Here is a 57671-nt window from a genome sequence, read left to right on the forward strand (position 1 = left end):
TTATTTGTTATTGGTTATTTGTTAATCCTCGGCGCATAAACTCTATCTGTAGGGTGCGCACTGCGCACGGCCGTGCGCAGTGCGCACCCTACTAACTACAAACGATTAGTTAATTGAACAATCAACTGTCAACAGTCAACCGTCAACAAAATTATCGAACTTGTTGAACGGGCAAACTGCCCGGTTTCACACTCAAATTAACTATTTGCCCGTTGCGGTTGATTTCCATTTGCAAATTGCCGCCAACTTTCGCATTTTGCACGAACTCCTGAACAGCTTCCGACTGAATAATCGGCTGATTGTTAATCTTTTGAATCACATCTCCCGCCCGCAAACCTGCGGCGGCGGCGGGAGAATTAGGAACCACACTCACGATCGCCACACCGCGATCGACTGCAACTCGCAGATTGCTGTTAGCATTGCCGTTAATTTGCTGCTTCACCTCTGGAGTCAGCGTCGCCATTTCAATACCCAGATAAGCGTGTTCGACTTTCCCCGTCGAAATCAGTTCCTGGGCCACCTGTTGCGCCGCCTGAATGGGAATCGCAAAGCCCAATCCTTGAGCACCTTGAATAATCGCCGTATTCATCCCGATCACTTCCCCCGAAGCATTCAGCAGCGGGCCCCCGGAATTCCCCGGATTGATTGCAGCGTCTGTTTGAATAAAACCGATGCGCTTGTCGGGTACGCCCACATCGGTACTCGATCGCCCTGTAGCGCTAATTATCCCCGCTGTCACCGAATTGTCCAAACCCAAAGGATTGCCGATCGCGATCGCCCATTCCCCAGACAGCAGCTTATCAGAATTGCCGATCGTCACCACAGGCACATCATTCGCCTCAATCTTCACCACAGCCACATCCGTCACCTTATCCGCCCCCAACACCCGCCCCTGATAGCTGCGGCCGTCCCGGAGAGTTACATTTACTGTATCTGCCCCTTCTACAACGTGAGCGTTTGTGAGAATCACGCCGTCAGTCCCGATCGCAAAACCCGAACCAGTACCCCGTTCGATTCCGCCCCGGCCGCCCGAATTTGGTTGTCCGCCAAAAAAATCCTCCGGCGAAACCCCTCTATTTCCCGGTCTCACCTTGCGCGAAGCATCGATCCGCACCACAGCCGGGCCAACTTTTGCCACCGCAGCCACAATAAAATTCACATTAGCCGCATCCCCCGACAAGGGAACAGGCGGCAAGACTTTCCCCGCTTGAGGCTTAGTATTAGCAGGCACTTGCAATCTCGGTTGCAGGGTTCCTTGTCCCGAATCGCCGGAATTTGCACGTAATTGAGAAACCGACAGCCGATCGCCCAACATGGCGGCTGCGGCTCCCGTTACCAGCAGCAATATGTAAATTGCCGGTTGCTTCCAAAATTTGCCAGTAGAACTCTTCATCGCGACGTTTTAAGGCTTTCGGGCCAAATTTAAATACTTGCCTAGCAGCTCTTTGATACCTGCTATATCCGCAGAGCCACAAACAAAATTTTTGGGCGATCGGCAGACTCCCTTAAACTTTAACATCTGACGACTAAACTCTCTAGACTGTAGAATTAATCTCTTGAATGCCGATCGGCAAAGGTAAGCAGTGGACATTACCCTCGAAAGTCTGTGGAATCAGATACTTGAACGTCTCCAGGTACAACTGAGCAGGCCTAGCTTTGAGACGTGGATCAAAACTGCCAGGGCCGAACAACTGGAAAATAACTGTTTGATCGTCAGCACCCCCAACCCCTTCGCACGCAACTGGTTGCAAAAATACTACGTCAAAACCATCGCCGACGCAGTTGAAGAAATTCTCGGGTATCCCGTAGAAATCTACTTGACAATTGCCGGGGGAAACGAAACAGGCGGTAGCAGCGACTCCGCGATGATTTGGCCGTCCCCGATCGCCGATAGCCCCGAAAGCCACTCGCTACACCCCCCTAAACCTGCCCATTTAAACCCCAAATACGTATTTTCCCGCTTTGTCGTCGGTTCCAACAACCGCATGGCCCACGCAGCAGCCCTCGCAGTCGCCGAGTCTCCGGGCCGAGAATTCAATCCCCTATTTTTGTGCGGCGGCGTTGGTTTGGGCAAAACTCACTTGATGCAGGCGATCGGTCATTATCGCTTAGAAATCGACCCCAGCGCCAAAGTTTTTTACGTTTCAACTGAAAAATTCACTAACGATTTAATCGCCGCCATTCGCAAAGATAGTATGCAAACTTTCCGCGATCACTATCGCGCCGCCGATGTTTTATTAATAGATGACATCCAATTTATAGAAGGCAAAGAATACACCCAAGAAGAATTTTTTCACACTTTCAACACTTTGCACGAAGCCGGAAATCAAGTAGTCTTAGCGAGCGATCGCCCGCCGCAGCAGATACCCCGCCTGCAAGAGCGCTTGTGTTCCAGATTTTCCATGGGATTAATTGCTGACATTCAATTGCCAGACTTGGAAACACGCATGGCAATTTTGCAGAAAAAAGCCGAGTATGAAAACATGAGACTGCCGCGAGATGTCATAGAATACATTGCTTCTAGTTACACTTCCAACGTTCGCGAATTAGAAGGTGCTTTAATTCGAGCCGTAGCATATCTTTCTATTACCGGTTTGCCCATGACTGTCGAGAATATCACTCCGATTTTGAACCCCCAAACCGAAACCGTAGAGGCGACGCCCGATGCAGTCATTGCAGTTGTGGCTGAGGTGTTTGATGTTTCTGTGGAAGACTTGAAGGGTGTTTCCCGCAGGCGAGAAATTAGCTTTGCCCGTCAAATTGGGATGTATTTAATTCGCCAGCATACCGATTTGAGTTTGCCAAAGGTAGGCGAAGTTTTCGGCGGCAAGGATCACACGACTGTGCTTTACAGTTGCGACAAAATTGCTCAGTTGCGGAATACCGATCCGACTTTAGCCCAAACTTTGCGTCAGTTGAGCGATCGAATTAATGCTGTCAGCCGCAAAACTTGAGAAGAAGTCATTAGTCATTAGTCATTAGTCATTCCAATGCCCAATGCTCTTCGGCCCAATGCCCAATCCTCTTCGGCCCAATGCCCCATTCCCCATTCCCCATTCTCCATTCCCATAACAGACAATCACTGCCTGTGGAAAAACCTGTGGAAAACTTTACTCGATCGCCCAAAACAATTTTTGTACCAAATTTTGCACGAAAATGGAAGGGCGATCGACTTTTACCAGATTTTCCACAAGTTTTCCACAGGTATTTATCAGCTACAACTCAAGTACAGCAAGAAATTATTTTATTTTTCCACAGTTTCCACAGGTCGATCGCACAAAAATAATTCAATAAAAAAAAGTTTTCCGCCAACTGTCAACTCTTCCTTGTTGCTTCAGTCAACTCTCAACTGCTTTCGGAGCCAACTCTCAACCAAGAGGGCGGGCACGGCGGGGCACCGCCCCTACCAACTGACAACTCTCAACTGCCAACTGCTTTCCTGTCAACTGTCAACTGTCATCAGCTTTCTGTGATAGGATTTGCTTCTATCTCAAATCCGGTTAATTAACCTTCATCTCATGAAATTGGTTTGCACCCAAAGTGACCTCAACGCCAACCTCTCGTTGGTAAGTCGGGCCGTTCCCTCCCGCCCGACACATCCCGTACTAGCCAACGTGCTCTTAGTAGCGGATGAGGAAAATCAGCGGGTTAGCTTAACAGCTTTCGATCTCAGTTTAGGTATTCGCACCAGCTTTGCAGCAGAAGTGACTGGCGGCGGCAGTTTTACCATACCCGCGAAATTGCTCAACGATATTGTTTCCAGACTCCCAGGCGGAGAGATTACTTTAGAAGACGAAGCAGGCGACACCGTAGCATATCTCACTTGCAGTTCTGGCAGCTACCAAGTCAGAGGCATGGGCCCCGAAGAATTCCCAGAATTGCCCGCCATCGAAGCCGGAAAAATCCTGAAATTGCCGCCCGAAGCCTTGATAGAAGGACTCAAAGGCACTTTATTTGCTACTAGCCCCGACGAAGCAAAACAGGTACTCGCAGGGGTTCATTTAAAGGTACTGAAAGATTGCCTAGAATTTGCAGCTACAGACGGCCACAGATTGGCAGTAGTTCAAACCGCCAATGAAAAAGCCGAAGGCGAAGAAACCGAAGAAGAATTTGAGGTGACAGTTCCCGCTAAAGCATTGCGAGAAGTAGAAAGAATGCTGGTAATGCGGCAGTGGACTGAACCAGTCACCCTGCATTTTGAACAGGGTCAAGTAGTGTTTGAATGGGCCGATCAGCGGCTGACAACCCGCACCTTGGAAGGGCAATATCCCGCCTACCGACAGTTGATTCCGCCCTCTTTTGAGCGGCAAATTACCTTAGAAAGGCGATCGCTCTTAGCAGCAGTCGAAAGAATAGCAGTGTTTGCCGACCAAAAAAATAATATCCTCAAATGTAGCATCGACGAAGAAAATCAGGAAATCACTTTGTCAGTAGATGCCAAAGATGTCGGCAGCGGCAAAGAGTCAATGCCCGCACAGATTTCGGGAGACAGCATAGATATTGCTTTCAACGTGAAATACTTAGTTGACATTTTGAAAACGGCTCAATCTCCCGAAATTCAACTGCAATTAAACGGTGCTCTCGCCCCTGTAATTTTTCAGCCTTTGGGCGGAGTCAATGCCACATTCTTAGTAATGCCCGTTCAGCTTCGAGCTTAGTTGACAGTTGACAGTTGACAGTTGACAGTTGACAGTTGACAGTTGACAGCCGTAGGGTGCGTCAGTTTAGTTATTCTCAATTATCACTCCCAATCTCATTCTGACGCACCATTTATTCCGGACGAGCGTCAGATGAATTTTGAGCCGTAGGGTGCGTCAGTTTAGTAATTCTCAATAATTATCGAAAATCTCATTCTGACGCACCATTTATTCCTGGCGTGCCTCACTTGTGAGATTGTGAGGAAAGTAGCCAAAATTTCCATAACTGACACACCCTAATTCTTACTTTTTACTCCTAATAACGATGTTCGTAGTGAGGACTTTAGTCCTCTGATTTTTATAAGGACTAAAGTCCTCACTACGAACCAATTTTATTGTCGAATTGCATCCTCAACTGCCTTCAAATCAACGGCAACAATATCTCAAATTCCGTACCAGTACCGGGAGTTGAATGCAAATTCAACTTACCTTTATGCTTCTCCGTAACAATTTGATGAGTAATTGCCAACCCCAAACCAGTACCTTTCCCCGCTGGTTTAGTAGTGAAAAATGTCTCAAAAATCCGCCGCTGAATGTCTGGCGCAATTCCCGGCCCGTTATCCGCAATTCTGATGGCTATCCAAGCATTATTTTGATTTTTGCCCGCTGCTTCTGGGCCCAAGTCCCCATTTTGGCTGGCGGGCGATTCCCTACGGGATAGCTGCGCTTCACGCAATTTTGCATCTTTTCGCTGGCCCAAAACATAATTTTGCATTAATTCTGAACTTACGCAGTCTCCGTCAGCACTGTTTATTACCTCAGTTTCAATAGTAATCGCAGGTACAAAACCTTTTTCTCCTTTGAGTTCTTCCAAAGCATCCATCGCATTGCTGACAATATTCATAAATACCTGGCTCAACTGACCAGAATAACACTTCACCAAAGGCAAATCCCCATACTTTTTAACTACTTTAAACCCGTACTTCAGACGGTTTTTCATAATTAGCAGCGTACTGTCAATACATTCGTGGATGTTAGCTTCTTTCAAGTGGGTTTCGTCCATGTGAGAGAAGGTGTGCAAGCTGGTGACGAGTTCCGTCAATCTGTCGGATGAAACCTTCATACTTTTGAGAATTTCCGCCCAATCTTCTTGCAAAAAATCAAATTCTATGTCTTGTTTTAGTTCGTCAATTTGTTCGCTAGGCCCGACAATTTGTTCGTAAGCAGTCAGCAATTGCAAGATGTCTTTTGAGTAGTTTGACAAAAAACCGAGATTTCCGCTGATGCAGGTGACGGGGTTTCTAATTTCGTGGGCAACTCCTGCAACCATCTGCCCCAAACTGGCTAGTTTTTCGGTTTGAATTAGTTGAGATTGAGTTTGCTGTCTCAGTAATTTTGTTGCTAGTTCGTGAATATTAGATTGGGCTACTAGCAGTTCGTGTACGTCTACCAAACTATAATTTTGAGGCGACACTTGAACGACAATCGGTTCGTAAAGCAGTTCTTTGGAACGCAGCAGCGACTTCCGGGCTGCATCCACGATTAAAGTATTGCTGGGAAAAATTAAACTCTCAGTTTCGGCAAAGCGGTACAAAGCCCTCACAGGTCGCTTTAAAAATAATTCTCGCCCAAAAGGACGGCTGAGAAATTCTAAAAATCTCCGCCGGGAAATCATGCCTGCAAATTCACCTCTCTCCGTCAAAATGACTCCCGGTAACAGCGGATTAGCTTCTAACATCTGGGAAATTTGCATTCCCAAATCCGTAGCTTCTACGTTAAAAGCGTAAAGCGACAATTCCTGGAGAGTAGAGTCTAAAGAAAGTTCTCCTAGGTCAGTCTGAGAACTGGGTTGGACTGGTCTTTCTATGCAAGAAATATTTAACATAAATTTATCAGCACGCTTTTTTGGGGTTCTATTTGCCAGCAGATATTCAGCTACGAAAACTCAGTCGATGAGTAGCTGAGTGCTTTGACCGACATTTTCCTAGGAAACGGAATTTTAAATTACACAAAAAACTTACGGTGGCAAATGAGATTTTACCACTTCAAGTGTTAAGCAAGTTCGAGTATGACCGAGATAGATGCGCCCTGGCAATTATGCCTGACTTTATTTTATATTGAGTTGAGGGGTATTAACGCTTTGTTCGAGTATTTAACTCGTAATTAACCTTGAGTTATAGTCTTAACCTATTGTTAACAATAATCCGATCTTGCTGAAAAATAATTAATTAAATATGGGAACATAGAGATTGTACGCGAGGAGCTGTAGGGAAACGGCACTGCCCTGTCCTTACCCGAATCTGGGAATTCTAATGATTGCTATAAGATTGAGGATGGTCACAAAAAAGTTTTAACTGAATCTTAACTTAGGGCTGTGAAGAAGGTATGATCTACAGGGGTTCAGCCAAATACGTGTAACGAGATAGCAATTTACCAGTAGGCGATCGATGCAACCAGTCCTAACGAATCAGTTAAACAATGCTTTTACCCTTTTTCTCAGCTTGTTAGTAGAAGCAATACCTTTTCTGCTGCTGGGAGTTTTATTCTCAGGTTTGCTGCTGGGTTTTGTAGACGAACGCAAACTCGTATCCCGCATCCCGCGAAACCCGCTGCTGGCGGCTTTGATGGGTAGTTCGATCGGCTTTTTGTTTCCCGTGTGCGAGTGCGGTAACGTGCCCGTAGCCCGCAGGCTGCTAATGCAAGGAGTTCCCGCACCGGCTGCGATCGGCTTTTTACTCGCGGCCCCCACCATCAATCCCGTGGTAATTTGGGCGACTTGGACGGCATTTCGCGATCAGCCAGAAATTGTAATTTTGCGGGTAGTCTTTTCTCTCTTTATCGCTACAATTATCGGCTGGGTGTTCAGCGTCCAAACAGACTTGCGGCCTCTGTTACACCCCTCTGTAGCCCGCGCGATTCCCCTCCCAAAACCAGAGTTTTCCGAAAAAGAACTCGCCCCAGCCGACACTCCGCTACTGTTGCAGTCGGGAACTTTTATGCTAGGTCAGGGGGGTGCAGTGCCGATCGAATCTTTGCTACAAGACGAGTGGAAGCCCTTACAAACAGGCAAAACAGACAAAACCTCGAAACGTTCCTCCATGTTCCACCGCGTTTCTAAAGAGCGCCTGCGCCTGCTTTTAGATACTATGGTACAGGAGTTGCGGGAATTGGGAGGAGTATTGGTCATCGGAAGTGCGATCGCTGCCATCATTCAAGTTGGCGCACCCCGCGAACTAATTCTCAACCTCGGCCAAGGCCCCGTTTCTTCGATTCTCGCCATGCTGCTATTAGCCGCAGTCGTATCGATTTGTTCTACGGTAGATGCTTTTTTTGCCCTGTCTTTTGCTTCCACATTTACCAGCGGTTCGCTGTTAGCTTTTCTCGTTTTCGGCCCGATGATTGACCTCAAAGGCATCGGTTTAATGCTGTCTATTTTTAAAACTCGCTCCGTAATTTACTTGATGGTTTTGGCTGCTCAGTTAACCTTTTTGATGACTCTCGTGGTCAACTTATATCTAGGGTAATAATAAATTTTCAGTTCGTAGTGCGGACTTCAGTCCGCTCCATGAAAGCGGACTGAAGTCCGCACTACGAACCTTGCGGCGGTCAATTGACCGGGCATGATATAACTAATGACTAATGACTAATGACCAATGACCAATTCCCAATAACTATTAAAAAATGAACCTTAAAAAAATTAGCCCGTGGCTGGACGCCCTAGCTATCTTAGCGTGGGGAATATTGCTCCTCAAATATTGGATTACCGGCAAATTAAGCATTCTCATTCACCCGAATTACTTTGGGTTGACTGTAGCCGGAGGAATCGGCTTAATCGTGATTGGCGGGTTGAAAACTTGGGAACTCTTAAAGGTCGATCGCGCCAACAAGCAATCCCGGACATCGCCAGCAAATAAATCTCTCAGAAGTACAGAAGTTGAACACATTACTTTATTTCCCCCCAGTATTGGCAGCACCTTAATGTTGAGCGTCGCATTGATCGGTTTAGCAGTAACGCCGCGCACATTTACCAGCCAGACAGCACTCGAACGAGGCCTCACCGAATCCCTGCCCATCACCAGACTGCAACCCCAAGAATTTCGCAATACTACAAAACCCGAAAGGCGATCGCTCATCGAATGGGTGCGGCTGTTAAATTTCAATCCCGAACCTGATACATATAGAGGTCAAAAAGTCAAGGTTCAAGGATTTGTGATTCACCCGCCCAACGTAGCAGAACAATATATGTGGATCGGGCGTTTTATCATTACCTGCTGCGCGGCGGACGCCTATCCGATCGGGTTGCCGGTAAAATTACCGATCGGTCAAAGTCGCACCGCCTTCGCCCCAGACAGTTGGCTAGAAATAGAAGGAGAAGCGATCGTAGAAGAACTGCAAGGGAAGCGCAAATTAATTATTCAAGCATCTTCCCTAAAACCAATTGCTGAACCCAAAAACCCTTATGATTATTAGACGCGGTGCAAAGCAAGAGATTAAATTTTACCTGGGCGATTGTGCGATCGGCGTCCTGCCAGCCGGCAACTTTAATCTCGCGACTGGAAATCTGTAGTATTTGAGATTGTGGGATGGGCCAGAAAGCCCGTCCTCCATAGGGCAGTTAACACAAGGTAAAGTCAGCTATAAAAGTAGCAGCAACATCCTGTAGGAGTTGCCAACAGGAAATTCAGCAACTAGACTCGTAATTAGAAAATAAGTTCTCCCTATATGTCATCTGAATATGTCATCTGAAAAAAAATTAGCTATCAAAGGCGCTTTCTGGACGATCGCCAGCTATGGAAGCAGTCAAATTATCCGATTCGGCAGCAACCTGATCCTGACGCGCCTGCTGTTGCCAGAACTATTTGGTCTCATGGGTCTAGCCTACGTTTTTATCACAGCTGTCCACCTATTTACAGACATAGGTCTTGGCCCAAGTATCATCCAAAACAAGCGTGGAGAAGAACCAGAATTTCTCAACACCGCTTGGACAATGCAAGTTATTCGCAGTGTTTTTATTTGGTTTTGTTTAATTTTAATCACCTGGCCAGTCGCTACTTTTTATCAAGAACCCCGTCTTCTGTGGTTGATTCCCGTCATAAGTATAACTACTCTCATAGGAGGATTTAAATCTACTTCCGTATCCATTCTCGAACGCAAAATGACAGTCAAGAACGTAGTAATTTTTGAGTTAGTCATACAGATCGTTTCTACGGCAGTGATGATTGTGTGGGCATGGTTCGATCGCAGTATCTGGGCTATCCTCGTAGGCGGTTTCGTAGGCTCTATAGTCGAGTTAGTATGGAGCCATTTTTTGATTCCCGGTCATTCAAACCGCTTTGCTTGGGAGCGAGACGCAGTTAAAGAAATATTTTCTTATGGGAAATGGATATTTTTGTCTACGGTTTTATTTTTTCTGTGTTCTCAAGCCGATCGCCTAGTTCTCGGAAAAATATTTAGTTTAACAATGTTGGGCATTTACGGCATTGCTTTTACCCTCGGCGATATGCCCCGTCAAGTAATCATCGCCCTCGCAGGCAGGGTAATTTTCCCCTCTATTTCGATGCTAGCAGACTTGCCTCGCGAGGAATTGCGCGCCAAAATTATCAAAAACCGCAACTTGATTCTGATCCCTTTAGCCCTAGGCTTAGCAATTTTTGTGAGCTTTGGAGATCAGCTAATTTTAACACTGTACAGGAAAGAATATATGGCAGCATCTTGGATGATGCCTATCTTGGCTTTAGGTATTTGGCACACGACTCTCCACAGTTTGATGGGTTCTTGTTTGTTAGCTATCGGAAAATCTCAGTACGCAGCTATGGGCAATCTCGCAACTTTCTTGAGTATCGCTATTGGCATCCCAGTGGGATATCATTTTATGGGTAATTTAGGTGCTGTGATTGCTGTAGCTGTCGGTGACATTCCTACTTATTTAGTAGTTACCTACGGTCTTAGGAAAGAAGGGCTAACTTGTTTTTGGGAGGACATGAAGTTGACAGCAATGTTTTTAGGTACACTAGCAATCATACTTTTGGTGAGAAAGTCTCTGGGTGGCGGACTACCGATAGATCGCATTTCACCTGAAGATATAAGACGGAGCCATGACATATTTGTCACTACAGTTCAGAGCGCAATATTCTGACCTCTAAAATATGTCTGTATTTCCCATAAAATCCTGAGAAGCAATTCGTTGGATATCCATAAGCCAAGTGTATTGATATTTATAGCCTTTCTCAGAAAGATGAGGTATGACTGACAGCTTATATAACCTCTAAACCTATAGGGCCCAAGCCCAACTACGTCCGCCAACCTTTTTGAGAAAGGCTATAAGTAAATTCTGAGGATGTCAGTTTAATTGAGTTATGGACGCACCACAATTTTCACAAACCAGTTTTTTTGCAAAAAAAAGAGGTAGCAGCCATTTATCTTGCTAAAAAAATAGGTTTATAATACCAATTTTAAAAAAGAATGCAACAGTATTCTTCCCCCGCAATACAGCGGGGGGCTAGGGGGGTCGAAGAGTGTTGCACGATTTTAGAAAAATGGTATAAGAGTCGGAAGTGCGTCCTGGACTGTAAAATTTAATAGGGAAAATTTGGCAGTTAATTGTCAGCAGCAATAGGAGAGAAAGATTTGTGAGTATTTTTAACAAAAAAATTAATCCTTCACCCTTCGCTATTGGGCCGTTCAAACAGCCGATCGACCGCACGGCCATTTTCCTCATCCTAATGCTGAGCGTGTTAATGGGACTGCTGCTGCTGAGCGGCGATCGCACAGCGCCCAGAGTGCGAGAATTTAGTTGGGAAAACAAACAAATCGGCGCCGCAGATACCGGCTTTATTCTCAACTTCTTTCGGCCGATGAACCACTCCACCGTCGAGGAAAACTTAAAACTAGAACCGCCCCTTCCCGGAAAATTTAGTTGGGCCGGCAGGCGCATGGCTTATACCCTCAAAGATCCAGCGCCCTACGGCGTTACCTACACCTTAAAACTCGCCGGCGCCACCGACAAGTATTTTGGAGCAAACAACCAATACAAAGGAACGCCAATTCAACCGTTTAGCAGTTCTTTTCGGAGTCGCGATCGAGCTTTTGCTTACATCGGCGTTCAAGGCGAAACAGAAAGCAGATTAATGCTAGTCAATCTCACCAGCAGCGACTCGAAACCGATACCGCTGACTCCCAAAGATTTAGTTGTCACCGATTTTAAACCGTATCCCGACAGCGATCGCATTTTATTCTCCGCCACAGATCGATCGATCGCCCGTACAGGCGGCACCCTAAATCAAGAACTATTTACAGTCACCACCGGCCTCAATCCCCAATCCCCCGGATCCCAAGCCCAACCAACCCAACCAGCAGGTAAAATCGAAAAACTCTTAGACTCCAAAGACTACCAAAACCTCAAATTTGACCTCTCAGCCGACGGAAAAATCATCATTATCCAGCGCGTCAACCGCCGCAATCCCGGCGATTTCAGTCCTTGGATTTTGGAAGAAAAAGTGGCGCCCAAACCCTTGGAGAACCAACAAGGCGGAGATTTTATCATTCGCCCCGACAGCAAATCGATGGTAATATCTCAAAAACAAGGATTGGCGATCGTCCCCCTCAAACCAGAAGCAGATCCAGTAGAATTTTTGCCGAAATACGAACAAGTATTGGGGATGGCCCGGGACAACTCCGCCGCCGCCTACGTTAAATACAACAGCGACTACACTCGATCGCTCTTCATCTTAGACAACCAAGGCGCAGAACAAGAAATACTGCGTATTCCCGGTAGCATCATCGCCGTTTATTTCGATCCGCGCAAAAACAAAGACAACCAATTCCAGCGCCTCTACTGCTTGTTAGCCCAACGCCTCAAAACAGAAAGCTACAAAGAACAGCCTTTCATCGCCGCCATCGACCTCAAAAAAGACGGCACTCGTTTGGTAGGAACCATCAAACCGCTGCTAGTTTTGCCAAACCAACTAGATACCCAAATCAGTTTATCTCCCGACGGGCTGGCATTAATTTTCGACCAATCAGTCACAACAACAAAACCAACATCAGCAGACAGTCCCCGCAACGATAGCGGACAGTCGATCGCCACGGGCCGCCTCTGGCTGCTACCCTTATTAGACATACCCGGAGACAATTCTGCCGCCAAAGTACAGCCCGAAGAATTGCCCTTTGCCGGCTATCATCCCCGCTGGCTGCCGTAAACAGATTTTAAATTTTAGATTTTAGATTTTAGATTGAGTTGATACTAAGCCATACTGGTAAATATCCAATACTTTAAAAAAGAACTCCCCAGCTTATACCATTTTTCTAAAATCGTGCAACACTCTTCGACCCCCCCTAGCCCCCCCGCTGTATTGCGGGGGAAGAATACTGTTGCATTGTTTTTTAAAATTGGTATTACAATCTCAAACCTAAAATCTAAAATTCCCATGACTCCCGAAGAAATTAGTAATACCCTTAAAGACTTATTTGGCGAAAATGTTGAGACGCCTGCTGCCACTTCTTGGCAAGTTCAAACCCCTAAATTTCGCCTTTTAGTCCTGCTTTCAGAAGACGGAACTTGGCTGCGGATTTTGCTACCTATCGCCGACGCCCAAGAAGCTCAACCGTTTTTAGATCAACTGCTAGAAGCTAACTTTGACACCACCCTGGAAACTCGCTACGCCATACATCAAAACGTTTTGTGGGGAGTGTTTCAGCACAGTTGCGCTACACTCGCCGCCGCCGATTTCTCGGCCGCCGTCACCAGACTGCTAGCTTTGCAAGAACGAGGTTTGTCCGACTTTTTCGGCGGTTTAATCGAAAGCCGCATCCGTCAAATCATCAAAGCAGCCAAGATGCAGGGACAATCCATAGAAACGACCCTTCAGACTTTAGACCGTTTTTACGCAGAGGGATTGATGGGCGAAATGGAACTCGGGCGAGAGTCTCGCGAACAGACTCTCGCCGCTTGGCGCTATCAGCTAGAACGCCTTTGGCCGGAGGTGGAACCCTGAGAAGATTTTAGATTTTAGATTTTAGATTTTAGATTGCAAAAAACAAACGCCACTAAGACGGCAATCAGAGTTGAGAAGTTCCCTAAAGTTGCATTTATTGACAGTGGTAGGGCAGCAACGCCCAACGCTTAGGACTTTCTTAATTCCTGAAACCCTTGCATTCGATTGCTTCTTGCTTCTTGCTTCTTCCGATTTTGGCCTTGGCCCCAGTCTTGACCCTTAGGGCGCGGATTGGACGATCGCCCTCCGCCTCCTAGAACCCTCGATTCATGCCCGTATATTGACCAACTGCGCGCGATCGCGGTTCTCCAATTCCCTACCATCACTGAAAAATGGTATAACGTATCACAAAAGCCCCTTAATAATTTTTTAAGATTTCCGAAAACAGGCGATCGCATGGTATATCATGGTAAAAAGTTAATAACAAAACTCCGTAAGTTCCACAAAAGCTTCGATCGTTTAACATTAATTCAGAAACCAAATCTTTAGCAGACAATGCCAGGGCGATCGAGTTTTCCCATCAGGTGCTGCTGTAATTTTAAAAATTCACAATTACCCGCCACCAATTACCCGTTACCAATTAATAGCAACTAAAGTTATCCATCCCTACAAAAATTAACAGGAGTTTCATCTATGTTGGCTGTGCATCAGATTAGCTCGGAATTATCAGTGTTACAGACACCTGCAATTTGTACTTGGAACATCTCCTTAGAATCAACTCTCCTCGACTTGCCTCTCTACAACTGCCAAATAGAATTAACTCAACAGGCAAAAGAAGTAGCCCAGGCTTTTGAAGAAAATTCCATGCTTCCCGGCGTCATCTTGACCAATATGGGTACTTTTGTCGGCATCATATCCAGGCGTCAATTTTTTGAAAAAGTTAACCGTCGCTACGGGTTAGAAATGTTTTTCAAGCGACCGATAGAGGTATTATATAGATTTTCTAGGCAAGAGCTACTGGTGCTTCCCGGCAGTAAATTAATAGTAGAAGCCGCCCAGCAATCGCTTTACAGAGCGGCAGAATTAGTTTATGAACCAGTAGTAGTGGAAGTTGCACCCCAGGCATACAAACTCTTAGATGTACACCAATTAATGGTTGCTCAATCAATAATTCATCAATTGACAAATAAATTGCTCCACCAACAAACCCAAGCCAAACTTATCCAAACCGAAAAGATGGCTAGTCTGGGTAGGATTGTAGCGGGAGTAGCCCACGAAATTAGAAATCCGCTGAACTGTATTTGGGGAAATTTGACGTTTCTGCTGTCGTATTTTGAAAACTTGCTTCAGCTAATGTCAGCTTATGAAGCAGAATATCCGGAACCCTGTTCCCGAATTGATGCCCTCAAAGATGAAATAGAATTTGATTTTTTACAAGAAGATTTGCCAGTCACCTTAGAAGGCATGAAGTGGGGAGCCTCACAATTGCTAAAAATAGTCAACGGTTTGCACAACTTCTCTCACATGGACGAGACAAAGCCCGTGGAGATCGACATTCACGAATGCGTGGAGATTACGCTGTTAATTCTGAAAAACCGCTTTAAAAATGGCATAGAAGTGGTAAAAAAATACGGCGAACTGCCCCCAGTTAACGGTTACTCGGGTCAGTTGAGTCAGGTGTTTTTGAATTTGTTAGTTAACGCTCTAGACGCCCTGACAGAGTATGCAGCCGATCGCGAACTAGATACAGAGTGCGCGGACAACTGGCAGCCCCAAATCCAAATTACGACTAAAGTGGTAGAAACCGCAGAGGGCAAGTGGGCCGCCATTGCGATCGCCGATAACGGGCCCGGCATTCCCCCAGAAAATCAGCAGCACATATTTGACACATTTTTCACCACTAAACCAGCAGGCAAAGGTAGCGGTATGGGGCTGGCAATCAGCTATCAAATCGTCACAGAAAAGCACGGCGGCCAATTAAAATTGCGATCGCAGCCCGGCCACCACACCGAATTTGAAATTCTCCTGCCGATCGCTGGCAAAACATGATTAACTCAAGAACAGCCTTCAGGTTCGCCCATCCAAGTTTAGCGATCGGCTAGCTTAGTAGTTAAGTTCTCAATTTACTTTAATTAAGAGCCTGTTTCGGCAACTAAAAGTTCCAGTGGCAAATACATTCAGTCCCAAACTCCTTGGCCCTTCACTCTCCGAAGGCAGCCATAAAGATCTTTCCCTAGAATCTACCCTCCAAGATTTGCCCCTGTATCAATTTCAGGTTAAATCGAGCTGCTTGGCCGTAGTAGTTGCCGAAATCTTTGAACAGAATCGCCTAATCCCGGGAGCCGTATTGATAGAAGCAGGAAAATTGGTCGGCATGATATCCCGCAGACAACTGCTGGAATATTTACTCAAACCCCAAGGTCCCGAGCTATTTTTGCACCTACCGCTGAAAGTTCTCTACAGTTACGCTCGCGTCGAAATATTATTGCTTGCAGAGAGTACAACCATTTTGGCAGCCGCTCAACAAGCCCTGCGCCGATCGCCCGAATTGCAGTCAGAACCAATCGTAGTCCAAATCGACACCCAATCTTACCGGCTCTTAGATCCTCACGCACTAAACATCGCCTACTGGCAAATTCGCGGCATAGAAACTCAAGTCCGCTACGAAAGAGCCCAAACTCAAATGATTCAAAGCGAAAAAATGGCTAGCTTAGGCCGTTTAGTCACCGGAGTAGCCCACGAAATTTTAGATCCGGTAAGCTTCATTTGGGGCAATTTAACCTACATCAGCGAATACAGCAAAAACTTAATGCAGTTGCTATCAGTTTACGACGCACACTGTACCAATCCCCCGCCAGAAATAGCACAACTCAAAGAAGATATAGACTATGACTTTTTGCAAAACGATTTCCTCCGAACAGTTACCAGCATCAAAGCCGGAGCCGAACGTTTGAGCAAATTAGCAAGCAGTTTGCAAAACTTTTGCCACATCGACGATGTTTATCCCAAACCAGCCGACTTGCACGCCAACATAGACAGCATACTGTTGCTGCTCAAAAGTCGTTTGAGCGGGGAAATCAGAGTAATAAAAAACTACGGCTACCTGCCACCAGTTCCGTGCTATGCAGGACAGCTAAACCAAGTATTTATGAATATCTTGACCAATTCTATCAATACATTAATTAACGAAGCAGTCGGTCAAGAATTCGCGAAAGAGTTCAAAGGTGGAGCAATAAAAAACTTCGAGCGCCAGCCTCAAATTGAAATCACAACTCAAGTCTGCTGTCTCGAACCTGCGAGCGATTTGGATAAACTACACCTTCGCTGGGTTTCGATTCGCATAACAGATAACGGCCCAGGAATGTCACCTAACAAGTACAACAAAATCTTAGAATCATTCTCTACCGAAAAACGCGCCCTCAAAGAAACCAGCTTAGCCGTTAGCTATCAAATCGTGACCGGCAAACACGGCGGCGCCTTCAGAATGCGATCGCAATTAGGAACCGGCACCGAATTTGAAATCTTGTTACCGCTAGCTTAAAGAAGGAAGAAGTCATTAGTCAGTAGTCAGCAGTCAGTAGTTATTAGTTATGGGTTATTAGTTATTAGTTATTAGGAAAAATACCATACAGCCTATTCCAGGTTTATGAAGTACACCCCAGAAACCGGGTTTCTTTACAGTTCTCGCATCATTACTGATTCTGTTGCTCGAAACCCGGTTTCTCGCGATCTACATTTACATGGAATATGCTGTATAAATTAGAGGCAATCTTCTGTAGGGAAAAGGCAATGCTGTGTCCCTACCTGAAAACTGCTGTAACAGTCAACAGTCAACAGTCAACAGTCAACCATTATCTAATTGAGTGCCGCAGATTTTACAGAATTTAGCATTAGCATCATGTACAGACCAACCGCAACCCGTACAAACAGTTTCTACCTGATTAGCAGTTTTAACTAACTGTTTAATCAAATCCCCCAATTGCCAAGGAATCAGAGCAATCCCCGTCACAATCATCAAAATAGTCAGAAAGCGGCCCGATTCCGAAATCGGAGTAACATCGCCAAATCCCACCGTAGTCATCGTGACAACGGAGAAATAAACAGCATCCAAAAAAGTCCCAAAAGCTTCAGAATTTTGGGGATGTTCAACTTGATAAATCAAACCAGAATAAACAAAAATTATCGCCAGCAAAGTAAACAAAATTCTGGAAAAAATTACCCCATCTTCGCTGCTGATGCGAAGCACTGAATTTTTTAATTCCAAAAAGCGGATGAGTCGGAGAATTCTAAACCAGCGAAAAATCCGAATAAAACTGACATTGACAAATCCCAGAAAAAATGGTATAATTGCCAGCAAATCGACGATTGAGAAAAAACTAAAAATAAACTTAAATTTATAGTCAGCGCACCACAGCCGCACTAAATACTCAACAGCAAAAACGACTAAAAGGGCTGTGTCGAGAGTTTGCAATTTAATTCTTACGGGTTCGGAAATCGGGTAAGTTTCGGCGATAAAGCTGGCAGTAGATAGGAGAATTAGTCCGGTAATAATTAAACTGACGGTTCTCCCTGCGGGCGTTTCAATGTCTTCTAAATAAAAGGCAATTTGTTTGCGGTTTAACATAAATAATCTGTATTGTGTATTGTAGGTATTATGCAGGACTCGGCGATTGAAATCGCGTCTACACAAACGAAGGATTCGGCGATTGAAATCGCGTCTACACAAACGAAGTCGGCCTTCGCCGACTGAAGAATAAAGAATGTATTAAAGACAGATTTGGTATAATTCCCGTAGGTGCGGGCTCACGCCTTGTCTGTAATACAAATGAGTAATCTGGTAAACCCGCCCCGCCCCTACCTGCCGCTAATCGCTTAAAATATCGAAAGCGCTAATTTAAAATATCAGGTAATTATCGAAGATGAGCATCGAATTAACGAAGGGTGACAGATTTAATCTTTCTAAGGAGGCTCCTGATTTCAGTAAAGTTGCGATCGCCCTGGGGTGGCAAGTCAGCCAAACATCACAAAACTATGACATTGACGCATCTGTTTTCATGTTAGGGGCTGACGGTCGAATTCCCGACGAAAAATATTTTGTATTTTACAACAATTTGACATCGCCAGACGGGGCGGTGCGGCATTCGGGAGATAACACAACGGGACAAATCGAAGGCGATGACGAGACGGTTTATGTGGATTTGAGTCTGATCGATGCTGCTGTTGAGGAAATTGTGTTTGTTGTTACTGTTCACGACGGACAAGCAAAGAATCAAAATTTTAGCAGGGTGAAAAATGCTTTTATCCGGCTTTACAATTTGGAGAGCGGGAGCGAGCTGGTTCGGTATAATTTAAAAGAGGTTTTTTCGCAAGAAACGGCTTTAGAGTTTGGACGTTTGTACAGAAAGAGTGGTGAATGGAGATTTCAGGCCGTAGGACAAGGATATAATGCTGGGTTGCAAAGTTTTGTTGACAAGTATCATGTTGAGAATGCGGTGAAAAGCACTGAGAATGTGGCTCAGAAGCTTGATGATGCTGAGGTTTTGAGGCGATTTAGCGATCGGGTGGACAAGCAATTGCAGGAAGCAGCGGCAGGAGAGTCTGTTGCTAATCCTGTGAATGCGGATAATGTGGAAGCTGATAAGGATGTCGATGATTCTGTTTCTGAAATTCAGGAATCGGCACTGACTGCTGAGGAATTTTGGCAGCGGTATAAAGAGGGAGAACGAGATTTTACAGGGATTAACTTAGCAGGAGTAGACTTGAGCGGAAAAACTCTGGAATCTCCCATTAGTTTAAGTCAAGCCAACCTGAGTAATGCCAACCTGAGTAATGCCAACCTAGTCAAGGCTAATTTGATTGGAGCTAATCTGCAAGGGGCAAACTTGAACTCGACAAACCTGCACGAAGCTGATTTGATTGAAGTCAACTTTAGTGGCGCAAACTTAACTAAAGCAACTTTGTATTACGCAAGACTAATTAATGCAAATTTGAGTCAAGCCAACTTAAGCGAAGCCAAGTTAGATCAGGCAAACCTGACTGTGGCAAACCTCAGTGGAGCTAACCTAACTCAGGCAAGTCTAAGTAGTGCTAACCTGACAGGAGCCGATTTAAGTCAAGCGAAGGTAAGTAAAGTCAACCTAAGTTATGCAAACCTTAGCGGGGTTAACTTAAGTGGGGTAAGTTTGATAGGGGTCAACCTTGCAGGAGTCAACCTGAGTGGCATGAATCTAAGCGGAGTAAGCTTGACAGGGACAAACTTAACTGAAGCCAACCTCAGCGGAATTAACTTGAGTGGGGCAATTTTGATTGGGGCTTACTTTCGGGGAGCCAACTTGGATGGTGCCAACCTAACAGGGGTAAGTTTGGTTGGAGTAAACTTACAAGGCGTTAATCTGAGCGGGCAAAACTTGAGTGGGTTTAATCTCTCTGGGGCTAACCTATATGGAGCAAACTTAAGTAAAGCCAATCTATCTTCAGCAGACTTGCGCGGAGCAAATTTGAGTTATTCAAACCTAGAAAAAGCTAACTTGAAAGATGCAAAATTGGTGGGAGCAAATATGGACAATGCAAAGCTCGCAGGCGCAATTATGCCAGACGGTACAACTCACGAATAAATCAAATTCTAATGTTTGTAGTAAGGACTTTAGTCCTTATATTTCTGGAGTGACGCATTGCGACTAAAGAAACCGGGTTTTTTGCCGAATCAGTCGCCGCAAACCGATATTTTCGCGAAAAAACCCGGTTTCTGGCCCCTGTACTGGATTTAAGCACTGCGACTCTGAGAAACCGGGTTTTTGGCGGAATCTGCGGGCTGAAACGAAATATCTCGAAAAAACCCGGTTTCTGGCCCCTGTACTGGATTTAAGCACTGCGACTCTGAGAAACCGGGTTTTTGGCGGAATCTGCGGGCTGAAACGAAATATCTGGAAAAAACCCGGTTTCTGGCCCCTGTACTGGATTTAAGCACTGCGACTCTGAGAAACCGGGTTTTTTGCCGAATCGGCGCGCTGAAACGAAATATCTGGAAAAAACCCGGTTTCTGGGCCCTGGCGCGCAAGTCGTTCTAGTTGCCTTGTTCCATGAGTTCGGTGAGAGTTGTAAAAATTCGATCGCACTCTGAAGAAGCCTTGCGAACATTGTCAACATCCAACATTTCTAACAGCTTGGAAGCGTGCTGTATCTTTTGATATTCGCCTTTCGATTTTGTGTCGCGGGTAGCTGCTTTCAGACTTGGTTCTAACAAATCCTTTTCAATCATCTCTACATTCCTATTTTTAGGAATCGCATTTTCTTTAAATCCCTGCCCGTAAAATCTTTTCAAAGTATCAATATCAGCAATCAACCAAGCTTCCATCGCTTGAACCATTAGATAACAATGAGTGTCATCAACCCCAGGCGAATCCCAATTATCCCTCGACTTCAAATGCTCCCAAGGCGACTGTTTTACAACAGGTGCTTCTGAGTAAACCAGAAGTACGATAAACGCTTTTGGGTAATCTGCCAAAGCATTCTTAAAATCCCTGAAAGCATTATTCCGAGAACCACAAACAATCATATTCCACTTGATTTGATTGCTGCGGGCCATTTGCACAAGTTCTTTGAAAAAACTGCTAAATCCTTGTCGGAGCAATTGCTTTGTATTCTTGCCATCCCCACCACCTTCAATGTAAATGCGAACCTCCTTTACCATCGGTTTCCCCCGATTTCTCCCATCCGCCAGAGGTCTCCCAAACTGTAATTCTCAAGCCATTTTTTTAGTCGTTCTGGATCGAGGCGGCTCAGGTGACTTCCTCGATTATCTCGATCGCATATTAAGACAGACTCAGGACTCAGCGCCGACACCAAAGCATCCGAATGAGTTGTCACAATCAATTGTGTGCGCTGTGAGGCTTCGATTAGCATTTCAGCAATCGCAGGCAAAATGTCGGGATGCAAGCCAATCTCCGGTTCTTCAATACAGATAAGTGGCGGTGGAGTTGGATCTAGGAGTAAAGCTATTAAGAATAAATAACGCAGCGTACCGTCGGATAAACGAGTTGCGGGAATTGGCTGAATCAATCCGGTTTCGCGGATAAATATCTGGACAGTACCGCCATAAATCTTGATACTCAGTTCTTCGGCTGCATCGTAGAACAGCTTTAATTTTTCAATAATCTGCCTGCTTCCTAATTGATACTGTAAGTTGTTTAAAACCAGTCCTAAGTTGCCACCATCTTCTAGAAGTGGATGTTCCGGTAAATCAGTTTGCTGAGCTTTTCTCGATACTGAATCCCTCCCTGTCTGCCAGTTACGATATAAACCAATGTCTGCAAATGTATTACCCAGATATGATAGCTCTGGATATTGTTCAGGATCTTTTCTTTGAGATAAGATAGATTGATCGGGAATGATATCTTCTCGCCGCAGAGTCCGCAGCTTTCTTGTTTGCGGCTCGTTGTCCTCTGTAACGTTGATAACTGGGCGTCCCCGATCGCTATAACGGTAGTAAAAAAATGGCTCGCTTTCTGAACTATTGCGCGGTTCCATATCTTCTATAGCTTCGTCTACTACCTCAACTCTCTGACCTGATGTGGTAAAACTAATCTGATAGCGCAGCGGCATTGCTCGTTCTGGGTAATCTAAAATAGTCTCAATTTTTGCTGTGGGAATACCTTTTTCACCTTTCCACAAAAAATCGCTGATGCCTCCGCCTTGACGAATCGGAGCAGGTAAGTCTGTAGGTGTTGCCTTCAACAGTGCGATCGCTTCGATTAAGTTAGACTTGCCCGATGCGTTAGTACCGATCAACACGTTTAATGGTCGCAGTTCAATTGTTTCCCCCTGACTTCCATAGGAAAGGAAGTTTTGCAGTTGCAGGGAGCGAATAAATCTCTTGCCTTCCACCTTGTCCTCCTAGGCCAATTCTCAACTATTATACCTTGCGGAAGCTTTCGTTTTTAGTGTTGAATTAAGTAATTCTCAAAACTACAATGTTTGTAGTAAGGACTTCAGTCCTTAAAAATAGAAGGACTGAATTCCTCACTACGAACCTGAAGGACTGAAGTCCTCACTACGAACCTGACTGCGAACCCGAAAGTCGATCGCCCTTCCCCCCTTTCCCTCCTTCCCATCTCTTCCTTCGCGCATGAAAGCGTCTTCGCGGTTCAATCCTCCCCATCTCCAGTTCCCCGCGCATCTCCCAGCCATTACAATAGGTTCAGGAAAAAATCTTTACAAATAAGAACTCATGCAGCTCAAGTCAACAACCCGCCATATTCGCATATACACCGCCATCCTCGAAGACAACGAACTCGTACCCAGCAACGACCTTTTGACGATCGACATTGACCCAGACAACGAACTCAACTGGAACGACGAGTCAGTCAAACAGATATATGCCAAATTCGACCAACTCGTAGACTCCTACGAAGGCGAAGACTTGACGGAATACAACCTCCGCCGCATCGGTTCGGAATTGGAACACTTGGTACGATCGTTCTTACAAAAAGGCCAAATCAGCTACAACCTCAACAGCCGCGCTGTCAACTACAGCATGGGACTTCCTCAAGTTGATGCCAAAATTCACCTCTAAGGGGAGACGGGGAGACGGGGAGACGGGGAGACGGGGAGATTAAAAAAATCTTCCCTCTTCATTCTTCCTAATGACTAATGACTGCTGACTAATGACAACCGACAACTGACTCGATCAATCTTCCTCACTCCCCACCGTTTCTGCGTCTTTCCCGCTATTCTTGGGAGTTACCGCACAATTGGGATCGCGCTGCAAAAACTGTTTTACCGCAACTTGGCGGTTGGTCATAAACTGACCCCAAGCGCCCGGAAATAGCTCATCCAAGGTTTCCACCAGCGCCCACACCTCAAGATTCATCACTTGGTAATAAAAACCGTGAGAATGCTTGATCTTAGTCAGCATTTCGTCTACCTCGACGGTCGGGAGCAGCTTCGGATCGGGCAAATTCTCGGGAATGGTACTGGACTCTTGTACGGGCATGGTTAGTAACTCAACAGCTTGCAGAGGCCGATCGATTTTAAATTTTAGATTTTAGATTTTAGATTGATACCACAGATGAATCTGGGGGCTTGAACTAATATCTAATTTTTTGTGCTGCTTGCGACTCCTGTCGGGGGGCTGGCATCGGTATGCGGGTAACGTTAAATTTAACTAGACAGGCGAAACTCAGGCACTAGGCACCGATCGCCCTTCGCGACCAAACCTATAATTGATATTTATTTATACCTGCCGGCGCAGGTGACTTCTACGTAGCTGCATCGTAGCATTACAGTCAGTTCAAAGTCTCTATTCCCGCTCAAAGTCGCGATTGCTTCGTCCATTGGCACGATCGGGAATATGCTAAAAACATCGCGCCCTTCAGCTTCCTGACTTCGGTTCCGTCGCGGCGGGGTCAAGCTATGAAAGCCGATCGCCAGATTTATCGGGACGCCCACAAAATGGTAGACTGTTTTTGTCAGTAAAAGACATTAAAACCAACTGCTGGACTGGGGGAAAGTCACGCCTAAAACATTATGTGGAGAAATCTGGCGAGCACCGAAAAGTGCTACCTTGGCGAGCCTAGGAACCTGAAAAATCAGGAGATTAGCACTGTAAAGTCTTAAACATCCCCGCGTGCTGAGAAAGCGGGGATGTAAAATAATCGCCGCGTATCAACCCATCGAGGTTCAAGCGCTAGAATAGTTCAGATCAGCACTGGGCCCAAAGGCGTCAGGAACCAAACATGCAAAACTCTGTGCCAAAACACTATTTGTGGGCTGTAGGTGAAGGGATCAAAGCGTGTAAGCCCGGCGATCTGATCGCGGGTCGCTATTTGGTCAAGCGCGATCGACTTCTTGTCGATACTCAACCGGAACAGTTGCCGGAAATGCCCGAAGAGATTCCGAGTTCGATCGCTCCTTATTTGAGACTGTTTGCCTATCAGTTGCACGTACCTCAAGTATACGGACTGGTATCGTCCCGGATCGGCAAGCTCTCGGGAGATATCTGGCTGCTGGAAAATGCACCTATTTTAAAGGTGACTGAATCATTAATGCCGGAATTGGCGGACACCTGGAAAGGGGCCGAGGCCATGCGACAGCTCAATTGGCTGTGGCAAATTGCCAAAGTTTGGCAGCCGTTTATCGCTCAGGGCGTGGCTGCAACGCTGCTGACTCCCGAACTGCTGCGGGTGGAAGGGCAATTAGTCCGGTTTCTGGAATTGCAGCCCGATCGCAAACCGCCTAATTTGTCACAATTGGGCAAATTGTGGCAGCAGTGGATCGACGATGCTCACCCGGCAATTGCAAATTTTTTGCGGCAGCTTTGCCAGCAAATGGTGGCCGGTCAAGTGCGCCACGGCGAACAATTGATGGGCCAATTGGATAAAGCTCTGGCAAAATGCGGCCGATTTTACGATCGGACTGTGGAAATTGCCACGGGCACGGATGTTGGTAGAGCGCGGGCTCACAACGAGGATGCTTGCTATCCGCCCGACGGTACGGTGTTTTCGGGAATTCCGGGATCGGAGGCTTGTGCGATCGTCTGCGACGGTATCGGCGGACAAGACGGCGGCGAAGTCGCTTCGGAATTGGCGATTACTGTGCTGCGGGAGAAATTGCAGCAAATGCCCCTGCATCAAGCTAATTGGGACCCGCTGAGCCTGACTTCCAAGCTGGAACGGTCAGCTTGTGCTGCTAACGACAAAATAGCCGGTCGCAACGACACAGAACACCGCCAAGGCCGCCAGCGCATGGGTACTACCCTGGTGATGGGTTTAGCCCACATTCACGAGCTCTACGTCGCCCACGTGGGAGACAGTCGGGCCTACTGGATTACCCGCAGTGGCTGCTATCAAGTTACTCTCGATGACGATGTGGCTTGCCGCGAGGTGCGTTTGGGCTACTCCCTGTACCGGGATGCTTTGGAACAAGTGGCCGCTGGAGCTCTGATTCAAGCTTTGGGCATTACTTCTTCCAACACTCTGCACCCGACTGTGCAGCGTTTTCCGGTGGATGAGGATTGCGTTTTGCTGCTGTGCTCCGACGGTTTGAGCGATAAAGACCGGGTTGAGCAATGTTGGGAAGAGGAGATTTTGCCGATTCTCGACGGTAGCATTACTGTGGCGAAGGCGCGCGATCGACTGATCGAGATTGCTAATACTAGAAACGGTCACGATAATGTCACTGTGGCTTTGATTCACTGTCAAGCACATTTGAGGGAAGAAAGCAATACTTTGACAGAATTGTCTGTCGCACCTTTGGAAGTGCCGATCGACCTAATTTCCGACAGCGAGGATATGCCAACCGATTTGACGGAAAGCCCCAGCCTTAGCGATACGAATTCTCAAGTCAAAACGCAGTTAGTACGATCGCCGCAAAAAGGTAAAAGTCTATTTACGCTGCTGGTAAAAATTGTATTTTTGTTAGGTTTGGGAGGTGTATTTGCTTATTTTTTCATTCCTCCGGTGGGTCGGGCGATCGATACTGCCGGGGAGTCGCTTTTCGGGAAACGCCGTTTAACTAATCCTATAAACGGGCCGGAGAAAACAGTTGAATCTGCACCTACTGCGAGCAAATCTTTAGAAAAAGGCTCGTTTATAGAGATTAAAAGTTCTGCGAGTGGGGAATTGGAGAAAGAGGGCGATCGCTTGGATTTGCGAGTTGCGATCGGTGAGTCGCCAGTTAAGGGAACAGTCCCCGCCGGCAGCATTTTGCAGGTAACAAACAAACAGCTTACACCTCAAGGCAACTGGCTGGAACTGAAAGTGTGTTCGATTCCTGAAATAGCGCGATCGAACTCTCCCAAGCCCAAGTTAAATAAGGATTTTTCTAATGTTTCAACACCAGCAATCAGTCCATCTCCGGCTGTAGCAACTTCCTCGCCATCTCCGGCTGTACCAAATCCTGCACTATCTCCGGCTGTACCAAATCCTTCACTATCTCCGGCTGTAGCAACTTCCTCACCATCTCCCACAGTTAAACCAACAGTGGGAGTAGAAAGTGCCAAGTTGCAAGCGGGGGAAATCGGATGGATTCAAGAACAAGATGCTGTTTCTAAGGTAGCAACTAATCCGAGTCCCAACCCAAATCAACAGGGGAAATGCGCTGTTGCTTCTGACTCAAATCCCAAAACTAACTAAACTGTTAAGGCTTGAGTGTAGTCTTTGTTTGAAAAATCGGGTGTTCGACAGTAATGGTAATTGGTAATTGGTAATTGGTAATCGCTTGTGCCTGTTAGCTTTCTCAGTTTTCTGGAGATCGAAGACGTTCTTCGTACTATCAACCAGTCACAAAAATTGTCATACTTCATGGAGAATGAGAAAAGCTATATTTTCAGAAAATTTGATGCAGTTACCAATAAATATTACATGGTCGAGCGGATTTCACTAACAATCTTTCATTGACATCCACAATAATATCTATAAAGTGCCCCCAGCGAGCGAAAAAACTTTATAATGGGCAATTGAACGGACATGATATGAAATAATTTTAGATTTTAGATTTAATTATGCCAAATCTAAAATCTAAAAAACTTGGAAACTTATTAGCCTAATTTCTTAGAGACTTCTGCAAGTTTAGTTACCATTTGGGCGACGGCTTTGTCAACTGCTGCGCTCAAAAGTCCATCTTCATTGCTACTTCCGGAATTCCCGCCAATACCTCTGACAGAAAAACTTGAATCGCTTTGATCTGCTTCTCCTACTGCTTTGGCGGTAGCAAGAATATCTCCGGAAGCTGTTCCGATTAATCGCACGTCTATTTGCACGGTAGCTTTGGTTTTTTGGGAACCGCCACCGATACCCATGAAACTGCCGCCGCCGGATTGTTTGTCGATATTAAACTTGGTAATAGTGCCGATGAGTACGGCGTCAACTCCTAGTTTTTTGCCAATTTCGGCGGCGGTGCCGGCATCCATTGAACCGCTGCGATTTTCTTGTTTGAGGACTTGTTCGAGTTTGCTGCGATCGACTACTGTGTAAGTGCCGTTGTTAACGAGTTCGTTGATTAGCATTTCGCTGATGCCTTTGGCTGCGCCGACTCCTCTGTAGGAACTGTAATAGCTGTTGGTGGTGCCGTAGTCGAAGTCCATGACGACGAGGCGCTTTTTGGCGGTAGCTTGGGCGAGTTGGGTTGCGGGTTGGGTGGTGGCTGGTGTGGCGATCGCATTGACTGAAACGCCGACTAGCATTAGGGTAGCTAGGGAAATGCTGGTTAAGCGAGATATGGTGGTGGTTTTCATGAATTTTTTCTCACAATGCTTCTGTGCAGACTCTAGAATAGTGCACGGAACCGCCGGATGTCAGGGTTGCGGATGATAATGTTGGCACGGGCGATCGGGTTTTACTTTATTCTGACGCTAAAAATCTTTAATTTTTGTTAATTAACGGCAGATAAAAATAGAAACAGAGCAAGACTTTGATCGATGTTTCAATCCCTAATATTCGATACTTTCTTACCATAAAGAATTGGTTTAAAGCCCCAAGCCCGATCGGGGAAAAATTAAAAGAAGATGATTCATTACTCCAATCCTCTTCCTTCCATGTCAAGTGCTGTCAACTGTCAACTGAAGCCCCAGCCTCCATAAAACCCATCAACCAATTAGCCATCGTCGCCCTGCGAGTCTGTCTCGGCCCGAATTCCCCAATCTTATAGCCCTTAAACCCCAATTTTTCCTTTAGCAACTGCTTGTTTTCTGGAAGAGTCGATCGCGTCAATTTCACCGTCGCAGGTCTAGAATCAATAAAATCCGGCGGTTCAGGATAATCTGTGCGCCACTCGCTAGCAACATCAGCGCTGTTCCACTTACCAGTCTGGGCATCATAGCAGTAGCCCAGATACAGCCAAACTAAGCGGTTGACAGCAGCATCATCCATTTCTTCGTTGAGGATAGCCCAAATAGTTTCGTTGTTCAGCGGCGGCAGTTCAGACATAATTGGGATGCGATATGATAACTTTCAAAAAATTTAATTTAGATGATTCTAAATTTTAACCTGAGTTGCTCAGTTTTGAATACAAAAAGTCGTTTAACGCGCGAATTATCCCCGTAAGGTGCGAAATGCACAGTATTTCTTAAAACTCTTGTGGGGCGATGCTCAAAGCATCGCCCCCAAAATTAAATCTAAATGCGCGACAACTTACTTACCCAAAATTCCGTCCTTCTCGGCCATCGACAGCATCAAATCAATCACGCGGTTAGAATAACCCCACTCGTTGTCATACCAGGAAACCACCTTAAAAAACTTAGAATTCAGTTCAATTCCCGCACCTGCATCAAAAATGCTCGATCGCGCATCGCCCTGAAAATCCGTCGAAACCACCGCATCCTCAGTATATCCAAGAATACCTTTCAGTTCGCCAAGAGAAGCTTTCTTCATAGCTTCGCAAATTTCTTTATAGCTAGTTTCCTTCCCCGTTTTGAAAGTAAGGTCAACCACAGACACATCAGGAGTCGGCACCCGCAAAGCCATACCCGTCAATTTTCCTTTCAATTCCGGCAACACCAAACTAACAGCTTTCGCCGCACCAGTCGAAGAAGGAATAATATTTTGAGCCGCACCGCGTCCTCCCCGCCAATCTTTTTGGCTCGGGCCGTCTACAGTAGGCTGAGTAGAAGTCATCGCGTGAACAGTCGTCATCAAACCTTCTTCCAAACCGAAATTATCATTGATAACTTTGGCAATTGGCGCTAAACAATTCGTAGTGCAGCTAGCATTAGAAACAACAGTATCTTTGGCGGGGTCAAATTTGTGGTGGTTGACGCCTACTAGAAAAGTTGGAACTTTTTCTGGGTCTTTGGTTGGTGCCGAAAGTATTACTCGTTTTGCTCCCGCCGTCAAGTGTTTTGAACCGCCGTCAAAATCGGTAAACAATCCCGTAGATTCTACAACATAATCCGCACCAGCTTTACCCCACGGCAATTCTGTCGGATTTCTAATCGAAGTACAGGGAATAAAACGTCCGTCAACGACAATCCCGTCTGATTTCCCTTCAACTTCACCGTCATAAATACCGTGGGTAGAGTCGTATTTGAAAAGATAAGCCAGGTTTTCTGGCGAAACTAAGTCGTTAATACCGACAAATTCAATGTTCGGGTTTTTGATGCCGGCACGCATGACTAGCCGTCCGATGCGACCAAATCCGTTAATGCCGACTTTTAATGCAGCCATGTTTAAACTCCTATTGAAAATATCCCTAGTCGATCGCGCGTTAGCGAAGTCCTCGAAGAGCATCGCCTGTTGTGGCTTAGAATTTACCACGCTAACGGATTTGGGCACCTGATTCTTTTCTATATCTTAAGAATTCTGAATTTTGTGCGGGCGGCGAAGGGCAATTAATCCTGAAATGACCGCTGGCTAATGAGCGATCGCTGATGATTTTAAAATTGTACAACTGCTATAATTCAATACGGTTTACTTAAGGCAGATCCCCCCTAACCCCCCTTAAAAAAGGGGGGGACAAGAAAGCTCTTAAGTCCCCCGGGAGGGGGATTTAGGGGGATCTCCGGGGCATAAAAAGTGTTAAGTAAACCGTATTGTGCTATAATTAAACACAGATTTTTTGCAAATTATAGTTATTAAATTAATTAAAAAAAAACTTAGGAATGAGAATTAAATAACTTACAATCTTTATTATTCTTGTGGGATGGGCGTCCCGCCCGTTTATGGACGGGCGGGACGCCCATCCCACTTTCAAGAGTGTAAATTATTTAATTTGCGATCCTAAGTAACTAATGACTAATAACTAATCACTAATAACTATGACTAATGACCACTGACTAATGACTAATGACTAATGACTACCCAACACACTTAGTAGTGAGCAATTCCACCGCATCGGAAATAAAACACGACCCGCCAAACTTATTTAGCACTGGTCTAATATTTTCTGCAACTGCCGATATTTTATCGGGTTCGCAGAAAGCCAGCACGTAAATATTATCCAGCATACTCATTGCTAAATCATCCAATTTACGTCCCCTAGTGGTTTTTCCCGCGACACCGCGAATCACTGAATAACCGGGGACGCCAGCTTTGTCTAAACCATCTAAAATCTTTGGGAGCTCCACCGAGTTCGCCAAAATTTCTATCCTTTTAACTGCGTCCATAAGTTCACCTCCAAAACATATTGATTCCGTATAGATACATGGGAATGCCTACAACGATGTTAAACGGAAACGTCACTGCTAAGGCTGTTGAAATGTAAAGGCTGGGGTTAGCTTCTGGAACGGTCAGCCGCATAGCTGCTGGTACTGCGATGTAAGAAGCACTGGCACACAATACGGAAAATAACAGGCTATCTCCCTGCGGCATTCCGATTAGTTTGGCTATGGCTAAACCAACTCCTGCGTTAACTATGGGAATTAGGATTGCAAAGGCGATCAAGAAAATTCCTGTTTCTTGCAAATCTTTAATTCTGCTAGCAGCAACCAGTCCCATGTCTAGCAAGAAAAAAGTCAGAACGCCGTAAAATAAATCTTGAGTAAACGGACTCATAACTTCCCAACCGTGTTCTCCTGTCAGAATGCCCATAATTAGGCTGCCTACTAACAGAAAAACTGAACTGTTGAGGAAGGCTTCTTGCAGCACTTCTGCCCAAACTATTTCGCGTTTTCCTTCTTCGCCACCGAATACACTCACCAGAATTAGACCGACGATAATTGCAGGGGATTCCATTAATGCTAGCGCTGCTACCATGTAACCGTCAAAGTCGATTCCTAGTTCTTTTAGGAACGAAGTTGCGGTGATAAAGGTGACGGCGCTGATGGAACCGTAGGTGGCTGCGATCGCCGCGGCATTGTAGGAGTCTAGTTTAACCCTCAGTATGAAGAAAGTATAAACTGGTACTAGCGCTGACATCAACATGGCTGCTGCAATTGTCAGGGCGACTTGCTGGTTGATTCCGCTTCGGGACAGTTCGACGCCGCCTTTAAATCCGATCGCAAACAGCAGGTACAGCGAAAACAGTTTCGGGATGGGCGCCGGAATTTCTAAGTCAGATTTTAGGAAAATCGCCAGCATTCCCATGAAAAATGCTAATACTGGTGGATTTAAGATATTTGACGCTACGAGGCTTAAATCCACGATCGTTCACTCCCATTTCTGATTTTTTTAATATTACTTCACAAATAATTGTTACACGAGAATGGACAAATAGAGCGATCGAACTCTGGGAATGGCGATATATCTTCCTAAAGACCGTTGCAGGTGCCCAGCGCACACCCTACAACGAGTAAGGTGTGCGCTGCGTAACCACAGCCTAAGTATTTTTCCCTAACTAAGCAACTGCCAAATAAGACTCTAGAGCTTCGGAACCGCCGATCAACTTGCCGTCGATAAAGACTTGCGGCACGGTTGTAGCGCCAGTCACGGCCCGCAGCGATCGGGTTGTAACATCCCGGCCCAAGACGATTTCTTCATAATCCAAGCCCTTTTCAGTCAGCATTTTCTTAGCCTTGGCGCAGAAAGGACAGCCCATTTTTGTAAACAGCGAAACTAGCTTCGGCTTAGCTGCTGCGGAGTTGATGTAGTTGAGCATCGTCTCGGCATCGGACACTTTGAAAGGATCGCCCGGTTCCTCCGGTTCAATAAACATTTTTTCAACCAAGCCATCTTTGACTACCATCGAATAGCGCCAAGACCGCTTCCCAAAGCCTAAATCTGTTTTATCTACCAGCATTCCCATGCCTTCGGTAAACTCGCCGTTACCGTCGGGAATTAACGTCACATTGTCTGCTTCTTGGTCTTTTGCCCACTCGTTCATCACAAAAGTGTCGTTGACGGAAATACAAACGATTTCATCTACGCCATTTGCTTTGAAAACTTTGGCCAATTCGTTGTAGCCAGGGAGGTGCGTTGACGAACAAGTGGGAGTGAATGCTCCCGGTAGAGAAAAGACTGCTACAGTTTTGCCTGCAAACAAATCATCGGTGGTGACATCCACCCACTCGTTGTCCTTGCGAGTGCGAAAGGTGACTTTGGGTACTCTTTGACCTTCGTGGTTCCTCAGCATGATTTTGAATCCTTGGGTACTTGGGTTAAATTTCGTTGCTTGCTATAGCGTACTCATAACGAGTATGACTTGTCAAGGGAGGCGGGTTTTTTTCGTGGGACTTCGGGGCGCGGGACAGTCAGTGCCTTGTCTTGGCGACAGCTTGGCGATCGAGCAGATGGAAAACTTGCTGTTTAGTCCGATCCTCTTCGAGGACTTCGCTAACGCAAATTTTGCCTCCATGCCTTTGCTGCTGCTAACGCATTAGGATTTTTCACACATTCTGTCAACATTTCGATATCAAGTTCCGGTAGTAATTCGCTGTTTGTGATTAATTCATAACCGCAGTTCGACACAAATTCAACCGGAATCTCTTCTCGCAAATGGTAGATCGAAAATCGGTCATTTCGCCAGAACCAAACCTCTCGCACATTCAACCTTCTATACAGTTCTAATTTATTGATGCTGCCGCTAGTAACAATTACTTCAATTACCAAATCGGGAAATTCTTTATCAGTGCCAATACAGTAAGCTTCATCCGGTTCCGTACCGCCACTTTTTTCCTCTTGTCGCAGAGTTGTAGACCCAAAAGGGAAATATTCGATATCAGCTTCTACAAAATAAATTTCCAGCAAATTTCCAATGCGAGTTTTACCATTTTCATGGCGGCGAGAAGGTGACATGATTTCTAAAATTCCATCTAAATAAGTAACTCGATATCCCGCAGCATCTCCAATCCGATTTAGCAGTGTCTCGTATTGTTCCCAGTTCACCCTATCCGTGATGTAGCGCTCTTCAGAATCTTGACGTTGGAGTGCTTGTTCATTAAGTAATGTATCTAGCTCGATCGTCAGCATTAGTATTACCTCCTTACAAGTTGTTCTTATTTTAGCAGACGGCGGTTGAAACCGCGTCTACAAAAACGATGTCTGCCTCCGCAGACTAAGAGAGAATAACCCAAGTTTAATCGCCTTTTATTCAACCTGCGGAGGCAGGTTTTGTTCGTATCGACGCGGTTTCAACCGCCGTATTATCATCTTATTCCCAATCAAACTTTCTCCCCAAATACTCCTCTAATTCCTGATTGTAAGGTTTAAAATAATCGCTCAACAGTTCCAGAACTGACTCATTTACCCGCTGATAAGAACCGGGATTAGCATTTTGGTATTCAGACAATTGATATTCGGGCAACTCTAAAAATGCTAAAACCTGATTGACAGTTGTCGCCGCACCTGCATACAAATCTTCGCTTTTCAAAATTAACAACTGTTCTCGCGGAAAGAAAGCCAGCCAATTTTTAATAAATTCTATATACCTGCCGCGAGCTAAGTAATTCCCAGGTTCCTCGCCGATAATGTATTCTGGGTTTTGATTCAACCGTTCGATTTCGTCGCTAATTGCCCGATCGAGCGATCGCCCTTCCCAATTTAAGCCCTTTAAGCGATAAAAATGAGAAATCGCGCGATCGACCGGATTTCGCAACAGCACAATCAGTTTCACCTCTGGAAACGCGCTGTAGAGACGTTCCGGCGCTTCCCGAGAGTCAAAATAGCTCGGACTTGCCTCACCCGTTACAAATGGTTCTCCCTCCGGCATTTGCGGAAAATGAGCCAAATACCAATCAATCCCTCTGTGAAAGTGCCACGAGAAAAAATCCATCTCCTTTTTAATCGGAGTCAAAATTTGCGGTTGTTCAGCTAAATAAGTGTACAGAGAAGTCGTGCCGCACCGCTGAGAACCAATAATGATAAACTTAGGCAATTTGACTGTATTTTCTTGTGGAAAAGGCATCTTCCCTATCTCAATATTTTGAGAAACAGTCATCTTGACTGTTCTCTTACTAAAAATAGATACAAAAGTTTGCTTGTAACTGACAGTTTGATAACAGCAAATTGCCTCAGCAATTTTGCCTTGTCTCGTCAAAACTTCCCCCAAATTCAAATAAGGCCAAAAAGCCTCCGGTTGAGCATCAACAACTTCCCAGCAAAAGTTCTCAACTTCATCCAGCTTGTTTTGCTCGATCAAAACTTCCCACAAATTGTAATAAAACCACCAAGGAAGATCGGGATTTATTTGCATTGCTTGCAAAAAAGCCTCCGCCGCTTCCTCCCCATATTTTTGCTGGCTCAAAACCGCACCTAAATTGTAATAAGACCAGCAATCATCCGGTTCTTGGGCGACTGTGGCGCGGGCTGAGGCTAAAGCGCGATCGTCTTCCTGGGCAACGCTTACGCACTTTTCTTGCTCCTGCAACAACTCCTCTAATTCCGGTGACGCTTTTTCACAATTCGGCAGAAATGTCAAGAGGATTTTGTAAAAAATAATAGCGCTTTTTGGGCCGCGATACTTTACTAAACTTCTTCCTAAATTCAAATAAAATTTATGATTTTCCGGTGTAACTTGCAATTGAGATTTTTTTAAGACTAAATTTAAATCAGAATCTGTTTGTCCTAGAGCATATCCAAACTTCTCGTAAATTCCCGGCAAATCTCCGTCAATTTGAATAGCTTTTAAATACGCGACAATAGCTTCATCCCACTGTTTAAGTTTAATTAAAGCGTCGGCTAAATTGTAAAAAGACCAAGCAAAATCTGAGTTGAGTACAATCTCGCAGCGGTAAGCAGCGACAGCATCCTCCCAGCGTTCCAATTTCAGCAAAGCATCGCCCAAATTGTGATAAGACCACGAAAAATCTGGATTTAACTCAACAGCTTTTGTGTAAGCAGCGACAGCATCCTCCCAGCGTTCGAGTTTGAGAAAAACATCGCCCAAACTGTGAAAAGACCACGAAAAATCTGGATTTAATTCAACAGCTTTGCGGTAAGCAGCAACAGCCTCATCAAACTGACCGCTTTCTAGCAGGGAATTGCCCAACTTGTGGTAATCATGACTATTCATGCGAAACTCCTGCAATATTCATTAACTTCTCCAGCGAGTTCACATCCACCCGCATATCTTTATGTCCCGAATATGTATGAGTTTGGTCATCAAACAATTCAGCAATTAAATAGTAATGTTCCAAGTCACACAAATTGCTGATAGTCCAAAAGCAACTCGGTACATAAATCGGAGGAAAAATTTCAATTACTTTAGTTCCCGGAGTGCAAAAAACTAGATTAGTCAATCCCCCTCCGTGAGGTGATACAACTACTTTAGCCGCAGCCAAACACCTGGCTTGTTCCGCTACAGACATGGTTTCTAGTTTGACTGTACGAAACCCAAACTTTTCTAAACAGGTGACAACCTCTTCCTCGTTGACAATTCGCCGGTAGGATGCGTTTTCTCGGCTGATATAAATTTTTTCTGAATAATTTGTATTTAGCGCCTGCTGTTCATTTAAAAATATTTGTTTGAGATAGTCGCACTTCCATTGAGAAACTGCTCCCGCTCCGTCATAAGATATTGACGGAACTATTAATTTATCGGCGGTAATGTGGAGGTTGCAGCGACTTTCTAAAATTTTATCCGGCGGAATTCCTAAAATCTTTAAAGTTTCAGCTTGATAGGAAGAATCGCAGGCATTGACAACAAACTTATCTATAGTTTCTATCAATCCGCTCCGCTGTAAAAGGTCAAATCGCGTTATCACATCAAACATCCAATGAAAATAAGCGGCTCCACCCCAGCGAGCCGATAAAAAAGCCACATTTCCATCGACGTGTTCAGCGGGAGGCAATTTGTCGGAAGTTATTACCAATTCTGAACAACCCATTGAGATATCAGCAACAAGTTTATTGTATGAAGTAATGACGGCGGTTGTCACAACATCGGCCCAAGCTCGTCCGTTTGGAAGTACGGTAACAAAAGCTTTTCTTGAATGAGTTTGATTCGCCCAAAATCTGCTGTGGCTGTCGATTGTTTTGGAAGTTGATAAATTGATTTCACTCGCAGGATGGATGTCAATGCAGGTGAGGTGCGGATTTGATTCGGCTGCAATTGCCAAATCTTCTGTAAATCCACAGTATTTTTTGAGAACACTTAATGGTAAGATTTGATTGTTGCATTTTAGGCGATCGCTCTCCTCGACTGCTGCTTGTTGTTCCAGAGCGTACCCTATATTATCGTAAGCTTCAAACAAATCGGGTTTAATTTGCAGGGTTTGAACTAAATTAGTGATTGCCGGTTCCCACTGCTGTTTTGCAATCAAACTCAAACCCAATCCTTCGTAACACCAACAGGATTTTGGATCGATATTGATGCCTTTTTCGTAAATTGCGATCGCCCTTTCCAATTCGCCTTGCACCCGCCAAGCATCGGCCAACTTCTTGTACAGCCAACTGTGCTCGGGTTCTAGCTCAACAGCACGAGCAAAAGCAACCGCTGCTTCCGGCCAATTTTCTTGTTTTTCCAGAACTTCCCCCAAACTATTGTACAGCCAACAATCGGGATTTAATTCAATAGCTTTGCGGTAAGCCGCTGCCGCATCTTCCCAATTTTTTAGTTCAATCAAAGCCTTACCCAACCTCTCATAAGACCAATAAAAATCCGCATTTAGTGCAATAAATTTGCGGTAAGCCGTTGCAGCTTCCTCCCACTCAGAAAGCTTCATCAACCTATCGCCTAAACCGCTGTAATTCCAGCAAAAATCGGGATTTAACTCAATAGCTTTGCGGTAAGCAGCAGCGGCTTCGCCATATCGATCGAGTTGCTGCAAGGTTTCTCCCAAAAAGTGGTAAGCCCAACTAAAATTAGGATTTAGTGCGATCGCCTGTTGGTAAGCGACTACAGCTTCATTCCACAACTCTTTATCTTGCAGACTTTTACCCAACTTGTGGTAGGTTAAATAATTGCCAGACTTAATTGTAATAGCAGTTTGATAGCAGGCGATCGCCTCATCGAGATAAGCCCCATCTGCCGCAATCTGCCCCAACTTTTCCCAACCTTGACACAAAACAGCTTGCTCTTCGCCCAAACTTTGATTGCCGATTTTTTTAACAATCAGTTGATAGCCTTTGTGGACTACTTCTAACTGACTCCCAAACATCTCCAAAAAAACATCGATCCCGATTTTAGTATTTTGCTCCGGGTTGTCGGGATAGGTAAATTCATAATCGTCAAAAATCATCAATCCGCCCACTTTCACCACCCTCCAAGATAAAATCGCATCTTGCAGAGCGCTGGTGGCTTTGTGACACCCGTCAATGTAAGCAATATCGTAAGATTCTGAATCCAAAGTTACTAACACTTTCTGAGAATAACCTTGCAAGGGAATTACTTTGTCGCCCGAACCCGTTTTCGCAATATTGCCGTGAAATTGCTCTTGGAAATACAAATCAATACAAGTAATATTGGCCGTTGGATGAGTTAAAATATTATCCAACAACCAGCAAGCTGACATTCCTTGCAAACTGCCAATTTCTACTACTTTAAAATCCGCAATTCCCGCTAAATGCTGCAAATGCAGTTTCCAAATTTGAATATTGTGGGTAAACCAATCTTGGGTAAATTGATAATTTTTGGCCGCACACTCAGGCCAACCTCTCAATTCAGCAGCTTTTTGGTGGAAAACCATCGCTTCTTCCACGCGCCCCAATCGCGGTAAAAGATTTCCCAAATCGCTGTAAGGCTTAGAATTAGTCGGATCTATTTCTATTTGACTGCGGTAAGTGGCAACCGCTTCATCCAATAAATTTGCCCGAATTAAGGCAAAGCCTAAATTGGAATAAAACACCAGAATATCTGGTTTGAGTTCGAGGGCTTTGCGGTAGCAACTAATAGCTTCTTGCCACATTTGTTTGTGAGCAAAAGATTCTCCTAAATAATTGTGTGCCCAATAGGAATCATTATTGATTTCCAGCACTTGACGGTAACATTGAATAGCTTCATCAAATTCGCGTCTTTGCGCGAAAAGATTGCCCAAACCCATATAAGATCGAGCGTAATTCGGATTGATTTCGAGGCTTTGCCGGTAACAGGCGATCGCCCGATCGCCTTCTCCTCGCTCCGCCCAAGTTTGACCCAAGCTGTGGTAAGATTCAAAAGAATCTGGATTGATGGCAATGGCTTGTCGGTAATTGGCGATCGCCTCATCCCACCGTTTCTGTGCGACCAGCATTTCCCCCAGATTGTGATAAGCTGTTGCCAGCTTCGGGTCTAGTTCAATTGCCCGCGAATAACACTCAGTAGCGCGATCGAGCTTTCCCAATTCAACTAAACTATTTCCCAGAGTGACGTTTTCCTCAGCCGTTGCCCAATTTGGCTCGATCTTGAAAGCTTGATACCAACAGTCTGCCGCCTCTACTCGCCGATCCAACTGCATCCAAATTTTGGCCAACAGCCGATAAGCAGCAGCAAAATTCGGTGCAAGGGCGATCGCTTTTTCACAACTTGCGATCGCCTTTTTCCACTGTTGTCCTTGAGAATACAAACTGCCTAGATTAGCATAAACTTCCGGCAAATTCGGATTGCGATCGAGTGCCGCTTCATACCACTGTTTAGCCTGCTCGACTTCACCTCGAACCTGCATTACCTTCCCCAGTGTCTGACAAGCTGCTGCCAAATTCGGTTCAATTTTCAGCGCTGACTCGCAAGCAGCAACTGCCTCATTCAACCTTCCTTCAACCAAATAAACTTCTGCTTGCCGATTCAAATCAACCGCTGCTTTTTCCATCTTCTCAATCGAGGGCATAAATAAACTTACTCCAGACGCCAGCTAACCCAAACCAACTACTTCAACCATCCTTTTGAGCGAACTCAAGTTCACCAAAATATCCTCAGTCAGCGAATTCTGATACATCAACTGTCTAATAGGATAGCATTCAAAAGCCTCACCCGCTAAAAAGTAATGTTCCAACTGCAAATATTGACTGATTCCCCAGTAATAATGACTGATATAATGAGGCGACACCAACTCAATTACTTTAGTTCCAGATTTACAAAAAATCGTATTTGTCAACCCGCTGCCGTGGGCAGCAACTATCACCTCAGCATGATAAAAATGAGCAATTTGTTCAGCCAAAGACATCGACTCCGGCAAAATAGAAACAAAGCCAGATTTTTCCAAAACCTCAACCACATCTTCCTCGTTCAAAACTCGGCGATATCTAGCTTTGCTGCGACTGATGTAAATGCGTTTTGGATAGTTTGAACCAGGTATAATTCCCTTGAGAAACTCCCGCCTCAAAAAATCGATCGCCCATCCGGACGGCCAGCCCAAATATCCCGCAAAAGAAGGTACAATTAACTCTGTTGCTTGCAGGTGAGGAATACGATCGCTCTCCAAAACCTTTTCTGTTGGAATTTCCAGAATCCTGAGACTTTCCCGCTGAAAATCGTGCTGACAGCTATTCACCAAAAACCAATCAATTTCCGCCAAATCCCTACCGCTGCGGCGTAGCAATTCTATCCTCGGCAAAACGTCCACCATCCAGTGAAAATAGACACTTCCCGACAAACCAGAAAGCACCGCCACGCTGCCGTCAATTTGCTTTAAAGGCCCAAAAGATTCTAAATTAAAAACGCTGTGTTTTCTCACATCATGTTTCTCGCATCCCGGCAACAAACCAGGATAATCTCTCGACACATCAGCCAACAAATAATTGTCCGGAGTAATGACAGCAATCGCCTTGCAAATCAGCCAATAATTTTGCTCGGGGACAATCCAAACTCGTCCTTTGGGAATCTGTGCCACAAAAGTTTTTGGTGGATCCACAGGTATCGGCTGCGAGTTAGACAAACGGCAAACTCCCCAACCCAAATGCACCGGATCGAACCACTTAGAAATTCGCTGCAAACACAGCCCGCAAGTTAAACCGGCACAATCGGAATTTGCCAACTGCGAATTAACAGAAAATTTAGAATTCGGAATATTTTCTCCCCTGGCTTCTGTTGCAGATTCCCAAACAATTTCCACATAATTGCCAGCATCCAACTTAGCATTAACCAGCCAGTCCCAACTCGATAAATAAATACCGCGCGGACGTTCTAAATAATTGCTTTCTGAGGATATAAAAGTCTGTTTCTCCCACTGTTTGGGGTCTCCATACCCGTGCAATTGCAACTCTAAAACCTGTTGATAATAATCGATCGCCCTTTCCAAGCGTCCCTGTTTTTCCAGCAGTTTCGCCAACTCAAAATAAACATGAGGTAAAGCTGGTTGAATTTTCAAAGCCATGCGGTAAACGACAATTGCCGCGCCGAATCGGTGCTGCTGGGCCAAGCAATTTCCCAGCCGCCAGTAAAGCTCGGGATTTTGCGGCTGAATTTGCACAGCTTTTTGATAATAAGCAGCGGCTGATTCATAGCCGCCGTACTCTGTTAAAGCATTCCCCAAATGCAGGTAAATTTCTGCTAAATAATCGCAAATTTCAGCAATCGGGAATTGGGCATCGGGAATTGGGAATTGGGAATCGGGAATTGGGAATTGGGAATTGGGAATTGGGAATTGGGAATTGGGAATTGGGAATTGGGAATTGGGAATTGGTAATTGGGAATTGGTAATTGGTAATTGGGAATTGGGAATTGGGAATTGGGAATTGGTAATTAATCTTCCCTCTTTCTTCTTGCTTCTGCCTTCTTCCTTGACTTTTAAATCCGTTACATCCGTTACATCCGTTACATCCGTTACATCCGCTACAAAATCCGTTGCCGAACTTCCCATCAATGCTGTGAGAAATCGATCGCACGCAGCGATCGCCCTTGACAATTCATCATCCTCTACAGCAGCAGCTTGCCTCACTTCTCCCAAACGGCAGTAAGCCTCAACAAAATCTGGCTTCAGAGCTATTGCACGCTCAAAATAAGCCATGGCTTCGGCAATTTTGCCCAAAACCATCAAAGAAAATCCGGCGTCCGTACAGCCCGAAATATGCTCGGGATTGAGTTCGATTACCCGATCGAAACAAGCAACCGCCGCCAAATGTTCCCCCTGCAATTGCCAAGCTTTCCCCAGATTGTAGTGAGCCAAAACCATCTCCGGCTCTAGCTCGATCGCGCGACGGTAAGATGCGATCGCCTTTTCGGGACTTGTCTGGTGGAACACCTGGCCCAAATTGTTGTGCAGCGTCGCCCAATCCGGCTTAATCTCGATCGCCCGCTGGTAAATCTCGATCGCCTCAGCAGGGCGATCTTCCTTCAGCAAAATCACACCCAGATTGCTGTAAGCTTCCACATAATCGGGCCCGAGGGCGATCGCCTGACGGTAGCTATCAATTGCCGCTTCTAGCTGATTATTTTCATTTAAAACCACAGCCAGATTGAATACTGCAAGCAGATAATCGGGTTTTTGGGCGATCGCCTTTCGGTAACAGTCGATCGCCCCCAACAAATTACCCTGCAGGTGAAAAACATTTCCCAAGTTATAATTAACTTCCGGCCAATTTGGTTTCAACTCCAGAGCTTGCCGGTAGTGAAAAGCCGCCTCATCCAGCCAGCAATAATCGCTGTAAAGTTGACCCAAATAAGCATGAGCCACTACAAATTTGGGGGAAATCTCCAAAGCTTGGACAAAAGCGTCTCTTGCCGCCGTCGGATCGCCGCTCGCTTCGAGGATTTCACCTAAAGTGGTGTAAGCTAGCGGCGAAAATGGCTGTAGTTCGATCGCCCGATGGCAAAAATCGATCGCCTCAGTTAACTTTCCCTGCTTCAAATAAACTTGGGCTTGCCGGATGTATTCTTGAGTGGTCATTGCTTGCGGTGCAGTTGCGGTTGCTTTACCGCTTCAGGAAAACGTATAAATTCTGATTTTAAAACTTTGTATGTATATTTTAGGCGATCGGGTGCAGGACACGGCGCCGGGCCCGATCTCTGTCAACTTAAGTCTGAAATCCTCGATCTCTCTGGTTTGTACCAAGCGTCTCGATCCCCCTCCCATCGCCCGGATAGTCGGGGAGTAGGGATTGACGAAATATCGCTTCTTGTCCCCCCCTTATTAAGGGGGGCTAGGGGGGATCTGGCCTCGGATGTAAACGACATTTCTCAGGGGTTTAGCGCGCTGATTGACAGTTTCACAAAGGGCAGTGCCCTGTCCAAAGCTGTATTTCATAGAATCGAAAACTGCTATATTTTGTGCGATCGGGCGATCGATTAATTTGAGCGATCGATTTCATCACTTACGGACAAAATGCCTCAAATCCCGAGCCCACTCCTAGCCCCCCGATCGAACGGGGAAACCTCAAAGCCCCCCTTTTGAAGGGGGGTTGGGGGGATCGATGCGTCCAGCAATGGATTTTTTTTAATGCCCCTGCTTCACTTGAGTCATTGAATATTTCAACCTCACCCCGCTGGTGGCAGAGTGAGGTTGAAATCCTTTAAAACTATCGGCTTTTGTGAGAACAGCCCCGGATCGAATCCTGTGCCGCCCCACAACCGCCAGTTGTTTTAGAACAGCTCGAAATTGTTCGAGGTAATTGTCAGGTTCGGTGCCAGTTGAGCAACCTGTAGCACTCCGTTGCCACCGTTGAAGAACAACCCACCGCTTGTTGGATCGTAGATCAACTTGTTCGTGGTCGATCCTGGGCTGTTAACGCTGAAATTAGAAACCACGACAAACTCGCTGGCCTCGAAGCTGGTACCCAAGCCAGCGAACACACCGCCCTGCTTCAAGCGAATCTTATCTTCAGCAGGCGTAAAGTCAGTGATCGTGTCTATGCCGTCTAATGTACCGCTAACGACCGAGGTGGCGAAGTAGAACGTGTCGCTGCCAGCACCGCCAGTCAGGACATCGCTGCCTCTGTCGCCAGAGATAAAGTCATTGCCAGCGCCACCATCGACAGTATCGCTGCCTTTACCGCCCCAGAGGGTATCGTTGCCATCGCCACCGCCGACAGTATCGCTGCCTTCGCCGCCGAACAGGGTATCGTTACCAGTTCCGCCGAGTACGACATCGTTGCCTTTGTCTCCAGAAACCAAGTCATTGCCAGCACCGCCGTCGAGCAGGTCATTCCCTTTACCGCCAAAGATTCTGTCATCACCGTCACCGCCAGAGACAGCATCATTGCCACTGCCTGAAACGAGGGCATCGTTACCGCTGCCGCCGCCGAGACTGTCATTGCCGCCACCGGAAAAAATGATGTCGTCCCCACCGTTACCGGCGATGACATCATCGCCCCCAAAGGTCAGGATGATATCGTTGAGATTGCCTGCACTTAATCTGTTTGCGCCTGTGGTGCCGACAACACTGGAGCCGCCAGCTCCTGGCAAAGAAACTGCTGGTTGTGTTGGATTAGTTACCTGTGTCATTTACACTCCTCCTAAAAGATGAATCACTTTTCTACAATACACTTTTCCCTCCAAAGGGATTCAATAAATCGAACCGGACATCGGTTGAGACCCTAATTGACCCGGCTGCTATAAGCTGTCATGTAATTTAATTTTTGACATACTCACCGCCCTAAAAGTGCGGTGATTCTTGACGCTTCATCGACTGATGCTGGTCGTAGTCTTACTCTGTCTCTGCGTCCGTTTAGAGTCTCCCAATGCCCTATGGCGACTTTTTACTCTGCTATCCTACGGTTGGAGCTAACCATTGCCCTTATAGCCGTCTCTAAGTTTGCCCGCATCGTAGCTGTTTCAACGCGTCTTGGGCCTAGAAATCTTTTGAGTGTTGTTATATTACAGGCTTTGCCAATAAAATTAGGAACAATTAAAACCGTCCTAAAAGGACGGGGCTTGTATCCCAAATTTTTGGTCAGCAGGGAGCCGGGAACCGCGAGTTGAATCTTGTATTCGTTGAGCAGCAAGTATCAGTTGTTTTCTGCCTTGGACTCTCGGCTCCATCACTCCCTCCTCTAACACGAAAATATTCCACTTAAACGTTTGTGAGTCTACCATACGTACCTTGGGTGCGGCTACTTATTTTTTAAACTGTAGCCAGAAATACACATAGACCATTTGTTAATGGGAGTATGCTGCTATACAAATCCTAGACAAGTCTAGACATTTGCTTCTTACTTCATCGGGAGCATGGGAGCGGTTATCCCTCGGTAAGCTTTCACGTTTTAGCCAAGCGCGATAAATTAATTGCTCTCAAGATTGAGAAATTGCACCGCAGTCCTTGGCAACTGTCGATCGCCCCCTGCGTTCGATCGCCCGCCATCGAGCTTGAACTGAGCGGCGATTTTTCAGTAGACTCTGAATCACTAGACTTTTAAGTTCCGCCCAGAGTTCCCGAAAAATAAAATTTGTTGAGCAGCACATTGTTCCCTGGAAATTCAGCCCGATCGGCGTGAACCCCCAGAGTTATGATTTGAGATTTTTATACTCTAAGATTATTTATATTTTGGCGATCGATTGGGAAATCGATTACTTAAGCACATAGCATCGCTTTCTTAGATTGAAGCCTTCAACTTCGTTCTGCAGCAGACCGAACGAAGTTGAAAACTCTCAAAATTGTCAGACTGCCACGTGAGAACAGCCCCGGAATCTGTCCGGTGCTGTTCTCACAAGAGCTAGTTACTCTAGAACAGCTCGAAGTTGTTGCGGCTGACAGCAGTGGAGCTAAGATTGAGCCCTGGTTGCAGTTGAGCCACAGTTTTCACTCCGCCGTTGCCTGGGTTGTAGTACAACAAACCGTTTTGCGGGTCGTAGACGATCTTGTTCAAAGTATTTGCTGGTGCGCTTGCGGGGGCAAAACCAGCAACCACGATAAAGTCAGTAGCATCGAAAGAGCCACCCAAACCAGAGAAAGCATTGCGATCGAAACTGAGTTTATCTTCACCGGGGTTAAAGTCGGTAATTGTGTCAATTCCATAATCGCCACCAACACCAGCGAAGTAGAACGTATCGCTACCGGCACCGCCAGTCAGAAGGTCAGCTCCTCTGTCGCCAGAGATAAAGTCATCCCCTCTCCCGCCATCGACAGTATCGTTCCCTCGGCCGCCGAACAGGCTGTCGTTGCCGTCACCGCCCAAAACGATATCGTTGCCGTCACCACCCAAAGCAGTATCGTTACCCGATCCGCCAAGTACGGTGTCATTGCCCCGATCTCCAGAGACGAAATCATCCCAATCACCGCCGTTGACGAGATCGAAACCTTTACCGCCGAAGAGAGTGTCGTTGCCGTTGCCACCATCGACTACATCGTTGCCTGTACCAGCATAGACAGTATCATTGTCGCTGCCACCACCCACACTATCATTGCCACCTCCTGAAAAAATCAGGTCATTCTCACCGCCACCAGCGATGATATCGTTGCCCCCAAAAGTCAGGATGATATCTTCTTCGATCGTTCCCCGTATCCTGTTATCGCCTTGGGTGCCGATAATATCAAGTCCACCCGCACGATTTTCAACCGCAGATGCTGGCTGAGTTGGATTAGTTACCTGTGTCATTTACATTCCCCCCCCCTTACATCAATTATTTTTTCTACTTGTTCCCTTCAACGGGATTTCATCAATTAAACCGGACATCGGTTGAGACCCAGATTGACCCGGCTGCTATAGGCTGTCATGTACCATTTTTAATGGGACTATGCTCTTTGATAGAACTTGCACGCCCGATCGCTAATAAAATAATGGTCGAGGGCACAAGTTGCGAGCCAGGATTGCGTAATAATTAACAGAGTGCCATTTTTTAGTACGCTTCAATCAACCTGACTGTTGAGTTAAAATATTAGTTCCCAAAAAAAACAAAAAAACTAGATTTACCTCCAAAGCCTTAAGCAGCAAGGTTTTAGAGGTCGAAACCAGCGATCCCCACAAGTGTTCTCTGGGAATTGCCCGTGCCTAAGATATTTTCTGTCATGGGAACCACGTCAACGCAGCCTTCCACAACAAATCAATAGCAGCCCTTTGTAAAAGTGTCAGTGCTGCCTAAGTCTTAGGCAAGTTTGAATACAGTTATATTTAAAAATTTAATTTGATAAATTATAGTTTTCAGCAATTATTTTATTGCTAATTGCTAATTCCGACGCGCTCGACCACAATAAATTAACAATTAGCAATTTTCCGGAAAATTGGTTGGCATTCATAGACAAGCTGTACTATTTACCCGCTGAGTGTGATTCTAAGTCTGCTGGTGACCCGTTGACATAGCTCTGGCTGTCGTAGCTGTAGATGTGAGCGTCACTTTGGAAAAGATAATTGATTGAAGTAGCTGCATAGTATGTCAGCGCTAGCAGCGACACTGCGTTAAGAATTCCATAAATTCGCTTCTCAGACATTTCGTTCATTTTCACTCCTACTTTTTGTGCAAATAGCAAATTTGGATACTGTGACGGCACTTTTTTTGAGAAGTTCCCACAAATGCAGCACCAAATAAAAATCTGAACCTTCGCCTTATGAACTCGCGAACCTGCCCTCAAAGCAAGTCCTGCTTGAGATTAGCAGGAGTTTTTGTTGGCTATTTCATATTGCAGTGTCTATCTTTAATTGTGTATCTAACTGTGGTAAGAGTTCGGGAATTGTGGCGACATCGAACTCTACAATTGTCTGTTTGTAAGCTGCTACCATTTGCAAATATCTAGCATCAAAAACTTACAGGGTAAAGAGTATGGCTTTTTATCAAAAACCAGTAAGGATTTTCGCAAATTCGATTCATGGTACGCAGAAGCCGGAAATAATAAAAATTATTAAGTTGTCAGCGGAACGCTAAAATATGTCTGAAGTTATACTCTTGCCAGCAACAGAACCTGTTATATTTCCTGTTAAGTTTGAGCTTGGTGGATGTAGCAGATAATTTATGAGTGAAAAAATGTTGCGGTCGCTGTCCCCAAATCGGGGTCTCACACTTTTGACTGAGTGGCAGCCTTAAATCACAATCTGACCAAATAACAGCAGGCATCTAAAAACAGAAGGCAGAATTTGATAGCGGTAAAAACATACTGTTTTGGGATTCAGCATTTTTCTTATCTGATTCCACCTTCTAGATGCCATGTTTTGTCATAAAACAGAACAAGATGATTTACTCGATGCCAGGAGCGAGGAATGATGATTCAGGCAAGATGACTAACTATGTTTGAGTCAGCTACTTCCACAATTTATTATAATTTTTGCTCGGATTTAGCTTCTTGTTCAACCGACTTCCTGCTACTAATTTGCAACAGGGATAAGGGTAGAACAATAGGCCAAACCAGGGGGCCGAGCAGTAGGGCTACCCAAGAGAGCAAGTCTTTTTTGGATGTTGAAGCATCGTTCCAAAAAACAATGAACCAAACAACAAAAACGATTAAGGAAACCGAAAAGTAGCCAATAATGAGCATTCTTTTACCTGCCTGCCTGTAGGTGGGGTCGAAGTATTGATAATTTATTGTATCTCAGGCTGCGGCTCGCCGATCGCAACTGGATGCCTCGGTCAAGAGTGTTGAAAACGAACAGTTTCACAAGTCTCCTAGTCCACAGCCTAGGATGTCGGAGGCACACCGACGAAACCACCAACAATCGCCCTCAAAGTCTTGCCATCAGGAGTTTTTGAGATTTCGTCCAACCTGGAGGCTACCGCCACAATCACAGCAAATGCGATCGAGGTCTCTCCTTTTAGGTGATTTGACTCACGTACACTTAGAGATTTAGATCACAAGCAGATCTCAGAAAGATCACAGAGCTTAGCCGACGGCAATCACCCTACTCTGTTCTGAAATGCTGGATATTAGAATAGTCGAGTTCAACGAGATTTCATGCAAACTCTGACTTTTAAATCCGATCGCACGATCGCTGAACTATTTTATCAAGTCACGCATTCGGGCAATCTGAGTCGTACCGAAAGTCACGGACTGCGTGCACTTTGTGAAAGCGCTCTGTGCCAAGACGACCGAGATGCAGTCAACCGTCTACTTCACGCCATCCGCCGCGGATGGGTCAGAATTTCCGATTAGTACCCTCAGACAGTAAGTTTAGATCGGTAGTTCTACTCTGTCTGGTGTAAAGCTTTGCCCGCAAGTAAGATTTGAGTGAGTAGGTCGCTCCATTAACCCTCTCAAAAATATTGTTTGCTGCGATCGTGGCGATCGCACCCGGTTTCTTGAAGATGCCGGGATTTTTGATGCAAAACCGTTAACAGTCCTTAGTGCTGTCCCCGCACGCGGACAGTAGTCAGCAGTCAGCAGCGGGCACTCATTAAGTATATCTACGGAAAAAAAACTACACAAAGATACCCAGTAAATGCAAGCAAAGTGGGTTTCCCAACACCGTAAAAGTTTTACGTTTAATATCCGTTGATTTAGTTAGTAGTAATTACTTAGTAGTCATCGCAAAAAAAAGGCAGTACATTGTAGGTGTTCTTCAGCGTCAAGATCGCTCATATACAAAAGAGTAAATGAGTGTTCTCACCCCTCAACGCATCTATGTTTATTGGTAAGGACATACTTAGTGATTTGTTAAATTAATATTAATTTGTTTGTCAGCATCTTTTAACAAACAACACAGATTTGGGAGTTACTAAAAGGAGGAATCGGGACAGAGTTTGTGTTTCGAGTTGCTCTCTCGATCGAGAAAACATCTGCTCCCCAAGTCCCATTGACACAAATCACCAATCAAGACAGAATCGATCACATTTACTGGCGTATTTGAATCACATAAATATTTGGAAAATCAGTCAATAATGTCAAAAGTGATTTCAAAAAAAACCAATGATGACCCAAACGTTTTTACCTCAATTTACGATTGCAGAGCTAGTGTTTCAGGTATATCACTCCGGTCTGCTGACTCCCACTCACCGACAACAGCTCAAGAGTGCGCTATTAAATGACTGTCTTACCGAAGAAGATCAAACAGCCATCAACCGCTTGCTCCACGCGGTTCGCCGGGGCTGGCTGAAAGTTGTAGATTAAACTGTTACCCAAAATTTTGCCACTTCTCTTTAAATGCACTGTCAATCAATTTGAGATTTGAGATTTGAGATTTGAGATTTGAGATTGTCTCAACAGATAAATCTGGAGATTGAACTTTGATCTAAAATTTTTGACTCTCCACTAGGCGAGTCTCGGAGGCCTGTCTCCGTTTTTGGGCGGGGTAACCTGAAGATCGAATTAAATCCCCTCAATAAAATCTGGAATTAAGCTAAATGTAGGGTGCGCCACCAGCACCCTGCGGTTTTAAATTCTGTGTTGCAAGCTTATTTACTCCGAGATTGTGCCGTCAGGCATCATAGCTTCTCTCAGATTCGCCTCCTTCCAATTTGTCCCGCGCAAAGAAGCTTGATGCAAGTTTGCTCCCCTGAAATTTGCTCCCTTAAGGGAAACTCCGCTCAAATCTGCTAGATGCAGATTTGCACAAATCAGGTTAGCTCCGCTCAAATCTGCTCCCTTCAAATTAGCTTTTTCGAGATTTGCTTCTGTCAAATTAGCCCAACTCAAATTTGCTTGAGTGAGATTAGCATGGCTGAGATCGGCTTGTGTTAAGTTGGCGTCAGTTAAATTTGCTTGAGTCAGGTTGATTCCGCAAAGTTTTACTTCTGTCAAATTGGCACCTTGCAAGTTAGCGTTAACTGCATAAACTTGAATCAAAATTGCCCGTTGAAGATTGGCATCTCTGATGTCTGCACCCCTGAGACTCGCGCCCGTTAAATCTGCTCCGCTGAGCACGGCACTCCGCAAGATAGCTCCGCTCAAGTTTGCTCCCATCGCCTCGCATTCGCCGAAATTAGCCGACATGAGGTTGGCTTGGGAGAAGTCGGCTTTGCTGATATCTGCTTGATACAGATTGGCTCTGTAGAGCGTTATGCCGATCGCACTTGCACCTGTTAAACTAGCTTGACTCAGGTCAATATCGCGCAAATTTATCCTTGACATATCGATCCCAGCCAAGTCTACTCTACGAAAAACTCGTTCTCCCGCTGCATACCGTCTGAGAAGTTCCTCTGCATTCATGTTATTTTTCCCAAAATATTGAATAATATCTTTGATATTTCAATAATATTAGGCATGAGCGACCTTTACGTTTCTTGGTCTGAGTACCATCGAAAAATTGAGGATTTGGCTGTAAAAATTAATGAATCTCAATGGAAATTCGATCGCATTGTCTGTTTGGCGAGGGGAGGGCTGCGCGTCGGCGATACTCTGTCGCGGATTTTCGACAAACCCCTGGCGATTTTAGCGGCCTCGTCCTATGGTGGGGCGGAGGGAAAAGTCCGGCGGGCGATCGAATTTGCGCGTAATTTGACAATGGTGGGCGATAATTTGGGCAGTCGCATTCTGCTAGTTGACGATTTGGTAGATTCGGGAATTAGTTTAGAGCAAGCTATTGTTTGGCTGCAAAACCGCTACGGCGATGATATTCAGGAAATTCGGACTGCTGTGCTTTGGTACAAGGCTTGTTCTGTGGCGAAACCGGATTATTATGTAGATTATTTGCCGGATAATCCTTGGATTCACCAACCTTTTGAAAGGTACGAAAAGATGAGTGCGGCTGATTTGGCGGCGAAAGCGGGGAGTTACTGAAATCCGCCCCTAGGCGTGTTTTGTTTGAAGTTGCTCTTTTACCCAAGCTCGAAATGCTCTGATTGTTGGGCTTCTTCCTTGGGTGTTGGCGCGATCGACATATTGGCGAATTATATCAACAATGGGAAAATAAAAGACGGCGGTTGAAACCGCGCCTATAAAAACGAAGTCCGGATGGTGCGCGGACTGAAGAGAGTAAATGAATAAAACAACGTAATTTTCACGACCAGTTCTTCAACCTGCGGAGGCACGTGAGTGTTTGTATAGACGCGGTTTTAACCGCCGTTTTAGGTTCGTAGTGAGGACTAAAGTCCTCACTACGAACCAAAGAATTAGGGAACCAAAAGCATCCGCGAGTCCCAAACCTCACTCATTGTCAAAACTTCCTGCCGCGCCCACTTGTCCGCCGCCAGAATCTCATCCAAAGCCGGAGTTTCAACGAAGTCCGTATGGTGTGCGGACTGAATACAATAAATGAAGAAAATAACGTAATTTTCACGACCAGTTCTTCAACCTGCGGAGGCACGTGAGTGTTTGTATAGACGCGGTTTTAACCGCCGTTTTAGGTTCGTAGTGAGGATTTTTAAAGTCCTCACTACGAACCAAAGAATCAGCGAACGGAAAGAATCCGCGAGTCCCAAACCTCACTCATTATCAAAACTTCCTGCCGCGCCCACTTATCCGCCGCCAAAATATCATCCAAAGCAGGAGTTTCACAGTTATCCGCTTGATGTTTGTCGCACACCTTCTCAATCAACTTCGGAATATCCAAAAACGTAATCTTTTCCTCCAAAAATAGCGCTACAGCCTGTTCGTTTGCCGCATTCAGCACCGCAGGCATTGAACCGCCCGCCCGGCCCGCCGCATAGGCTAACTGCATACAAGGATACTTTTCGTGATCGGGTTCTCGGAAAGTCAAATCACCGGATTTTACTAAATCTAGCTGCGGCCAATCTGTCTGAATTCTTTCCGGCCAAGACAAAGCGTAAAGTAGGGGTAAACGCATATCCGGCCAGCCCAATTGTGCCAAAACGGATGTATCTTGTAGCTCAATTAACGAGTGAATGATACTCTGGGGATGGATGACAATATCAATGTCGTCATAATCCATGCCGAACAGGTAATGAGCCTCAATTACTTCCAATCCTTTATTCATCAAAGTAGCAGAATCAATGGTGATTTTCTGCCCCATCGACCAATTCGGATGTTTCAAGGCATCGGCGACTGTTACTTCGCCTAACTTTTCAACGGGCAAATCTCGAAAAGAACCGCCCGAAGCTGTGAGAATAATTCGGCGCAACCCTCCCGCCGGTATGCCTTGCAAACATTGAAAAATTGCCGAATGTTCCGAGTCTGCCGGCAATACTTTAACCCCATATTTTTCGATGAGGGGGTTGACAACGGGGCCGCCGGCGATTAATGTTTCTTTATTGGCTAAGGCGATATCTTTGCCTGCTTTGATGGCTGCAATTGTTGGTAGCAAACCGGCACAGCCAACTATGCCTGTGACGACGGCTTCAGCATCGCCGTATTTGGCAACTTCGACAACGCCTGACTCGCCAGCAAGTAAAATAGGTTGAGGGTCGAGATCTGCGATCGCCCTTTGCAATTCCTCTAATTTATCTTCGTCGCAAATCGCGACAATTTCTGGTTTAAACTGGCGAATTTGTTGTGCGAGTAACGTTACATTTCGTCCGGCGGTTAACCCGACAATCCGAAATTGTTCGGGGTATTGAGCTACAATATCCAGAGTCTGAGTGCCGATGGAGCCTGTGGAGCCGAGAAGAGTTATTGCTTTCACAATTTTTTAAGGTTTTGTGGATTATTCTAATATTACGATTACTGGAACTCAAATTAGCGGTTAACTATGGCGTGGCAAGCACATTTGAGGGAATCATATTTTGAGTCGTCAGTTAGTGTCAGATTTCATGGATAATGGGGAAAATTTTGCTGATGACCGTGAGGATATCGGCGTTGGAATGGGGGAAAATATAGAAGAAAGTCGATCGCGCTTGCCGTCGAGTTTGGTTTGGGCGATCGCCATTGCTGCTACAATTTTCTTTGCCTGTAGCAGTTTACGGCACGCTTTATTCCAATCCACAGCCTTCGATTTGGGAATTTTTGACCAAGCAATTTACTTGCTAAGTCAAAACCAAACGCCGTTTTCTTCCTTGATGCAGATTCATATTTTGGGAGATCACGCAGCGGTAATCTATTATCCGCTGGCTTTGCTGTACAAAATTTACCCGGATGTGCATTGGCTGCTGTTGGTACAAGCCGTGGCTTTATCCCTGGGAGCCTGGCCTAGCTGGAGTTTAGCGCGTTTGGCCGGATTAAATCAAGTACAGTCTCGGGCGATCGCCCTAATTTATTTGCTCTATCCGGTGGTATTCAACATCAACTTATTTGATTTTCACCCGGAAGTAATCGCTTTACCCGCACTCTTAGCAGCAATTTTAGCAGCGCGCTTAAATAAACTGGTGTGGTTTTGTAGCGCAATTCTGCTGGTGTTAAGCTGCAAGGCAGTTTTGTCTATAACCGTTGCTGCGATTGGTTTTTGGCTGTTTTTCTGCGAGAAAAAGCAACGGTTTGGGGCGATCGCACTTTTACTAGGTGTAGCATGGTTTTTGATAGCTTCCCAAAAAATCATCCCCTACTTTAGCGGTAGCGAAGTCGCCGGAGTCGGGCGCTACAGCTATTTAGGCAAATCCGTCCTAGAAATCATCATCAACCTTCTATTAAAACCCCAGCTAGTATTAGGAAAAATTCTTTCCTTCGACACATTCAAATACTTATTTATCCTCACCTTACCCGTGATTTGGCTGATACTGCCATTCTCCCGCAAAATCAACCTCAAATATTTAACAGCCCTAATTCCTGCCATCCCGACATTAATTATCAATATTCTCTCCGACTTGCCATTTCAACGCAGCTTGGCTTATCAATATTCAGTGCCGATAATTCCATTTTTAATCCTAGCAATTATAGCCAAAGAACAAACAATAAAAAATATAGAAGAAAAACTCGAAAAACCGTCATCCAGTCCACTAAAAACAGCAAATTTGAAAGTTAAAAACATCCAAATTCCGCAAATGTGGCTCGGAATGCAATTACCCAAAGCAATGGTAATTTGGTCATTAATAATATTCCTATTGCTGGGAGAATCCAAAGACTTTATTCTGTACGCAAATAGACTAGATACCTGGCAAGCCACACGAGAAGCAATCGCCCAAGTTCAACCCCAAAGCAGTATTTTAACAGATAATAGACTTGCACCTCACTTTGCCCACCGCCCCACAGTCAAATTACTTTCACAAATTTCACCCCAAACAAAAATAACTGAATTTAAATACATATTATTAAACCTGCGCCATCCGTGGCCAGATACGGAAAAAATTGGTAACACCTTAGCAAATCAACTTAAAAACGATCGCGCTTTTCAATTAACTTATCAAAAAAACCAAGTTCTACTATTTAAACGCATCGCCGATTAAACCAAGAAAATGCTAACCTTACAATCTCCAAAATCCCATCCAGTATTGTTAATGATTGTCATCACAACGATAATCTTATTTGCCGCCAGCAGCGCGCGCCACGCTTTGTTTCATTCCACTGCCTACGACTTAGCCATTTTTGACCAAGCAATTTACTTAATCTCCCAAAATCAAACACCATTTTCCTCATTAATGGAAATCAATATTTTAGGCGATCATGCTGCCTTTATCTTCTATCCCCTAGCCTTACTTTACAAAATATATCCCGACGTGCACTGGCTGTTATTCGTGCAAGCTTTTGCCCTAGCCCTAGGTGCTTGGCCTAGTTGGAGTTTAGCACGTCAAGCGGGATTAGATGAACCAAGGGCGATCGCCATTTCAGCCATGTATCTGCTATATCCGGTAGTATTTAACGTCAACCTCTTCGACTTCCACCCCGAAGTCATAGCAATGCCAGCCATTTTAGCAGCAATCCTAGCCGCCAGACTGGATAAAACCTTGTGGTTTTGTGCCGCCATCCTCTTAATCTTAAGCTGCAAAGCCGTGCTATCTTTAACAGTTTTGATGATGGGAGTTTGGCTATTCTTTTTTGAGAAAACTCGCAAGTGCGGGCTCATCGCTATATTTCTCGGTGCGGCTTGGTTTTTGATAGCAACTCAAGCAATCGTACCATATTTTAATCAAGGCAAACAACACGCAGGTATCGGGCGATATCAATATTTAGGAAACTCAGTTTTAGAAATAGCTATTAATTTAATCTTGAAACCAAATCTGATTTTAGGGCGTTTGTTTTCCGCTGATACTTTCGGATATTTGATTTTATTATTTTTCCCTGTAATTTGGTGGCTTTCCCCGCGTCACCTGTCACCTTTAATTGGTGCTTTTCCCATGCTAGTGATGAATATTCTTTCGGATATTGACGCTCAGCGAGATTTGATTCACCAGTATTCAGTGCCGATATTTCCCTTTGTATTAACTGTGGTAATTTCTACGATAGCAGACAGACAGAGAAGAGGTAATAATTTTTGGAAAAATGCCTGGAATTATCTATGGAATCATCGCAACTTGATGCCGCGAATTTGGAAGCCAGTCTCTAAAAGAATTTCGGTTAAAACTGTTAAACATATCTGGATGCACCGCCTTTCGATTCGCCGCAGTTGGAGGTGGGGGAAATTGCTGTTTGCTAATGTGTCAAAATTGTTAATTTTATGGTCGCTTTTAAGTTTTTTGATTTTAGCAAAATATGGGTATTTTGGAACAATTTATTTAGAGTCTCTCGATACTTGGCAAGCGACGCGACAGGCAATTAATAGAGTGCAAACTCAAGGCAATGTCTTAACGGATAATTCCCTAGCAACTCATCTCGCTCACCGTACAACAATTAAATTGCTGCATCAAGTTGCCAAGGGGCAAAATTTGAATAAATTTGAGTATGTACTATTAAATATGCGGCATCCTTGGCACGATACTGCGGCTACTGCTGCGAGGGTTGTGACTCAACTTAAAAAATCTCCTGAGTTTAAGATTAGCTATCAGCAAGATGATGTTTGGTTGTTTCAGAAAGTCAGAAATTAGTATGATAATAAGTAATAGTCGCGGACGTATCAATACCAAAGAAACCGGGTTTTTTATCGATATTAAAGGCGATGATGCAATATTTCCCTAAAAAAACCCGGTTTCTGCCTCCAGGATTAAAGTAAGATACAACCCGGTGAATCAACCGTAATTCCTGTAGGGGCGGGTTCACACCCAGTCTTTGAAAAAGCGCATCAATCCAATAAACCCGCCCCGGCTCAGACTATGAACAATTTTAAGCTAAAATATCATCCAGTAATTTGGCAAATCGCCCTTTTTGCCCTAATATTTTTTCTGTGCAGCAGTGTACGCCACGCCCTGCTTGAATCCAACGCCTTTGAGCTCGGAATTTACGATCAAGTAGCCTATCTCATCAGTCAATCACAAACGCCGTTTTCCTCATTTCTGGAAATTCACCACCTGGGAAATCACGCCGCTGGGGTGATGTATCCCGTGGCTTTGCTTTACAAAATATATCCCGATGTTCATTGGCTGTTGTTAGTGCAAGCAGTCGCCCTAGCATCCGGTGCTTTGCCAGTTTGGGGTTTGGCCATTCAAGCCGGATTAAAGAATAGTATATCTCGGGCGATCGCCTGTATCTACCTTTTCTATCCATTAGTTTTCAATGTCAACCTCTTCGACTTCCACCCCGAAGTAATTGCTTTACCCGCACTCCTAGCAGCAATCCTCGCCGCGCGGCTGAATAAAACTCTGTGGTTTTGTGCTGCCACCGTCTTAGTTTTGAGCTGCAAAGCCGTGCTATCTTTAACTGTAGCTGCGATGGGATTGTGGCTCTTGTGTTTTGACAAAAAACGCAATTGCGGGCTGATAGCTCTATTTCTCGGCGTAGGTTGGTTTTTGGTAGTTACTCAGGGAATTATACCCTATTTCAATCAGGGAAGAGAACACGCGGGAATCGGCAGATATCAATATTTGGGAAACTCGGTTTTAGAAATTGCTGTTAATTTAATCTTGAAGCCAAATCTCATTTTAGGGCGTTTATTTTCGGCTGATACTTTTGAATATTTAGCATTATTAATATTGCCTGTAATTTGGTGGCTTTCGCCGCGGCATCTGACACCTTTAATTAGCGCTGTGCCAATGTTGGCTATGAATATTCTTTCGGATATCCCGGCTCAACGAGATTTGATCCATCAATATTCTATTCCAATATTGCCGTTTTTGTTAGTTGCCGTAATTTCAAGTTTGGCAGATAGGAATCAGCAACAGAGAAACACAATATTTGATAGATTGTTAATTCCCGATTATCAATTGCCGAGAGTGATTGTAATTTGGTCGTTGATTGGTTTCTTAGCTTTAGCAAAATACGGCTATTTTTGGACTATTTATGTAGATTCCCTCGACACTTTGTCGGCTAGCAGAGAAGCGATCGCCCTCGTCAACACAAAAGGCAGTGTTTTAACCACTTCTCACATGGCTCCGCACTTAACGCACCGCCCTGTACTACGCTTAACTCAGGCTCAGGCGCCTCCTGGAAATCTCGCAGAGTTTGAGTATGTGTTGCTGAATCTGAGGTATCCTGGCTGGATGAGCGATCGAGCTTTTGTGCAAAACCTCATAACTAAACTCAGAAATAACCCTCAATTTCAACTAAAATATCAGCGGGATGACATTTATCTATTTGTCCAAAACGTTAAAAAATAAATGATTTTATAGCGGTTCTCAAAAAAGTGAGGTATCCCCTATGCCCTATGCCCTATGCCCTATGCCCTATGCCCTGCTC

42 protein-coding genes are annotated in these 57671 nt (G+C 45.1%); 19 read left to right on the forward strand and 23 right to left on the reverse strand.

Annotated features, from left to right (window positions below; genetic code table 11):
• Window positions 1-151: 151 nt before the first annotated feature.
• Window positions 152-1393 carry an HhoA/HhoB/HtrA family serine endopeptidase gene (locus JGK39_RS07010; RefSeq protein ID WP_293249574.1) on the reverse strand — a complete coding sequence of 414 codons (1242 nt, stop codon included), beginning with the start codon at window positions 1391-1393 and terminating at the stop codon, window positions 152-154.
• 190 nt (window positions 1394-1583) lie between these two features.
• Between JGK39_RS07010 and dnaA the strand changes: the two genes are divergently transcribed.
• From dnaA to dnaN, 3 genes are read left to right on the forward strand one after another with little or no spacing between them, the layout of a single operon-like run.
• A complete protein-coding gene (gene dnaA / locus JGK39_RS07015) occupies window positions 1584-2954 on the forward strand; it encodes a chromosomal replication initiator protein DnaA (protein ID WP_293249577.1) in 1371 nt (456 codons plus the stop codon).
• 36 nt (window positions 2955-2990) lie between these two features.
• Window positions 2991-3473 (forward strand): hypothetical protein, encoded by a 483-nt coding sequence (locus tag JGK39_RS07020; protein WP_293249580.1) that lies wholly within the window; start codon window positions 2991-2993, stop codon window positions 3471-3473.
• Between the two features lie 45 nt (window positions 3474-3518).
• A complete protein-coding gene (gene dnaN, locus JGK39_RS07025) occupies window positions 3519-4658 on the forward strand; it encodes a DNA polymerase III subunit beta (protein ID WP_293249583.1) in 1140 nt (379 codons plus the stop codon).
• Between the two features lie 400 nt (window positions 4659-5058).
• On the opposite strand, the gene JGK39_RS07030 is transcribed toward dnaN, so the two are convergent.
• Window positions 5059-6522 carry an ATP-binding protein gene (locus JGK39_RS07030; protein ID WP_293249586.1) on the reverse strand — a complete coding sequence of 488 codons (1464 nt, stop codon included), beginning with the start codon at window positions 6520-6522 and terminating at the stop codon, window positions 5059-5061.
• Window positions 6523-7084: 562 nt separating this feature from the next.
• On the opposite strand from JGK39_RS07030, the gene JGK39_RS07035 reads away from it, so the two are divergent.
• From JGK39_RS07035 to JGK39_RS07065, 7 genes are all read left to right on the forward strand, one after another.
• Window positions 7085-8161 (forward strand): permease, encoded by a 1077-nt coding sequence (locus JGK39_RS07035; protein WP_293249589.1) that lies wholly within the window; start codon window positions 7085-7087, stop codon window positions 8159-8161.
• A gap of 157 nt (window positions 8162-8318) precedes the next feature.
• Window positions 8319-9107 (forward strand): TIGR03943 family protein, encoded by a 789-nt coding sequence (locus JGK39_RS07040; RefSeq protein ID WP_293249592.1) that lies wholly within the window; start codon window positions 8319-8321, stop codon window positions 9105-9107.
• A 265-nt stretch (window positions 9108-9372) separates the two neighbouring features.
• Entirely contained in the window at window positions 9373-10773 is a 1401-nt protein-coding gene (locus JGK39_RS07045) for an oligosaccharide flippase family protein (protein WP_293249595.1), read from the forward strand.
• Window positions 10774-11266: 493 nt separating this feature from the next.
• Window positions 11267-12835 carry a hypothetical protein gene (locus JGK39_RS07050; RefSeq protein ID WP_293249598.1) on the forward strand — a complete coding sequence of 523 codons (1569 nt, stop codon included), beginning with the start codon at window positions 11267-11269 and terminating at the stop codon, window positions 12833-12835.
• Window positions 12836-13063: 228 nt separating this feature from the next.
• The gene (locus tag JGK39_RS07055) at window positions 13064-13630 is read left to right on the forward strand and encodes a hypothetical protein (protein WP_293249601.1); all 567 of its coding nucleotides are present in this window, start codon (window positions 13064-13066) and stop codon (window positions 13628-13630) included.
• A gap of 669 nt (window positions 13631-14299) precedes the next feature.
• Window positions 14300-15619, forward strand: coding sequence for an ATP-binding protein (locus JGK39_RS07060; RefSeq protein ID WP_366048635.1), 1320 nt, complete (start codon window positions 14300-14302; stop codon window positions 15617-15619).
• 115 nt (window positions 15620-15734) lie between these two features.
• On the forward strand, window positions 15735-17111 hold the full coding sequence (locus JGK39_RS07065) for an ATP-binding protein (protein ID WP_293249607.1): 1377 nt from the start codon (window positions 15735-15737) through the stop codon (window positions 17109-17111).
• A gap of 303 nt (window positions 17112-17414) precedes the next feature.
• Here the strand turns inward: JGK39_RS07065 and JGK39_RS07070 are convergent, their stop codons facing one another.
• Complete coding sequence (locus JGK39_RS07070) at window positions 17415-18194, reverse strand: ion transporter (RefSeq protein WP_293249610.1); 780 nt, start codon at window positions 18192-18194, stop codon at window positions 17415-17417.
• 295 nt (window positions 18195-18489) lie between these two features.
• On the opposite strand from JGK39_RS07070, the gene JGK39_RS07075 reads away from it, so the two are divergent.
• Entirely contained in the window at window positions 18490-20184 is a 1695-nt protein-coding gene (locus JGK39_RS07075) for a pentapeptide repeat-containing protein (protein ID WP_293249613.1), read from the forward strand.
• Window positions 20185-20633: 449 nt separating this feature from the next.
• Here the strand turns inward: JGK39_RS07075 and JGK39_RS07080 are convergent, their stop codons facing one another.
• From JGK39_RS07080 to JGK39_RS07090, 3 genes are all read right to left on the reverse strand, one after another.
• Complete coding sequence (locus JGK39_RS07080) at window positions 20634-21260, reverse strand: DUF4276 family protein (protein WP_293249616.1); 627 nt, start codon at window positions 21258-21260, stop codon at window positions 20634-20636.
• Window positions 21254-22453, reverse strand: a complete 1200-nt coding sequence (locus JGK39_RS07085) for an AAA family ATPase (RefSeq protein ID WP_293295794.1) — start codon at window positions 22451-22453, stop codon at window positions 21254-21256. Before JGK39_RS07085 ends, JGK39_RS07080 begins: the two co-directional genes overlap by 7 nt.
• Window positions 22454-22591: 138 nt before the next feature.
• A complete protein-coding gene (locus JGK39_RS07090) occupies window positions 22592-22717 on the reverse strand; it encodes a hypothetical protein (protein ID WP_293295796.1) in 126 nt (41 codons plus the stop codon).
• 79 nt (window positions 22718-22796) lie between these two features.
• Here JGK39_RS07090 and JGK39_RS07095 point away from each other — a divergent pair, with 79 nt between their 5' ends.
• The gene (locus JGK39_RS07095) at window positions 22797-23141 is read left to right on the forward strand and encodes an NAD(P)H-quinone oxidoreductase subunit M (RefSeq protein WP_293249622.1); all 345 of its coding nucleotides are present in this window, start codon (window positions 22797-22799) and stop codon (window positions 23139-23141) included.
• 114 nt (window positions 23142-23255) lie between these two features.
• Here the strand turns inward: JGK39_RS07095 and JGK39_RS07100 are convergent, their stop codons facing one another.
• Both JGK39_RS07100 and JGK39_RS07105 read right to left on the reverse strand, forming a co-directional pair.
• Complete coding sequence (locus JGK39_RS07100) at window positions 23256-23561, reverse strand: hypothetical protein (RefSeq protein ID WP_293249625.1); 306 nt, start codon at window positions 23559-23561, stop codon at window positions 23256-23258.
• Window positions 23562-23797: 236 nt separating this feature from the next.
• Window positions 23798-24016 carry a hypothetical protein gene (locus JGK39_RS07105; protein WP_293295798.1) on the reverse strand — a complete coding sequence of 73 codons (219 nt, stop codon included), beginning with the start codon at window positions 24014-24016 and terminating at the stop codon, window positions 23798-23800.
• Window positions 24017-24315: 299 nt separating this feature from the next.
• Here JGK39_RS07105 and JGK39_RS07110 point away from each other — a divergent pair, with 299 nt between their 5' ends.
• A complete protein-coding gene (locus JGK39_RS07110; protein ID WP_293308421.1) occupies window positions 24316-26700 on the forward strand; it encodes a protein phosphatase 2C domain-containing protein in 2385 nt (794 codons plus the stop codon).
• Between the two features lie 404 nt (window positions 26701-27104).
• On the opposite strand, the gene JGK39_RS07115 is transcribed toward JGK39_RS07110, so the two are convergent.
• From JGK39_RS07115 to JGK39_RS07175, 13 genes are all read right to left on the reverse strand, one after another.
• A complete protein-coding gene (locus tag JGK39_RS07115) occupies window positions 27105-27800 on the reverse strand; it encodes a CsgG/HfaB family protein (RefSeq protein WP_293249635.1) in 696 nt (231 codons plus the stop codon).
• 313 nt (window positions 27801-28113) lie between these two features.
• The gene (locus JGK39_RS07120) at window positions 28114-28491 is read right to left on the reverse strand and encodes a DUF1823 family protein (RefSeq protein ID WP_293249638.1); all 378 of its coding nucleotides are present in this window, start codon (window positions 28489-28491) and stop codon (window positions 28114-28116) included.
• A gap of 204 nt (window positions 28492-28695) precedes the next feature.
• Complete coding sequence (gap, locus tag JGK39_RS07125) at window positions 28696-29727, reverse strand: type I glyceraldehyde-3-phosphate dehydrogenase (protein ID WP_293249756.1); 1032 nt, start codon at window positions 29725-29727, stop codon at window positions 28696-28698.
• Window positions 29728-30356: 629 nt separating this feature from the next.
• On the reverse strand, window positions 30357-30665 hold the full coding sequence (locus JGK39_RS07130; protein ID WP_293249641.1) for a P-II family nitrogen regulator: 309 nt from the start codon (window positions 30663-30665) through the stop codon (window positions 30357-30359).
• A 4-nt stretch (window positions 30666-30669) separates the two neighbouring features.
• Window positions 30670-31641 carry a sodium-dependent bicarbonate transport family permease gene (locus tag JGK39_RS07135; RefSeq protein WP_293249644.1) on the reverse strand — a complete coding sequence of 324 codons (972 nt, stop codon included), beginning with the start codon at window positions 31639-31641 and terminating at the stop codon, window positions 30670-30672.
• A gap of 193 nt (window positions 31642-31834) precedes the next feature.
• Entirely contained in the window at window positions 31835-32569 is a 735-nt protein-coding gene (locus tag JGK39_RS07140) for a glutathione peroxidase (protein WP_293249647.1), read from the reverse strand.
• A 200-nt stretch (window positions 32570-32769) separates the two neighbouring features.
• The gene (locus tag JGK39_RS07145) at window positions 32770-33405 is read right to left on the reverse strand and encodes a Uma2 family endonuclease (protein WP_293249650.1); all 636 of its coding nucleotides are present in this window, start codon (window positions 33403-33405) and stop codon (window positions 32770-32772) included.
• Between the two features lie 181 nt (window positions 33406-33586).
• On the reverse strand, window positions 33587-35446 hold the full coding sequence (locus tag JGK39_RS07150) for a tetratricopeptide repeat-containing sulfotransferase family protein (RefSeq protein ID WP_293249653.1): 1860 nt from the start codon (window positions 35444-35446) through the stop codon (window positions 33587-33589).
• Window positions 35439-39176 (reverse strand): tetratricopeptide repeat protein, encoded by a 3738-nt coding sequence (locus JGK39_RS07155; RefSeq protein WP_293249656.1) that lies wholly within the window; start codon window positions 39174-39176, stop codon window positions 35439-35441. Before JGK39_RS07155 ends, JGK39_RS07150 begins: the two co-directional genes overlap by 8 nt.
• 24 nt (window positions 39177-39200) lie before the next feature.
• On the reverse strand, window positions 39201-42173 hold the full coding sequence (locus JGK39_RS07160) for a tetratricopeptide repeat protein (RefSeq protein WP_293295800.1): 2973 nt from the start codon (window positions 42171-42173) through the stop codon (window positions 39201-39203).
• 692 nt (window positions 42174-42865) lie between these two features.
• Window positions 42866-43726 (reverse strand): calcium-binding protein, encoded by an 861-nt coding sequence (locus JGK39_RS07165; protein WP_293249662.1) that lies wholly within the window; start codon window positions 43724-43726, stop codon window positions 42866-42868.
• A gap of 1217 nt (window positions 43727-44943) precedes the next feature.
• Window positions 44944-45816 carry a calcium-binding protein gene (locus tag JGK39_RS07170; RefSeq protein ID WP_293249665.1) on the reverse strand — a complete coding sequence of 291 codons (873 nt, stop codon included), beginning with the start codon at window positions 45814-45816 and terminating at the stop codon, window positions 44944-44946.
• Window positions 45817-46466: 650 nt separating this feature from the next.
• The gene (locus JGK39_RS07175) at window positions 46467-46655 is read right to left on the reverse strand and encodes a hypothetical protein (RefSeq protein ID WP_293249668.1); all 189 of its coding nucleotides are present in this window, start codon (window positions 46653-46655) and stop codon (window positions 46467-46469) included.
• Between the two features lie 1443 nt (window positions 46656-48098).
• Here JGK39_RS07175 and JGK39_RS07180 point away from each other — a divergent pair.
• Both JGK39_RS07180 and JGK39_RS07185 read left to right on the forward strand, forming a co-directional pair.
• Complete coding sequence (locus JGK39_RS07180; protein WP_293249671.1) at window positions 48099-48296, forward strand: hypothetical protein; 198 nt, start codon at window positions 48099-48101, stop codon at window positions 48294-48296.
• 753 nt (window positions 48297-49049) lie between these two features.
• Window positions 49050-49250, forward strand: coding sequence for a hypothetical protein (locus JGK39_RS07185; protein ID WP_293175457.1), 201 nt, complete (start codon window positions 49050-49052; stop codon window positions 49248-49250).
• 288 nt (window positions 49251-49538) lie between these two features.
• Here JGK39_RS07185 and JGK39_RS07190 read toward each other — a convergent pair whose 3' ends face one another.
• Window positions 49539-50288, reverse strand: a complete 750-nt coding sequence (locus tag JGK39_RS07190; protein ID WP_293249674.1) for a pentapeptide repeat-containing protein — start codon at window positions 50286-50288, stop codon at window positions 49539-49541.
• 54 nt (window positions 50289-50342) lie between these two features.
• Between JGK39_RS07190 and JGK39_RS07195 the strand changes: the two genes are divergently transcribed.
• Window positions 50343-50858 carry a phosphoribosyltransferase gene (locus JGK39_RS07195; RefSeq protein ID WP_293249677.1) on the forward strand — a complete coding sequence of 172 codons (516 nt, stop codon included), beginning with the start codon at window positions 50343-50345 and terminating at the stop codon, window positions 50856-50858.
• 610 nt (window positions 50859-51468) lie between these two features.
• Here the strand turns inward: JGK39_RS07195 and dxr are convergent.
• Window positions 51469-52659 (reverse strand): 1-deoxy-D-xylulose-5-phosphate reductoisomerase, encoded by a 1191-nt coding sequence (gene dxr / locus JGK39_RS07200; RefSeq protein WP_293295802.1) that lies wholly within the window; start codon window positions 52657-52659, stop codon window positions 51469-51471.
• Between the two features lie 127 nt (window positions 52660-52786).
• Between dxr and JGK39_RS07205 the strand changes: the two genes are divergently transcribed.
• The 3 genes from JGK39_RS07205 to JGK39_RS07215 all read left to right on the forward strand — a co-directional run bounded on the left by JGK39_RS07205 (window position 52787) and on the right by JGK39_RS07215 (window position 57592).
• Entirely contained in the window at window positions 52787-54352 is a 1566-nt protein-coding gene (locus tag JGK39_RS07205; RefSeq protein WP_293249759.1) for a DUF2079 domain-containing protein, read from the forward strand.
• A 9-nt stretch (window positions 54353-54361) separates the two neighbouring features.
• Window positions 54362-55927, forward strand: coding sequence for a DUF2079 domain-containing protein (locus JGK39_RS07210; RefSeq protein ID WP_293249683.1), 1566 nt, complete (start codon window positions 54362-54364; stop codon window positions 55925-55927).
• A gap of 225 nt (window positions 55928-56152) precedes the next feature.
• Complete coding sequence (locus tag JGK39_RS07215) at window positions 56153-57592, forward strand: DUF2079 domain-containing protein (RefSeq protein WP_293249686.1); 1440 nt, start codon at window positions 56153-56155, stop codon at window positions 57590-57592.
• Window positions 57593-57671: the final 79 nt, after the last annotated feature.

It is taken from the genome of Microcoleus sp. PH2017_12_PCY_D_A, assembly GCF_020738565.1.
Taxonomy (GTDB): Bacteria; Cyanobacteriota; Cyanobacteriia; order Cyanobacteriales; family Microcoleaceae; genus Microcoleus.

Excerpts from the sequence above, each read along its gene's own strand:
- JGK39_RS07010 (WP_293249574.1), bottom strand. The coding sequence starts at position 1,393 with ATGAAGAGTTCTACTGGCAAATTTTGGAAGCAACCGGCAATTTACATA.
- JGK39_RS07020 (WP_293249580.1), top strand. The coding sequence starts at position 2,991 with ATGCCCAATGCTCTTCGGCCCAATGCCCAATCCTCTTCGGCCCAATGC.
- dnaN (WP_293249583.1), top strand. The coding sequence starts at position 3,519 with ATGAAATTGGTTTGCACCCAAAGTGACCTCAACGCCAACCTCTCGTTG.
- JGK39_RS07030 (WP_293249586.1), bottom strand. The coding sequence starts at position 6,522 with ATGTTAAATATTTCTTGCATAGAAAGACCAGTCCAACCCAGTTCTCAG.
- JGK39_RS07035 (WP_293249589.1), top strand. The coding sequence starts at position 7,085 with ATGCAACCAGTCCTAACGAATCAGTTAAACAATGCTTTTACCCTTTTT.
- JGK39_RS07040 (WP_293249592.1), top strand. The coding sequence starts at position 8,319 with ATGAACCTTAAAAAAATTAGCCCGTGGCTGGACGCCCTAGCTATCTTA.
- JGK39_RS07045 (WP_293249595.1), top strand. The coding sequence starts at position 9,373 with ATGTCATCTGAAAAAAAATTAGCTATCAAAGGCGCTTTCTGGACGATC.
- JGK39_RS07055 (WP_293249601.1), top strand. The coding sequence starts at position 13,064 with ATGACTCCCGAAGAAATTAGTAATACCCTTAAAGACTTATTTGGCGAA.
- JGK39_RS07070 (WP_293249610.1), bottom strand. The coding sequence starts at position 18,194 with ATGTTAAACCGCAAACAAATTGCCTTTTATTTAGAAGACATTGAAACG.
- JGK39_RS07075 (WP_293249613.1), top strand. The coding sequence starts at position 18,490 with ATGAGCATCGAATTAACGAAGGGTGACAGATTTAATCTTTCTAAGGAG.
- JGK39_RS07080 (WP_293249616.1), bottom strand. The coding sequence starts at position 21,260 with ATGGTAAAGGAGGTTCGCATTTACATTGAAGGTGGTGGGGATGGCAAG.
- JGK39_RS07095 (WP_293249622.1), top strand. The coding sequence starts at position 22,797 with ATGCAGCTCAAGTCAACAACCCGCCATATTCGCATATACACCGCCATC.
- JGK39_RS07100 (WP_293249625.1), bottom strand. The coding sequence starts at position 23,561 with ATGCCCGTACAAGAGTCCAGTACCATTCCCGAGAATTTGCCCGATCCG.
- JGK39_RS07115 (WP_293249635.1), bottom strand. The coding sequence starts at position 27,800 with ATGAAAACCACCACCATATCTCGCTTAACCAGCATTTCCCTAGCTACC.
- JGK39_RS07120 (WP_293249638.1), bottom strand. The coding sequence starts at position 28,491 with ATGTCTGAACTGCCGCCGCTGAACAACGAAACTATTTGGGCTATCCTC.
- gap (WP_293249756.1), bottom strand. The coding sequence starts at position 29,727 with ATGGCTGCATTAAAAGTCGGCATTAACGGATTTGGTCGCATCGGACGG.
- JGK39_RS07130 (WP_293249641.1), bottom strand. The coding sequence starts at position 30,665 with ATGGACGCAGTTAAAAGGATAGAAATTTTGGCGAACTCGGTGGAGCTC.
- JGK39_RS07140 (WP_293249647.1), bottom strand. The coding sequence starts at position 32,569 with ATGCTGAGGAACCACGAAGGTCAAAGAGTACCCAAAGTCACCTTTCGC.
- JGK39_RS07145 (WP_293249650.1), bottom strand. The coding sequence starts at position 33,405 with ATGCTGACGATCGAGCTAGATACATTACTTAATGAACAAGCACTCCAA.
- JGK39_RS07150 (WP_293249653.1), bottom strand. The coding sequence starts at position 35,446 with ATGAATAGTCATGATTACCACAAGTTGGGCAATTCCCTGCTAGAAAGC.
- JGK39_RS07155 (WP_293249656.1), bottom strand. The coding sequence starts at position 39,176 with ATGCCCTCGATTGAGAAGATGGAAAAAGCAGCGGTTGATTTGAATCGG.
- JGK39_RS07160 (WP_293295800.1), bottom strand. The coding sequence starts at position 42,173 with ATGACCACTCAAGAATACATCCGGCAAGCCCAAGTTTATTTGAAGCAG.
- JGK39_RS07165 (WP_293249662.1), bottom strand. The coding sequence starts at position 43,726 with ATGACACAGGTAACTAATCCAACACAACCAGCAGTTTCTTTGCCAGGA.
- JGK39_RS07170 (WP_293249665.1), bottom strand. The coding sequence starts at position 45,816 with ATGACACAGGTAACTAATCCAACTCAGCCAGCATCTGCGGTTGAAAAT.
- JGK39_RS07175 (WP_293249668.1), bottom strand. The coding sequence starts at position 46,655 with ATGAACGAAATGTCTGAGAAGCGAATTTATGGAATTCTTAACGCAGTG.
- JGK39_RS07180 (WP_293249671.1), top strand. The coding sequence starts at position 48,099 with ATGCAAACTCTGACTTTTAAATCCGATCGCACGATCGCTGAACTATTT.
- JGK39_RS07185 (WP_293175457.1), top strand. The coding sequence starts at position 49,050 with ATGATGACCCAAACGTTTTTACCTCAATTTACGATTGCAGAGCTAGTG.
- JGK39_RS07190 (WP_293249674.1), bottom strand. The coding sequence starts at position 50,288 with ATGAATGCAGAGGAACTTCTCAGACGGTATGCAGCGGGAGAACGAGTT.
- JGK39_RS07195 (WP_293249677.1), top strand. The coding sequence starts at position 50,343 with ATGAGCGACCTTTACGTTTCTTGGTCTGAGTACCATCGAAAAATTGAG.
- JGK39_RS07205 (WP_293249759.1), top strand. The coding sequence starts at position 52,787 with ATGGATAATGGGGAAAATTTTGCTGATGACCGTGAGGATATCGGCGTT.
- JGK39_RS07210 (WP_293249683.1), top strand. The coding sequence starts at position 54,362 with ATGCTAACCTTACAATCTCCAAAATCCCATCCAGTATTGTTAATGATT.
- JGK39_RS07215 (WP_293249686.1), top strand. The coding sequence starts at position 56,153 with ATGAACAATTTTAAGCTAAAATATCATCCAGTAATTTGGCAAATCGCC.